Annotated in this window: 59 protein-coding genes, 1 tRNA gene and 2 riboswitches (2 of these 62 running past the window's edge); of the genes, 29 read left to right on the top strand and 31 right to left on the bottom strand. The window is 39.2% G+C overall.

Going from position 1 to position 57,671, the window contains the following annotated elements; all coding sequences use genetic code 11:
• Positions 1-415, bottom strand: partial view of a hypothetical protein gene (locus tag FC73_RS06355; RefSeq protein WP_010022573.1) — the 5' portion only. 26 nt of this gene lie to the left of the window's left edge; the window shows 415 of its 441 coding nt (coding positions 1-415); its start codon is at positions 413-415; its stop codon lies beyond the left edge, outside the window.
• A 102-nt stretch (positions 416-517) separates the two neighbouring features.
• Between FC73_RS06355 and FC73_RS06350 the strand changes: the two genes are divergently transcribed.
• From FC73_RS06350 to FC73_RS06330, 5 genes are all read left to right on the top strand, one after another.
• Positions 518-1,192: a ribonuclease H family protein gene (locus FC73_RS06350; protein WP_010022575.1), complete on the top strand. Its 675-nt coding sequence runs from the start codon at positions 518-520 to the stop codon at positions 1,190-1,192.
• 42 nt (positions 1,193-1,234) lie between these two features.
• Positions 1,235-1,792 carry a sugar O-acetyltransferase gene (locus FC73_RS06345; protein WP_010022576.1) on the top strand — a complete coding sequence of 186 codons (558 nt, stop codon included), beginning with the start codon at positions 1,235-1,237 and terminating at the stop codon, positions 1,790-1,792.
• Positions 1,793-1,978: 186 nt separating this feature from the next.
• Complete coding sequence (locus FC73_RS06340; protein WP_050780908.1) at positions 1,979-3,601, top strand: BCCT family transporter; 1,623 nt, start codon at positions 1,979-1,981, stop codon at positions 3,599-3,601.
• A gap of 95 nt (positions 3,602-3,696) precedes the next feature.
• A complete protein-coding gene (locus FC73_RS06335; RefSeq protein ID WP_010022579.1) occupies positions 3,697-4,143 on the top strand; it encodes a universal stress protein in 447 nt (148 codons plus the stop codon).
• A 32-nt stretch (positions 4,144-4,175) separates the two neighbouring features.
• A complete protein-coding gene (locus tag FC73_RS06330; RefSeq protein ID WP_010022580.1) occupies positions 4,176-4,805 on the top strand; it encodes a DNA-3-methyladenine glycosylase in 630 nt (209 codons plus the stop codon).
• A gap of 42 nt (positions 4,806-4,847) precedes the next feature.
• On the opposite strand, the gene FC73_RS06325 is transcribed toward FC73_RS06330, so the two are convergent.
• Both FC73_RS06325 and map read right to left on the bottom strand, forming a co-directional pair.
• Positions 4,848-5,450, bottom strand: coding sequence for a matrixin family metalloprotease (locus FC73_RS06325; RefSeq protein WP_010022582.1), 603 nt, complete (start codon positions 5,448-5,450; stop codon positions 4,848-4,850).
• A 122-nt stretch (positions 5,451-5,572) separates the two neighbouring features.
• Positions 5,573-6,373, bottom strand: coding sequence for a type I methionyl aminopeptidase (map, locus tag FC73_RS06320; protein WP_010022584.1), 801 nt, complete (start codon positions 6,371-6,373; stop codon positions 5,573-5,575).
• 568 nt (positions 6,374-6,941) lie between these two features.
• Here map and FC73_RS06315 point away from each other — a divergent pair.
• From FC73_RS06315 to FC73_RS06295, 5 genes are all read left to right on the top strand, one after another.
• Positions 6,942-7,763, top strand: coding sequence for a WxL domain-containing protein (locus FC73_RS06315; protein WP_010022586.1), 822 nt, complete (start codon positions 6,942-6,944; stop codon positions 7,761-7,763).
• An 18-nt stretch (positions 7,764-7,781) separates the two neighbouring features.
• Entirely contained in the window at positions 7,782-8,810 is a 1,029-nt protein-coding gene (locus FC73_RS06310; RefSeq protein ID WP_010022590.1) for a WxL protein host-binding domain-containing protein, read from the top strand.
• Positions 8,811-8,836: 26 nt separating this feature from the next.
• Entirely contained in the window at positions 8,837-11,944 is a 3,108-nt protein-coding gene (locus tag FC73_RS06305) for a pectate lyase-like adhesive domain-containing protein (RefSeq protein WP_010022591.1), read from the top strand.
• 84 nt (positions 11,945-12,028) lie between these two features.
• Positions 12,029-13,081 carry a WxL protein host-binding domain-containing protein gene (locus FC73_RS06300; protein ID WP_010022594.1) on the top strand — a complete coding sequence of 351 codons (1,053 nt, stop codon included), beginning with the start codon at positions 12,029-12,031 and terminating at the stop codon, positions 13,079-13,081.
• A gap of 134 nt (positions 13,082-13,215) precedes the next feature.
• The gene (locus FC73_RS06295) at positions 13,216-14,022 is read left to right on the top strand and encodes an alpha/beta hydrolase (RefSeq protein WP_010022595.1); all 807 of its coding nucleotides are present in this window, start codon (positions 13,216-13,218) and stop codon (positions 14,020-14,022) included.
• Between the two features lie 60 nt (positions 14,023-14,082).
• Here FC73_RS06295 and FC73_RS06995 read toward each other — a convergent pair whose 3' ends face one another.
• From FC73_RS06995 to FC73_RS06245, 11 genes are all read right to left on the bottom strand, one after another.
• Positions 14,083-14,250 (bottom strand): hypothetical protein, encoded by a 168-nt coding sequence (locus FC73_RS06995; RefSeq protein ID WP_010022596.1) that lies wholly within the window; start codon positions 14,248-14,250, stop codon positions 14,083-14,085.
• A gap of 38 nt (positions 14,251-14,288) precedes the next feature.
• A complete protein-coding gene (locus FC73_RS06290) occupies positions 14,289-16,217 on the bottom strand; it encodes a M13 family metallopeptidase (RefSeq protein WP_010022597.1) in 1,929 nt (642 codons plus the stop codon).
• An 87-nt stretch (positions 16,218-16,304) separates the two neighbouring features.
• Positions 16,305-17,216, bottom strand: a complete 912-nt coding sequence (locus FC73_RS06285) for a glycine betaine ABC transporter substrate-binding protein (RefSeq protein WP_010022599.1) — start codon at positions 17,214-17,216, stop codon at positions 16,305-16,307.
• The gene (locus FC73_RS06280; protein WP_010022601.1) at positions 17,216-18,097 is read right to left on the bottom strand and encodes an ABC transporter permease; all 882 of its coding nucleotides are present in this window, start codon (positions 18,095-18,097) and stop codon (positions 17,216-17,218) included. The genes FC73_RS06285 and FC73_RS06280 overlap by 1 nt, the downstream gene beginning before the upstream one ends.
• Entirely contained in the window at positions 18,097-19,326 is a 1,230-nt protein-coding gene (locus FC73_RS06275) for a quaternary amine ABC transporter ATP-binding protein (protein WP_050780926.1), read from the bottom strand. Before FC73_RS06275 ends, FC73_RS06280 begins: the two co-directional genes overlap by 1 nt.
• Before the next feature lie 182 nt (positions 19,327-19,508).
• Complete coding sequence (locus FC73_RS06270) at positions 19,509-20,213, bottom strand: VIT1/CCC1 transporter family protein (RefSeq protein WP_010022603.1); 705 nt, start codon at positions 20,211-20,213, stop codon at positions 19,509-19,511.
• 13 nt (positions 20,214-20,226) lie between these two features.
• Positions 20,227-20,916 (bottom strand): VIT1/CCC1 transporter family protein, encoded by a 690-nt coding sequence (locus FC73_RS06265; protein ID WP_010022604.1) that lies wholly within the window; start codon positions 20,914-20,916, stop codon positions 20,227-20,229.
• A 144-nt stretch (positions 20,917-21,060) separates the two neighbouring features.
• A complete protein-coding gene (locus tag FC73_RS06260; RefSeq protein ID WP_010022605.1) occupies positions 21,061-21,594 on the bottom strand; it encodes a Fur family transcriptional regulator in 534 nt (177 codons plus the stop codon).
• A gap of 84 nt (positions 21,595-21,678) precedes the next feature.
• Positions 21,679-22,176 carry a hypothetical protein gene (locus FC73_RS06255; protein WP_010022606.1) on the bottom strand — a complete coding sequence of 166 codons (498 nt, stop codon included), beginning with the start codon at positions 22,174-22,176 and terminating at the stop codon, positions 21,679-21,681.
• Positions 22,169-24,541, bottom strand: coding sequence for a helicase C-terminal domain-containing protein (locus FC73_RS06250; RefSeq protein ID WP_404825590.1), 2,373 nt, complete (start codon positions 24,539-24,541; stop codon positions 22,169-22,171). Before FC73_RS06250 ends, FC73_RS06255 begins: the two co-directional genes overlap by 8 nt.
• A gap of 47 nt (positions 24,542-24,588) precedes the next feature.
• Complete coding sequence (locus FC73_RS06245; RefSeq protein WP_010022608.1) at positions 24,589-24,933, bottom strand: hypothetical protein; 345 nt, start codon at positions 24,931-24,933, stop codon at positions 24,589-24,591.
• Between the two features lie 165 nt (positions 24,934-25,098).
• Between FC73_RS06245 and FC73_RS06240 the strand changes: the two genes are divergently transcribed.
• Positions 25,099-26,256 carry a hypothetical protein gene (locus FC73_RS06240; protein WP_010022610.1) on the top strand — a complete coding sequence of 386 codons (1,158 nt, stop codon included), beginning with the start codon at positions 25,099-25,101 and terminating at the stop codon, positions 26,254-26,256.
• A gap of 33 nt (positions 26,257-26,289) precedes the next feature.
• On the opposite strand, the gene FC73_RS06235 is transcribed toward FC73_RS06240, so the two are convergent.
• From FC73_RS06235 to FC73_RS06225, 3 genes are all read right to left on the bottom strand, one after another.
• The gene (locus tag FC73_RS06235; protein WP_010022611.1) at positions 26,290-26,487 is read right to left on the bottom strand and encodes an LBP_cg2779 family protein; all 198 of its coding nucleotides are present in this window, start codon (positions 26,485-26,487) and stop codon (positions 26,290-26,292) included.
• Positions 26,488-26,557: 70 nt separating this feature from the next.
• Entirely contained in the window at positions 26,558-27,202 is a 645-nt protein-coding gene (locus FC73_RS06230; RefSeq protein WP_010022612.1) for an energy-coupling factor transporter transmembrane component T family protein, read from the bottom strand.
• Positions 27,192-28,559, bottom strand: a complete 1,368-nt coding sequence (locus tag FC73_RS06225) for an ATP-binding cassette domain-containing protein (RefSeq protein ID WP_029327180.1) — start codon at positions 28,557-28,559, stop codon at positions 27,192-27,194. Before FC73_RS06225 ends, FC73_RS06230 begins: the two co-directional genes overlap by 11 nt.
• A 63-nt stretch (positions 28,560-28,622) precedes the next feature.
• Positions 28,623-28,712: riboswitch (TPP riboswitch) on the bottom strand.
• An 85-nt stretch (positions 28,713-28,797) separates the two neighbouring features.
• Between FC73_RS06225 and FC73_RS06220 the strand changes: the two genes are divergently transcribed.
• The 3 genes from FC73_RS06220 (at position 28,798) to FC73_RS06210 (ending at position 29,921) form a co-directional block, all read left to right on the top strand.
• Positions 28,798-29,418 carry an LVIS_2131 family protein gene (locus FC73_RS06220; RefSeq protein ID WP_010022616.1) on the top strand — a complete coding sequence of 207 codons (621 nt, stop codon included), beginning with the start codon at positions 28,798-28,800 and terminating at the stop codon, positions 29,416-29,418.
• A 58-nt stretch (positions 29,419-29,476) separates the two neighbouring features.
• On the top strand, positions 29,477-29,803 hold the full coding sequence (locus tag FC73_RS06215) for a hypothetical protein (protein WP_010022617.1): 327 nt from the start codon (positions 29,477-29,479) through the stop codon (positions 29,801-29,803).
• A 46-nt stretch (positions 29,804-29,849) separates the two neighbouring features.
• A tRNA-Arg gene (locus FC73_RS06210) sits at positions 29,850-29,921 on the top strand.
• Between the two features lie 367 nt (positions 29,922-30,288).
• Here the strand turns inward: FC73_RS06210 and FC73_RS06205 are convergent.
• Positions 30,289-31,008, bottom strand: coding sequence for a hypothetical protein (locus FC73_RS06205; RefSeq protein ID WP_147299373.1), 720 nt, complete (start codon positions 31,006-31,008; stop codon positions 30,289-30,291).
• A gap of 133 nt (positions 31,009-31,141) precedes the next feature.
• Between FC73_RS06205 and FC73_RS06200 the strand changes: the two genes are divergently transcribed.
• The 7 genes from FC73_RS06200 (at position 31,142) to thiM (ending at position 35,965) form a co-directional block, all read left to right on the top strand.
• Positions 31,142-31,516 (top strand): hypothetical protein, encoded by a 375-nt coding sequence (locus FC73_RS06200; protein WP_029327181.1) that lies wholly within the window; start codon positions 31,142-31,144, stop codon positions 31,514-31,516.
• A 92-nt stretch (positions 31,517-31,608) separates the two neighbouring features.
• Entirely contained in the window at positions 31,609-32,280 is a 672-nt protein-coding gene (locus FC73_RS06195; RefSeq protein WP_010022620.1) for an SDR family NAD(P)-dependent oxidoreductase, read from the top strand.
• Between the two features lie 17 nt (positions 32,281-32,297).
• A complete protein-coding gene (locus FC73_RS06190; RefSeq protein WP_010022621.1) occupies positions 32,298-32,855 on the top strand; it encodes a cysteine hydrolase family protein in 558 nt (185 codons plus the stop codon).
• A gap of 45 nt (positions 32,856-32,900) precedes the next feature.
• Positions 32,901-32,991: riboswitch (TPP riboswitch) on the top strand.
• Between the two features lie 65 nt (positions 32,992-33,056).
• Complete coding sequence (locus FC73_RS06185; protein WP_010022623.1) at positions 33,057-33,698, top strand: TenA family protein; 642 nt, start codon at positions 33,057-33,059, stop codon at positions 33,696-33,698.
• Between the two features lie 20 nt (positions 33,699-33,718).
• Positions 33,719-34,525, top strand: a complete 807-nt coding sequence (thiD, locus tag FC73_RS06180) for a bifunctional hydroxymethylpyrimidine kinase/phosphomethylpyrimidine kinase (protein WP_010022624.1) — start codon at positions 33,719-33,721, stop codon at positions 34,523-34,525.
• 5 nt (positions 34,526-34,530) lie between these two features.
• Positions 34,531-35,169: a thiamine phosphate synthase gene (gene thiE / locus FC73_RS06175; protein ID WP_010022625.1), complete on the top strand. Its 639-nt coding sequence runs from the start codon at positions 34,531-34,533 to the stop codon at positions 35,167-35,169.
• 4 nt (positions 35,170-35,173) lie between these two features.
• Entirely contained in the window at positions 35,174-35,965 is a 792-nt protein-coding gene (gene thiM, locus FC73_RS06170; protein WP_010022626.1) for a hydroxyethylthiazole kinase, read from the top strand.
• A 47-nt stretch (positions 35,966-36,012) separates the two neighbouring features.
• Here the strand turns inward: thiM and FC73_RS06165 are convergent, their stop codons facing one another.
• The 8 genes from FC73_RS06165 to FC73_RS06130 all read right to left on the bottom strand — a co-directional run bounded on the left by FC73_RS06165 (position 36,013) and on the right by FC73_RS06130 (position 42,904).
• Positions 36,013-36,780: a flavodoxin family protein gene (locus tag FC73_RS06165; protein ID WP_010022628.1), complete on the bottom strand. Its 768-nt coding sequence runs from the start codon at positions 36,778-36,780 to the stop codon at positions 36,013-36,015.
• 122 nt (positions 36,781-36,902) lie between these two features.
• Positions 36,903-38,102, bottom strand: a complete 1,200-nt coding sequence (locus tag FC73_RS06160) for an O-antigen ligase family protein (protein WP_056936305.1) — start codon at positions 38,100-38,102, stop codon at positions 36,903-36,905.
• Between the two features lie 14 nt (positions 38,103-38,116).
• Positions 38,117-38,920: an alpha/beta fold hydrolase gene (locus FC73_RS06155; RefSeq protein WP_010022632.1), complete on the bottom strand. Its 804-nt coding sequence runs from the start codon at positions 38,918-38,920 to the stop codon at positions 38,117-38,119.
• 164 nt (positions 38,921-39,084) lie between these two features.
• The gene (locus FC73_RS06150; RefSeq protein ID WP_010022633.1) at positions 39,085-39,552 is read right to left on the bottom strand and encodes a universal stress protein; all 468 of its coding nucleotides are present in this window, start codon (positions 39,550-39,552) and stop codon (positions 39,085-39,087) included.
• A gap of 16 nt (positions 39,553-39,568) precedes the next feature.
• Positions 39,569-40,078 carry a YbhB/YbcL family Raf kinase inhibitor-like protein gene (locus FC73_RS06145; protein WP_010022634.1) on the bottom strand — a complete coding sequence of 170 codons (510 nt, stop codon included), beginning with the start codon at positions 40,076-40,078 and terminating at the stop codon, positions 39,569-39,571.
• Positions 40,079-40,152: 74 nt separating this feature from the next.
• Positions 40,153-40,683, bottom strand: coding sequence for a hypothetical protein (locus FC73_RS06140; protein WP_056936304.1), 531 nt, complete (start codon positions 40,681-40,683; stop codon positions 40,153-40,155).
• An 81-nt stretch (positions 40,684-40,764) separates the two neighbouring features.
• Entirely contained in the window at positions 40,765-42,411 is a 1,647-nt protein-coding gene (locus FC73_RS06135) for an APC family permease (RefSeq protein ID WP_010022638.1), read from the bottom strand.
• Between the two features lie 112 nt (positions 42,412-42,523).
• The gene (locus tag FC73_RS06130; RefSeq protein ID WP_010022639.1) at positions 42,524-42,904 is read right to left on the bottom strand and encodes a VOC family protein; all 381 of its coding nucleotides are present in this window, start codon (positions 42,902-42,904) and stop codon (positions 42,524-42,526) included.
• A 118-nt stretch (positions 42,905-43,022) separates the two neighbouring features.
• Here FC73_RS06130 and FC73_RS06125 point away from each other — a divergent pair, with 118 nt between their 5' ends.
• Positions 43,023-44,570: an ABC-F family ATP-binding cassette domain-containing protein gene (locus FC73_RS06125; protein WP_010022640.1), complete on the top strand. Its 1,548-nt coding sequence runs from the start codon at positions 43,023-43,025 to the stop codon at positions 44,568-44,570.
• A 43-nt stretch (positions 44,571-44,613) separates the two neighbouring features.
• Here the strand turns inward: FC73_RS06125 and FC73_RS06120 are convergent, their stop codons facing one another.
• Entirely contained in the window at positions 44,614-45,528 is a 915-nt protein-coding gene (locus FC73_RS06120) for a proline-specific peptidase family protein (protein WP_010022641.1), read from the bottom strand.
• A 153-nt stretch (positions 45,529-45,681) separates the two neighbouring features.
• Between FC73_RS06120 and FC73_RS06115 the strand changes: the two genes are divergently transcribed.
• The 7 genes from FC73_RS06115 to FC73_RS06085 all read left to right on the top strand — a co-directional run bounded on the left by FC73_RS06115 (position 45,682) and on the right by FC73_RS06085 (position 52,762).
• Positions 45,682-47,286, top strand: coding sequence for an ArnT family glycosyltransferase (locus tag FC73_RS06115; RefSeq protein ID WP_010022643.1), 1,605 nt, complete (start codon positions 45,682-45,684; stop codon positions 47,284-47,286).
• Between the two features lie 117 nt (positions 47,287-47,403).
• The gene (locus tag FC73_RS06110) at positions 47,404-49,071 is read left to right on the top strand and encodes a glycosyltransferase family 39 protein (RefSeq protein WP_010022644.1); all 1,668 of its coding nucleotides are present in this window, start codon (positions 47,404-47,406) and stop codon (positions 49,069-49,071) included.
• Between the two features lie 64 nt (positions 49,072-49,135).
• Positions 49,136-50,275 (top strand): cation:proton antiporter, encoded by a 1,140-nt coding sequence (locus FC73_RS06105; protein WP_010022646.1) that lies wholly within the window; start codon positions 49,136-49,138, stop codon positions 50,273-50,275.
• A gap of 48 nt (positions 50,276-50,323) precedes the next feature.
• Positions 50,324-50,746 (top strand): bis(5'-nucleosyl)-tetraphosphatase, encoded by a 423-nt coding sequence (locus FC73_RS06100; protein WP_010022647.1) that lies wholly within the window; start codon positions 50,324-50,326, stop codon positions 50,744-50,746.
• Positions 50,736-51,305, top strand: a complete 570-nt coding sequence (locus tag FC73_RS06095; RefSeq protein ID WP_010022648.1) for a guanylate kinase — start codon at positions 50,736-50,738, stop codon at positions 51,303-51,305. The genes FC73_RS06100 and FC73_RS06095 overlap by 11 nt, the downstream gene beginning before the upstream one ends.
• A gap of 90 nt (positions 51,306-51,395) precedes the next feature.
• Positions 51,396-51,950, top strand: coding sequence for a hypothetical protein (locus FC73_RS06090; RefSeq protein ID WP_010022650.1), 555 nt, complete (start codon positions 51,396-51,398; stop codon positions 51,948-51,950).
• On the top strand, positions 51,950-52,762 hold the full coding sequence (locus FC73_RS06085; protein WP_010022651.1) for a DUF6681 family protein: 813 nt from the start codon (positions 51,950-51,952) through the stop codon (positions 52,760-52,762). The genes FC73_RS06090 and FC73_RS06085 overlap by 1 nt, the downstream gene beginning before the upstream one ends.
• A 32-nt stretch (positions 52,763-52,794) precedes the next feature.
• Here FC73_RS06085 and FC73_RS06080 read toward each other — a convergent pair whose 3' ends face one another.
• From FC73_RS06080 to FC73_RS06065, 4 genes are all read right to left on the bottom strand, one after another.
• On the bottom strand, positions 52,795-54,141 hold the full coding sequence (locus FC73_RS06080; protein ID WP_010022652.1) for an APC family permease: 1,347 nt from the start codon (positions 54,139-54,141) through the stop codon (positions 52,795-52,797).
• Positions 54,142-54,412: 271 nt separating this feature from the next.
• A complete protein-coding gene (gene hflX / locus FC73_RS06075; protein ID WP_010022653.1) occupies positions 54,413-55,678 on the bottom strand; it encodes a GTPase HflX in 1,266 nt (421 codons plus the stop codon).
• Between the two features lie 10 nt (positions 55,679-55,688).
• On the bottom strand, positions 55,689-56,345 hold the full coding sequence (locus FC73_RS06070) for a histidine phosphatase family protein (protein ID WP_010022654.1): 657 nt from the start codon (positions 56,343-56,345) through the stop codon (positions 55,689-55,691).
• Between the two features lie 192 nt (positions 56,346-56,537).
• Positions 56,538-57,671: the 3' portion of a cation:proton antiporter domain-containing protein gene (locus FC73_RS06065; RefSeq protein ID WP_010022655.1), read on the bottom strand. 723 nt of this gene lie beyond the right edge of the window; the window shows 1,134 of its 1,857 coding nt (coding positions 724-1,857); its start codon lies beyond the right edge, outside the window — the gene reads right to left on this strand; its stop codon occupies positions 56,538-56,540.

Raw genomic sequence — 57,671 nt, 5'->3', positions numbered from 1 at the left:
TTTTAGGTTTACGCTTTTTAGGCTTTGACATTTGTCTCAGTTGATCTTTCATGCCTTCAATTTCTTTTGCATGCTCCTGTTTCCATTCTTTGAATGATGATCCTGAATCAGAATCGGCGGGTTTAAGACCGGTATCTAACCAGAATAATGCTTCTGATAGACTAGGGAAATTGTGCAACCAAAGCGTTTGACCATTCTCAGAATCGAAAGCAACGTATGAGCGAGAGCGCCGCTTTAAGAAGGTATGCTTTCTAATCTTGAACGCTTCTCTTTTTCTAGTTAAAAAGTAATCTGGTAAAATATACTTACCGGGAGTCATTAACTTTGGGAAACGTTCATTCTTTTGAGCATGACGGTCTTTGAGCATTGCTAACGCTTGATCAACTGTAATTAATTTTGCAGCTATATCGACCATTGTATGAATCCCCTCCTACATATTATTTTCGCATAAATATTACAAAATGCAAAATGATATGACTAAATGTAAGAATTAATTAAGAATTTGAATGGAGTAAAAATGAGAAAGACAAAGAAATATTACGCAGTCAGGCGAGGGCGTCATCCTGGAATTTATCCGACCTGGGATTTAGCCAAAGCTCAAATCGACGGATATTCAGGAGCACAGTATAAAAGCTTTCAAACCAAACGGGAAGCAAGTGCGTACTTGTATAATGAACAAGCACCGATCACAGAAACAGAGGGGAGTCACACCCAACGTCCTGAGATTATTGTCTTCACCGATGGTGGGTCACGAAATCATGGTAATGTCGCTGGTGGTCACGTTAAGTCCAACGATAAAGCAGCCTGGGCGTACCTCATTGACGCTCCAACGGGTCAACACGTTGACTCTGGTGGGGAATATGGGGTCACTAACAATCGGATGGAAATTATGGCACTCGTGAAGGCCCTTCAGTGGCTATCTGAACACCAACTAAGTCACGCTGGCATTGGTGTAGTCAGTGATTCCAGATACGTTTTAAACGCAATTACAAAGCATTGGATTGATGGCTGGAAAAAGCGAGGCTGGAAACGAAGTGGTGGTGAACTAAAAAATAAGGAGCTTTGGCAACAGCTTGACGAACTTTTACATCAGTTTTCCAACATCCAGTTTGGTTGGACGAAGGGTCACGCCACTAACAAGGGAAACGTCTTTGTTGATGAGAAATTGAATCAGACTATGGACAAAATGTAAATTTGCTTAATAATAAAGATGAAACCCCAAAGGAGTGATTCAATGACAAGTGAGAGAGAAAAGATGACAAGTGGTGAACCGTATAATCAATTTGATAGGGAATTGATTAGTCGGCGAATTTTATGTCGAAAGCAGTTACAGGAGGCTAATAATACCCCTGATAACGAGAAACGAAACGGATTAATCCAAGACTTATTGGCTAAGAGTGGCCCGAAGTTCTTTGTTGAAACTGGAATTGAGTTTGATTATGGTTTTAACATTTATATTGGTGATAATTTTTACGCTAATTATGGGTTAACCCTTTTGGACACCGCTCCAATTACGTTTGGTAAAAACTGTTACATAGGTCCTAATTGTGGACTATATACCAACGTTCATCCCCTAAATGCAAAGGAACGGGTGGCAGACGTTGAAATGGCTGCCCCAATTACCATTGGTGATGATGCTTGGTTTGGTGGTCATGTCACAATTGTTCCGGGAGTGACCCTCGGGAATAATGTGGTCGTAGGAGCTGGATCCGTTGTCACCAAGTCATTTGGCGATGATGTGGTCCTGGTAGGTAATCCTGCAAAAGTATTAAAAAAGATTGATAATAATTAACGAATTTTACTTATTATCTTAGTTGTGTATAATGATAATGAAAGATAAGTAATTATCATTTGTGTGACCGTTACAACGCTATGCAAGTGTCTCTATGAGCACCATGCATAGCGTTTTTTATTGTGAAAAAGTATTTGGAGGGATTTCTTTATTTTTAAAAAATTTAATATTGATAAATTCGTCTTTATTCCCACGCTGCTAATCTTTGGAGTGGGATCGATCATTTTGATCGTTGGTGGTTCAAAATTACAGGGGATTTTAGCTCTGGCTTTAAATTGGATCACTAATCAAATGGGTTGGGCCTACATGGTTGTTTACATAATTAATTTCTTATTTTTTATGTGGCTAATCTTTTCAAAATATGGAGCCATCAGGTTGGGAGAACCACACTCAAAACCAGAATACAGTGATCTTCAGTGGGGAAGCATGGTGTTTGCGACCGCAATTGATGCTAGTATTCTGATGTTAAGTATGGTTGATCCGTTAAGGTATCTCCAACATCCACCATTTGGCGCAAAACCATTTTCTGAAAGTGCGTATAACTACGCGCATATGTTTGGTCAATTTAATTGGGGTCCGATGGCATGGATGATGTTTGCCCCGGCCACCATTGCAATTGCGTACATCTTGTTCGTTAAGCACGGGAAGGTTCAGCGTCTAAGTTCTGCGATTGATTTCATTCAAGGAGAAGCCAAGTGGAAATACTACCTCAGACAATTAGTTGACTTTCTGGTTGTCTTTGGAATCATGGGTGGAGTTGGATCTTCCGTCGGAATGGAAATTCCAATCATTTCTAACGTCTTGAGCCGCTTGTTGGGAATTCCTGATAATCTGATTCTGAAGATTGCGCTCTTCGGTGTTCTCTTTGTCATCTTTGCATGGACCGTCTACAAGGGGCTTAACGGTGGGATTGACCGATTAAGTGATGCTCATATTTGGACCGCCATTATCTTCTTGGCGTTTGTCCTGTTAGTTGGTCCAACGATTTACATTTTAAGTTCAGAAACCAATAGTTTAGGACTATTAGCTGATAAGTTCGTTGCCATGTCAACAAACACCATTCCTAATGGTCCTGCTGACGTCGCTAAACAAGAAACGATCTTTTACTGGGGTTGGTGGTTGTCATACATGCCAGTCATGGGATTGTTTATTGCACGTATTTCAAAGGGACGCACGATTCGTTCGACGCTGATTGGAATGCTTGGATATGGTTCGGTTGGTTGCTTGAGTTTTTATGCCATTCTTGGTGGATACTCATTGTGGCTTCAAAAAACCGGACAGATTAACCTAGTTCATATTTTGAATACACAGGGACAGGCTGCGGTAATTACTGCTGTCTTGTCTAATCTGCCGTTTAAGGCGATCGTGTTCGCGGTTTACTGCATTTCTTGTTTTATTTTCCTTGCGACGACAATTTCATCGTCGGCCTTTATCGTTTCATCGTTTACGAGTCTAGGACTCAAAGAAGGCCAAGAACCGACCCAGTTTAACCGAATGACTTGGGTGGTTGTCTTCGTGTTGTTCTCCTTCGGACTTGTGGTCGTTGGAGGATTTGGAACCATCCAAACCTTCTGTGCGATCGCGGGATTCCCGCTAATGTTTGTATGTATCATGATCCTGATATCGATTTACCACATGGTGAAAAATGATGAGGGAATTGTCCTTAAGAACAAAGCGATGGATGATTTACGAATTAAGAAGAAGAAAGAAAAGATGCGCCGGATTCACGCCAAGAAAATGGTCAAGAGTATTGAAGATGCCCAGGGTAACGATCATGAGGCCTCACTTCCTGATCCTAATAAAGAATAAATAATTAGTAATAATCAGTAGTTTTCTACTGATTATTTTTTTGTCGAAAATTTTAAAATTAATGATATGATATTACTGAAAGGGGGATGAAAAAAATGGAAAAATTTGAGCCATTAACGTTTCAAAGAATTTTATTGACCGTTGACCCTGATGACAGTAAGTCAACTCAACGTGCTTTCCGTTATGCGGTAACAATGGCCATTAAGTTTAAAGCATCACTTGGAATTTGCTCGGTGTTAGAAAATAATGATATTAATATTTATGATTCTTTAACACCAAGTAAAATCGAAGCTAAACGTGACCAACTACGAGAAGTAGTTGGTGGCTATGCTGATTGCGCTTCAAAGGCTGGAGTTGAAGATGTTACACCAATTATTTCGGTTGGTGGAAGTATTGATGATGAGATTTTGGACTCAATCGCACCTAAGTTTAAGGCTGATTTGCTCATCTGTGGAGCTGATGCTACCGGTGAACACGGTAATCGGAGTATAAGTGTTAAGTTAGTTAAGAAGTCTAAGATTTCAACGATTATCATTCGTTAGTTTTTAAATCTTTAAGTAGGTAGGGATGGATTTTGTCAGATAAATTAAGAAGATTTTTTAATGAGGGTACCACCGATGAGATCACCAAGAGGATGCTCGGAACGTTACTTGTTTATCATTCACCCAAGGGTTTAATGAGTGGCTACATTACCGAAGCAGAGGCTTATTTAGGGCAAAAAGATTCAGCGGCTCATGCTTATCAAGGGAAACGAACTCCATCCAATGAAGCTTTGTATGGAGTTCCAGGTACAATCTACATCTATTCGATTCATGGTCGCCTTTGTTTAGATGTGGCTGCTCAAGCCAAGGATGTTCCTGAGGGAATTCTGATTCGGGGAATTGAACCATATCAGGGAATTGATTTGATGAAAGCCAATCGCCCGAAGTCCGGTTTTGAATTAACCAACGGACCGGGAAAACTAATGGATGCCCTTGGAATCTATGATAAGGACATGAACCTAATTGAGTTAGGTGATACTGCCCTTGATCTTGACGTTGATAACGTGAAGGTTCCAAAGAAGATTGTTGAGTCAGGGCGGATTGGTGTGAGTGATCGTGGAACCTGGACTGACAAACCGTATCGATTCTACGTAAAGGGAAATCCTTACGTATCCAAGCTACCCAAACGTGAGATGGATTTAAAAACTTACGGATGGAAATAAAAAGGGGATGCTACTTTATGAGTAGCATCCCTTTAAACTTGCTTATTTTTCGTTATATAAAGCCTGAACACCGCTAATATCACTTGGTCCAATTTGATTGGGATTGAGTGAATTGTAGTAGGTATCATTAGGGTACATGATACTATCTTTTTCGTGATCATGTTTTAGTCCCATGGCGTGGCCTAATTCGTGTTCAACGGTAAGTAATTGTTGGTTATAAGTGTACCGCATGTTAGCCATGACCCTGGGATTCAAAGTGATTTTGGCCCCAGTTTGAAAAGTGTGATCATCGACATTTTTGGTTTTAGTTAGATTAAGGGTGACACCAGCGTAATGGTTACCCTTCCAAAATCCCTGGTTACTGTTAGTGACGCCAATCGTAGTTGGAACCTTGGTCTTGGAACGAACCCAGGTAAAGGCGTGCGTTTTGTTCCAATTGGCGATGGCTTGATTAATAATAATACGATAACTTTGGGGTGTCCCTTTGCGAATATAATATTTGGCGGTGGGCTGTTCATAACGAAAACCAATGTTGGGGTCGACGTGTTGGTCAGCTTTGGCATTTGAACCAGGTAGTGAACTAAAGGCAACGAGTGAAATGACGAGTGCCATAATGATTCCGGTAATTTTTGAAAGTTGTTTCATGATATCCCACCTTTTGTGACTTATTTTAGTCAAATTTATACTAGCATAAATGGACATCGGGAAGAATCAAAAGGAAAAGGGTACGAAATTCTTAACAATTTCGCACCCTTTTTTGTGAATTATTATTTTTTAAACATGTACTTGGCGTCTGCAACGTGATCTTGAGAGGTTAAGATCTTAGGACCATCTTCTGTGATTGCTAAAGTGTGTTCGTATTGAGCGGAATAAGAACCATCTTGGCTGACGTAGTAGGTCCAGTCATCCTTCTTATCGTAGTCATCCTTAATTTTCCAGGTTCCTAGGTTAACCATTGGTTCAATCGTAATGGTCATTCCGGGACGAAGACGCATTCCATGACCTGCAACTCCGTAGGCTGGAACAGCTGGATCTTCGTGAATTGAAGGTTGAATACCATGACCGATTAATTCTCGAACATCACCCATGTGATTTTCGTCTTCAACATAGTGTTGGATGGCAGCACCAATATCACCAATTCGATTGCCGACTTGAGCTTGATCAATACCAAGGTAGAGACCCTTGCGGGTTACTTCCATTAGCTTTTTGATCTTTGGGGAAACGTCTCCAACAGCGTATGACCAGCAAGAGTCACTCTCAAAGCCATCTTTGTTCACACACATGTCAACTTTAACGATGTCACCGTTCTTCAGTTTCAGACCACGACGTGGAATCCCATGGGCAACCTCGTTATTGATGGAAATGCAGGTTCCATAATTATAGCCATCAAATCCCTTTTCGGAAGGAGTGGCACCATGGTCGGTAATGTACTTGTCAGCGAATTCTTCGATTTCCCAGGTATCAATTCCCGGTTTGATAATCTTTTTAAGTCCGTTGTGGACCCCAGCAAGTACGGCACCAGATTCTGCCATTTTTTCAATTTCACGGTCTGATTTTAAAGTAATCAAGTAAATATCTCCTTTTTATTACTGTGGTAATTTGTTTTTTTACTATATTATTAATTATTAAAGATTAAAAATGATTTTAAATTACCAACTTTTTTAATAGATTTCTCACGCCTCTAATATATCACTATTTGACCCTTTATTTCTAATCTTAAATTAATTGACCCATCTTTGTGAAAACCCATCGTAGAAATATTTTCCAAAATTTATAAATTGCATGGTATCATGTTACAATATCAATGAATTAAGTAACAAATTAGTTACTGAAAACGATTATATGAAGACTTTTCACTATTAATAATTATCAGTATTATGTTATTATTATTATAATATTATGCGGATCTTGTGTAGTTCAATTTAACACAAGATTTCGATGAGACTAGGCTTTGTGTTTTTTAGTTCACTAAGATTGTTAAACATATACATATCGTAATTTTTAAATTATTCTTAGAAAATGTGAAATCTGAATTCAAAAGTTAACTAATTTTTTGTATCAAAGAATGATGGATTGGAAAATTAATTAACAAGTTGAATGCTCTTTTTATTTGTTAAGGTAGGAGAGGTGAGGATATTGCTAAAAAGAATGAAGTACGTGAGCATATTACTATGTAGTCTCTTTGTAGTGGTATGCTCACTTTCTTTAACTCCAAGGGCTGATGGTTTAATTAATTATTCACAAAACAACGATACCCATATTGGTCTAAACGTTCAGGGAAGACTAAACGTTCCCATTATTAATCCGTTTACCCCCAATGACAATTCTAATATTGGTGATAATGGTGCGGCAGGAGAAAATAACGATCAGACTGCGCTAGATTACGTCCCTAAAGAATTAACGTTTCAATCGTTACGTGATCCTAACTTTGCTGATAGTCCACTTACGGCGGACGGAACCAGCGTATCGAAAGATGGGAATCAGAATAATTTTGTGTTTGCCCAAGTCCATGATTTTGGTGAGACGGGTCCCATGGCTTTAAAGGCAACTTTACGACCTGACCAAAACGGAAATGGATTTACTAACGATCAAGGTGGAGCACTACCAGGAGCATTCATTAAACTTTCTAACACCCAGTTGTTTCAATACAATATCGGGGATGTAATCTATAATAATATTTCTAGTCCAGCCTCACCAGACAACATTGGAACTACTACAATTACCACTGATGCTGATGCGCCAGTGATGCTTTCTAATACCGACAATGGTCCAGCTGATCAATCTTCTACCCCAGTTGGTTCTTTTGGGGTCTATGAGTTAGCCTGGACATTAGATAATATGCGGCTTGAGGTTCCATTTGATAGTAATAGTTTTACTGGACAAGCTAAGATGCCGTCTCAGAATACCGAATATAATGGAACGATTGATTGGAACTATTCACCTCAGGTTAACAATTAATAGTTAAGGACACGGATTATGAAGAAACTACTGAAGTCATTATTAGTTACATTATTTACACTATCTGTGATGGGGACTTTAAGCTGTTTCACGGTCTCAGCTGCTAACTTGAGTAGTACGGTTCCGTTAAGTGTAAGGATTGACGATAGTAGCCACATATCAAAGCAAAAAGCATATTACCAGATTCAAGCCAATCAGGCCCGTGATTTTCCAATTGCAATTTCAGTAACAAACATGAGTAAGACCAATTCTTGTCAGGTGAGTACTCGGGTTGATGCGGCTTCTACTTCATCAAAATTAGCGTTGTTTTATGATAATGATCAAAGTAAGTTTGAAAAGCTCCCGTTTAACATGCGAAAGCTGGTTACATTTGCTAATGGGTCTGATCGGAACTTTCAATTAAATCCCGGTCAAACGCGCAACGTTAAAATGTCGCTCAACCTAGATAATGATCAGTTTAAAAACTTTAACGGTGAAATCTTGGGGGCGGTGACTTTTACCCAGGATGCTCCGACAGTTAAAGGTGAGATTAATAATCAATTTTCTTACACCATCCCGATCCAGGTAAAAAAGGGAAAGGTTCCAACTGGTGAAGTTGAAAAGACGAGTGCTAGTTTGAAGAGGCCAGCGATCCAGCATTCAATGTTAATGTTTGGATTAGCTAATCCAAAACCAGCGATGTTAAATAATGTGAAAGCTAATGTTAGTTTAAAAAATACGACATTGAACCAAACGATCACTAAAACTAGTATCAAACGTGGCCAGATTGCCCCGAATAGTCAATTTACGGTTAAGCAACCGTTAAATAAGCAGTTGCTGCCGGGAAAATACATCGCAACCATTAATCTAAATGGAAAGGATCCAGTTGATGAAGCGCCCAGTAACGTGGAATTACGAAAGGAATTTACCATCAACCCAGTTGATTACGTGAGAACATTTTCATATCAGACGGTCCTGATCTTTGTGGGAATCGTAATGATCATGTTGATCATCATTGTGGGTTTAACGTTTTTGATTATCCGAAATCATCGCAAAAATAAGCTTTAAATCTATGCTGAGGAGGAGACTGAACAATGAAAAAGAAAAATCGGAATCAATTGATAACTTTAAGCGGAATTGCGGCATTATTCGTGGCTGCATGTGCCGTCTTGTTTATGTACACTTCTAGTTCAAATAATCCTGTCTCAGCAAAAGCTGAAAATAATGTCAAGACGGAGGCTAAAGCTTCAAGTTCGTCATCAGCTAGTACCAGTCAGAGCCAAGCCTCTTCTAGTAGCAATCAAAGTAGCTCTTCAAGTCAATCTTCTAGTAGTTCGTCGGCAAAAACAAGTTCAGATAATAAGGATAATAAGACTAGTGAGGAATCAAGCAAGCAGGCCGCTCAAGACGTTCAGAAGACCAAAACTTCTGCCAATGAAGCTAAGGCAAAAAAGGATTCTAAAGACACTAAAAATATTAAACTAATTCAAGAAAGTAAGAATGCCGAAAGTGAGTTTAAGAGTGGAAAGTATGTTCCAGCCACGAAATTATCAGCTGCTCAAATTAAAACGGCTGCATTATCAACCATTTCAGTTGGCGATTGGGATAGTTATGTAGCGGCGATTCAAAATTCAAATGTTGATCACATTTTGATCGCCAATGATTTTGCCGCTCCGGATACCGGTCATAACCAGATCCAAGCTGCTCCACGACCGAGTGGTAACTTAGTCGTGGATGGTCAGGTAACCAATTCTAATAATAGCCCAGATGGACAACATGTCGGTGGCCCAACGGTTGATCTAGGTGGTAATAGTTTTGACTGGAATGGGAATAATGGCTCCTATCAAGATGGAACGTCAAGATTTCCTAATATCCAAGTAAACAACCTAAACGTGTACAGTGGAAACTACTACGGAATGTTTTGTGATAGTAATGGTGGTACTCACGGTGATATTCAAACGTACACCAACTATTCCTTTACTGGAGCGCAACCATTTGTTAACTATGGTGGACTCAATATTTTAAAGGGCAAACAACGGCTTAATCAAGTTAATTACTATACGGCTTTGGGTAGAACCAATACTGACGTTGCTAACGGTGGCCAACAGCTAATGGAAGGATGTGCGCTTTGGATTGCTGATAGTAATGATAAAAATAATCCCACTGACCTGAAAACCACTGTTAATAACACTGATTCTACTCCAAACTTTGAAATTGGTGATTGGGGGGATGAACGTTGGGATCGTCGAATCCAAAATGCTCCTACCAATCCTAATACCAATCAACAATTTGGTCTTGGCCAGATTGCCATTGGCAATAATGTTAACGTTAGTATGAATTCTGCTGCCAAACAAAATACTGGGGGAGGAAATTCCGGTATTTCTGGACAAACTACTGGCTTTGATCTTGGGAGAGGAAGTAATCCAGATGATTTTAGTATTGGGAATAATTCGAATGTCAATATTAGTATGAGCCCGGGGCATTATGCCATTGTCTCTTATAATCGTGCCACTAGTAGTGCTTCCTCAGGAATTAGCATTGGGAGCTCTAAGCTCACGGTTAATACTGTGAACAATGGATATGGAAGCCCATCATCAGGGACTCCTTCAATTTGGGCTAACAGTGACATTACCGTCAAACCGAATACGAATGAATCAACCAATTCACCTGATGATAGTCCAAATATTAGTATGTATAAAAACGTTCAAAGTGATTCTCCAACCATGATGCAGTCCAGACGGGGGAACATTGATCTGAGTGGTATGGGCCACGGTGATTTTCGTTTACAAAATTATGGTCAATATAAAAACGATAGTTTAGATGATCCGTTACTTCAAGTTCGAAATTCTGGAAGTGGGAGTCAGCAAAGTAGCGGTCCACAAATTATGTTTCCCGGTGCGGAACCCTTGAATGCTTGGGATTTAAATGGCTCCAATAATGATGGCCCGTCTCAATTTCAATGGCAGACTCCTAGTAATGGATTTTCTTATCCAAAACAAACGGCAATTAATGGTAGTAACTTCAATATCTACCAGTACTCACGATTAAAGGTGGAAACATCGACCACTCAAGGAAACATCGAATTTACGCATCCCCTAAATGATGCCCATGATTCAAAGTATTCCAGAACCATTTCAGGAAGAGTTACTGATAATAATGGGAAAGGAATGGGAGGAACCTTCGTCAGTTTGACAGGAGACCCCAACATCAGTCCGGATGATGCTGTTGATAGTATTAATGATGGGTACGTATATGGTTATCCATACTTTACTCCAAAAGCTCCTGATAACATTGGCTCACGTCAATATACGACGTACACTAATTCTGATGGAACTTTTGAGTATACTTTACCAAAGGGTAAGTACCTGAGTGCCGATGAGACCATTAATGGATTTGCAGCTTATTATGATAGGTCCAATAGTGATTCGTGGTTTCAGACAAATGAAGCGCAAGAATCAGTTGATGGAGTGAGTGAACCAGGAGTCATTAATCCTTACGAACCCCAGACACCTGGAACTCCCGACCCTGATCATCCTGATCAGACTTATCCAAGTAACGTTGATGCTGGTGATCAGGTATCCGGTAAGAATAATCCAGCCAATAATAATCCTCCGGCAATGTTAAGACTGGATGCTGTTCCTCAAAGCATGCAATTCAACATGGAAGGGAAGAACTCAACCCCATCAAATGGGCGTGTAGCTGTTCCCATTTCACAAGACGGAACCTCATTAGCTTATAATCCTAATAGTTCCGATCCGGGAATCTTTACGCAGTTTACTAACTCCGCTGGAAGCGAAATGAATGATGTGGGCTGGGGCCTTACAGTCACGGCTCAGTCAGGTTCAGCTCAGAATAACTTGTTAAATAATGCTTCACTTGATTTAGGTGGATCCTCTTTAGGTGATGGGTTCTTACAGGAACTATCCCTCAATCAGGATAAGAGTATGCTAACGTGGAATAAGACCGGAAACAATCTGGAGAACACGATTAACTTTGATGGACAAGCCACTCCGATTGTTTCAAGTTCAAACGTTGACTTGGATAACTCTACTTATCAAGCGTTCTGGAATTTGGCTAACGTTAAATTGAATCTTGATGAAAATGTTTTGAAAAATAATAATGCGGGTTTAGGTGGTAATTCACAAAATGCAAGTGGAACCTTGACTTGGAACTTATCACATGGACCTTCAGAAGAAAATTAACCAACATAAAGACGATAATAATTGAAAGATTGTTATCGTCTTTTGTACATAAGCAATTAATTAAAATATTGGGGTTGATTGATAATGAAAGTAAGCAAAAAATTAGCGATGATAGGGTTGATCGTGATTGCAAGTGTTCTCATGATTGTGATGCTGGATCCAACTACTCATGCTGACACCCAGAATCAGGTTCCCCTTGAGGTTTTGCCACAGTTAAACGGAGTTAAGGGACAGCAAAGGGGTGCCAATTATTTTGATATTAAGGCATCTCCAGGCATGAAGCAGCAACTGAAGGTCCAATTGATCAACCGTAGTACTAAGATGCCCTTAAAGGTAAAATTAGGGGTTAATCCAGCGACAACTTCGGGAGCACCTACAATTAGTTATGCCAATAAGGCCCCGGCAATCAACAATCATTTACAGTTTCCGATTGAACAACTGGTGACGTTTAACAAGGCTTCTGATCAGACAGTTTCTTTACAGCCGCACCAGAAACAAACCGTTACTTTGAACCTAAACGTTCCAAACGACGAGAACTTTCAGAAGTTTAACGGGACGATTCTCGGTGGACTTTACGTGGTTGAAGATAATGGCAACAAGTCGTCTTCTCCGGTTAATTCCCTGTATTCTTATTCGGTTGGAATCCAACTGAAACAAGGAAAGCAACTCGCTAACATGAAAATGAATAGCGTTAAGACGTTACCAGCTGGGAATCCGAACCTCATAAAGGTGAATTTAGCTAATGATAGGGCTGCTGTGTTAGGGAAGACCAAGATTAGAACTGATATTACTCCAATCAATAGTTCCAATGTGATGGCTTCACATACTACTGCCAATGCCATTATTGCGCCCAATAGTTCGTTTGATTACTTGGTTCCTAGACCAACGAAGAATTTGCTGAACGGTCAATACACCCTTCACCTAAAAATGACCTCAAATGATCCTCAATTTAAGACAACAAAGGTTTGGAATTTTACGCATAACTTTACCGTTAATAATCCCGTCTCGGCGACTAACTCAGGTAGGAAAACAGTTGCTAAGAGCATCTTTTGGCTTGTTATGTTAATATTGTTATTAGGTATCATTGGAGCATGCATTTACTTCTTCTTTGTTGGAAGAAAGCAGGATGAAATCTAACTTTGAAAATATAAGCAAGCCTCCAAGTGTCTATATCTGAGTTTATTTAATGACATTTGGTTCGTTAAATTTTAGTGTAATATCTCTGAATTACTAGTATCCTTAAATTATTAGAATAAAGGAAGAGTGATTTTTTGGAAAAAGCAACAAAGAAAAACATTTTTTTATTTGCGATCGGAATCATTGTAGTGGTTGCTGGCTTTTTGTTTATTGAATTTGGAATTAACGTTGATGGCGTTAAGCAACATGATCATACGCCCATTTTATTTGTATCTGATTTAAATAAAACTTCTAAGGCTGCCAATCATTTGACGGTGACTTCTAGTCGCGAGGGTGGCGAATATGCTATGAAGATTAACGTTTATCCGGATGGTAAGATCTACTATCATCCCAATGGTGATGTTCATGCTAAGTACCCGATCATTAAGGTTAATTTCAATGATAATACCGCTTCTACAGTGGTTCAGGCGAAGTGGTTAAACGAAATTTTAGTTCATTTGAATCATAAGTATCGTTATCAGCAGTACAATGCCCTGGGCTTTGGCTCTGGAAGTTTAACGGTTTATCAAAATGCCGTTTCTTACGGACAGGAAGCCAATCACATGCGCTTAACGAAGTTTATTTCGATTGGTGGCCCATTTAAGGGAATCATGCCAAAACAAGATGTTATGAATCATCGTTATCCTAAGGTAAGTGAACTGCGAGACGGTTCGAAGACTTTTCCTAAGGGTGTCAGCGTTTTGAACGTCTATGGTCAGTTGAGTCGGACTAACAAGTCAGATGGACGGGTTACAACGTCATCGGCTAAGGAACTCAAAAAATTGGTTCCAGGATCTGATTATCAAGAAATCAAGGTTAGTGGAAAGGCTGGACGACACAGTAAGCTGTTGAGTAATCAGATGGCTTCACGGATTATCGAACGATTCTTGTTCGCTGAATAATAAAAGATAAAAAAGCGGAAGCACTTCATTGTGAAGTGCTTCCGCTTTTTACGTTTCTAATTAAAGTTGATTAACGACGCCTTTTTCAACAGCACGGCTCAATGCCTGCAGTTCGTTAATTTTGGACTCAATAAGGTATTGGCCTTTGACCTCACTCTTGTCCTTGGCGTCTTGTAATTGTTGATCTAAGAATTGAATTTGTTTATCGATATAATCAGTAAGTTTCATATTATTCGCTCCAATCTATTCTGTTTTCCACTTACATCCTACCAGATCTGAACCCGTTTATCAGGTTTTAAGTACATCTTATCTTCAGATGTTACGTTAAAGGTCATGTAAAAGTCATCCAGATTTTTGACCTGAACGGATGCTCGAAGTGGGGCGGGAGCGTGAACGTCAATTGATAGTAACAGGTTTTGGTATTCTGGAGTGGCTTTCATGCGCCAGATTCGACCCCAGTTAGTAAAGAATTGATATAAATCAGGATCAGTGTCATTTTTAGCGGCTTCCTCAGCACAGCTAAGTCCACCAGCATCAGCAATATTTTCAGAAACCGTCAATTTTCCGTTAACTTTTCCGCCAGCAAATGGAATACCGTTGAATTCATCAATCATCTTTTGAGCTAGTTTAGCAAAATGTTCGTGGTCCGATTTGGTCCACCAGTTGTTCAGATTGCCATACTGATCGAACAAGGAACCGTTGTTATCAAAGGCATGTGAGATTTCATGCGCCATCACGGCACCGATACCACCATAGTTCGCACTCTCTGGTTGATCAAGGCTGTAGAATGGTGCTTGTAGGATGGCAGCTGGAAAGACAATGATATTCTTAAAGGGATGGTAATAAGCGTTCACGGTGTTGGCACTCATTTCCCAGCGTTCTTTTTCCACTGGTTTATTCCACTTTGAGAACTCGTACTGGTTAGCAATCTTCTCAAAGTCGAGGAGATTACTTAAAACCGTACCACCATCTTTTTCCTCCGTTACGTGGAACTTCTTGTACAAAGGATCAAGTTCATCAGGATATCCGACCTGAACACCAAGGGTTGAAAGCTTTTTGATGGCCATTTTCTTAGTGTCCTCACTTAACCAATCATTGTTAGTAAGGCGATTCTTGTAGACGTTAATCATGTTGTTAACCATTTGATGAACGTCATCCTTTGCTTTTTCACCGAAGTACTTCTTTCCGTAGTAGTCACCGATGACTTGGTCGAAAGTGCCAGAAGCAAGGTAGTAAGCTGCCTTTTTCTTGTTAGTGGCTTCCTTCTTACCAGAAAGAGCTCGACTGTACGTTCCACCAGTTACTCGGAAATTATCTGAAAGGGCTCCACTGTAGCCATTAATGGTCTTAACAAGCATCCAATCCTTCATGAGCTTAAAGTGTGAGGAGGTAAGAAGTTCAGACAAATTTTCAAAGAATTGAGGTTCGGTCACAATGATCTTTTCGGGGAGGGCACCAACGAGTTGGTTAATGGCTTCCTTTAGGTTTAATACGTTGGTTGATTTGGCCAGTTGATCAGGACTTTCAGGATTATACATCTTACTGTAATCCGCAGCTTCCTCGGCTGACTTAACGTTAGGGGCAATTAAACGATCAAATTCAACCGCATTTTCAACGATGTTTTTGCTATCTTCTTCACTGTATCCGGCCATTTCGAATAACTCGGTAGTCATTTTAATGAAGATTGGCATTAGGGTCTTAGCGGCCGCGTTATCCTTTTCATAGTAAGTCTTGTCGGGCATGAATAAGGAAGGACCGCTCGCAAAGAGGGCGTTAACTTTAGCATTCTTCATGTCAGGATCAAGACCAAGTGAAAATGGGGTCGGAAGGCCAGAGAGAATCCAGTCGGGAAGCTGGGCGTTTAAATCATCGTAGTTATTAAGATTGGTAATGCGATCAAGGACCGGTTTTAAGGGTTTCACGCCATCTTCGTCACGTTTTTTAAAATTGGTGGTCATATTATAGAATTTTTTGTACTCTTCAAGTTCAGGAGAGGCGGCGGCTAACTTGTCGCTCTGAAGTTCTGCTGAATCTTTCATCAGAGTTTTATCAATATCATCAACTAAATCCATGAATCCACCAGTTGAAGAGTGATCAGATGGAATCGTAGCCTGTTTAATCCACGAACCGTTGATGGCATCATAAAAATCATCTTTTAGTTCGGGTTTATTAATTGGAAAAGCTTTTTTTGTCATAGTCATTGTCCTTTCGAAACTTTTATCATAACTAAATGGTATCAAAAAAGTCTCGCAAACGACATTCACGAGACTTAATTTTACTGATTATTTATTTTTAAGATCTTCAATGGAGTTAATGTTCTTCATGTACTTTGGAACGGCTAAACCAACTTTAGCCTTATCGATACTAGTACCGACAATTTCGACATTGTTCTTATATTTCTTGTACATTGGTCCCATCGTTGTTGGTAACCAACCAGCAGTTGAAGCATCAGCAGACCCAGTGGAAAGAGCAGTCCACATTGGTTGAGCTTCCATTGCAGAAAGAGTTGGTTTGTAACCCTTCATTCGAAGTAATTGAGCTACCACGTTAGAAGATGATAATTCTGAATCCCATGAAACAAGGACAAGTCTAACGGGTTGACCATGTCCCTCGGGAACACCGTTAAGCCATTGTTTAACTTGTTCAGGATGATTTGCTAAGAATTCTTTGGAAGCTTTTTCAGCATTTTCACCCTTATCAATCTTGAACATGACCTCATCCATCATTTCATCGTTCCAGTGGAACTGTTTAAGTAATTTAACAGCTCCAGGGTTCTTTTTCTCAAATCCCTTATGAATTAAGGTTTGAATGTGTTCAGCCTTACCATAGGTATTCTTTGGATCTTTTAAGAATTTGATTGGATACTTTTGAAACATCCAATGAGGTGTCCAACCAGTAATGACGATTGGTTGTTTATACTTAAGTGCTTTATTTAGGGATGAAAGCATCGCAGCAGTTGAACTAGCTTGAAGTTGCCACTTAGCTTTCTTTAATCCATAAGTTTGAAGAACTTTAGTTGTAGATGCCATTTCACCGGCACCGGAATCAATTCCAGTTATTGTGTAGTTAACTTGTGGCCCAACTTTTGCGTTAGGGTTGTACTTTGGTGGATTTACACTACATGCGGTTAAAGTTACCGCTAGAAGTAACGCGGAAGTGATTCCGAGAATCCATTTGGTAAATTTTTTATTCATTATTCGTTAGATCCTGCATCAGTTTTATTGGCACCACCAAGGCCTTTACTGATTTTATCAAGGACAATTGCGAGAATAACGATTGCGATACCAGCAGCAAAACCAGTACCAACGTCATTTCTACCAACGGCGAAGTATACGGCTTCTCCAAGTCCTAAGGTTCCAATCATTGAAGCAATAACAACCATTGAAAGGGCCAGCATGATTCCCTGGTTAATTCCAGACATAACGGTTGGTTTTGCGAGTGGAAATTGAACTTTGAAAAGTTTTTGCCATGCTGTACAACCGAATGATTCTGAAACTTCGAGGTATTCACTAGGTACTTGTCTAATTCCAAGGTTTGTCATGTTGACAATTGGTGGAATTGAGAAGATTACTGAAGCAAACACACCAGGAACTTGACCGATTCCAAACAAGGCAACGGCAGGGATCAAGTAAACGAAGGCTGGCATCGTTTGTAGAAATGACATGATGGGACTAACAATGGTTTCTACAATCTTACTTTTGGCCATCCAAGTTCCAAGTGGAACCCCAATGATAACAATTAAAAGACAAGTTGTAAGAACCAAATCTAAGGTCTGTGTCATATCACGCCAGTAACCCTGGTTCCAAATTAATAGAAAACCTAGTAATTCAAAGAGCATGAACCCCCAATGTTTGGTTTTTCTGAATAAGAACCAAGTTCCAAGTAGGATAATCGCAATAAATAGCCAAATGGGAATAATGTCAAAGACCCATTGGATTCCATTCATCACAGCATTCAAGAAAATTGTAATTGCATTAAAGAAACCAGCAAATCCAGTTAACCAAGTAAAGAAAGCGTTCACCCATTTGGCAATTGGAATTGCACCAATGCTAGCAATTGATAATAAACTATTCATTAGTCATCTGCTCCTTTCGTTGCCATGGCATCAAGAACGGCACTTCGAAGAATAATTCCTTGCAAGTGTTTTTCGTCATCAACGACTGCGTATGGAATTGGTGATTTAGAAATTGCGTTGAACAAGTCACCAATTGGAGTATTGGGAGCAGTTGTTGGCACATCAGTCTTAAGGGCGGTGTGAAGATCCTTTTCGTTCTTATCAATCATTTCGTTGGCGTCATCAGCATCGACAATTCCCACGAAATGATTATCGGAATCAACCACGAAGATACTTGAAATCTGATCTTCCTTCATGCGACGAAGGGCCAACTTAGGACCATCCTTGTCAATGTTAACGGTGTTTGGTTTAACCATTACATTGTAGGCAGTTAAAATCTTAGAACGATCAACATTTTCGATAAATTTCTTAACGTATTCATTTTTAGGATGATCAAGTAAGTCTTCAGGGGTATCAACCTGAATGACGTCACCATCGTGCATCATCATGATTCGATCACCAACTCGTAGTGCTTCATTTAAATCATGACTAATAAAGATAATGGTTTTGTGTAGTTTACGTTGTAGTTCCAATAGCTCATTCTGCATTTCACGACGGTTCAATGGGTCAAGGGCTGAGAAAGCCTCATCCATCAGGAGGATATCCGGATCGTTGATAATGGCACGAGCCAAACCAACACGTTGTTGCATTCCACCGGATAGTTCGCCTGGATAACTGTCGTCATATCCGTGAAGACCGACCATTTCAAGTGATTCATGGGCCTTTTTGTCGCGTTCTTCTTTCTTAACGTCTTGAACTTCAAGTCCGAAAGCAGCATTTTCAAGAATGGTTCGGTTAGGAAGTAATCCCAATCCCTGAAAGACCATACTCATTTTCTTTCGACGAAGATCGAGCAATTGTTTCTTGTCAAACTTCATGATGTCTTTTCCATCCAAATAGATGGCGCCAGACGTTGGATCAATTAAACGATTGAACATCCGTAACATGGTTGATTTACCTGAACCAGATAATCCCATGATAACGAAAATCTCGTTATTTTTGATTGAGAAGGTCGCGTTATCAACACCGACAGTGCTACCAGTCTCATCAAGAATTTGAGCCTTATCTTCTCCTTTAGATAAAAGTTCTTGTGCTTTTTTAACATGAGGACCAAAGATCTTTGTAATATGATTAACTTTGATTTTTTCACTATTATTTTGAGTCACAGAACTCCTCCTTTCGATTAACATCTTCATTAAAAACAAAAATATCTACGTTAACCAACTTAACAATTTGAAAGGTATATGTCAAATTATCTACCATTTGGAAATAGCGGCACGTCGGTTTTTATAGCCTCTATACTCCTACTCTGATATAGGTTTACCGTAATGTAATTTTATCTAAAAATTAATGTTAAAAGTTGGGAACTATGTTAGAAGAACTGTCCGATCCCATAATGGATAATCATGGTGATAATTCCAACGATGACGTTTCGAATCACGGCGATCTTGACCAAGCCGTTTCCGAGTTCTGCACTCAGAAATCCAGTGATAGCAACGGCAATGATAACGGCAATAATGGTTCCGGGCCACTGAAGGCCAACTGGAAGGAGGGTCATTGCTAATAAAGGAAGGATCCCGCCAAGAGAGGCCGAGCATAGAGAAGATAGGGCCGCACTCCAGGGACTCAAATACTTTCCTAATTGAAGGTCATATTTCACACTTACGACGGTCTCTAAGGGTTTCTTTGAAAGAAGGTCCTTAGCGATTGCTGTGGCCGTTTTTTGACTAACTCCTCGGCCCACATAAAATTTGATTACACTTTGAAGTTCTTCATTAAAGTTGGTTTTAAGTAACTTACTTTCGGTTTTGACGGCCGCTTGCTCGGTATCACGCTGAGAACTAACGGAAGCATACTCCCCACCAGCCATCGAAAAAGCGCAGGCGAGTAAGTCAGACAGTCCAGCAATGAAAATGGTAAGGGGATTAGTAGTGGCAACCGCCACTGAGAAGAGGACACCCACGACGGTCAAAATCCCATCGTTTGACCCAAGGACTCCGGCTCGTAGGTTATTCAGTTTTTCATCCATGGTATTGTCATTGTTATCTTTGTGATCTTTCTTAAAATGAAAACTCATCTAGCGTCCCTCCTTAAAATACTAACCCGACTAAACGACCAACAAGGTATGCGACGGTCATGGTGACTAATCCAGAGATGACATTTCGTATTAGTGACTTAGTCCGATTAGCATTTCCTAGAACGGCAGCTACGTATCCGGTAATTGAAAGTGCCAAGATGATGGCAAGATAAGTTCCAAGAACCCGGTATTGGGCTGGGGCGACAAAGATGGTGACTAAGGGAAGAATTGATCCCGTGGGAAACGAAATCATGGAAGCAATTGCGGCAGCGTACGGACTGGTAAAATCTTTTCGATCAAACGAGTATTTTTCCCGTACGACTGTCGTTAACGCATCTTCTTGCATCATTTCGGAAGTGGCTTTTTCTGCCAATTCAGGAGCCATTCCCGTTTTGAGGTACTTATTTTTCACAAAATTAAATTCACCATCATAATCGTTGGCAAGACCGCGTTTTACAAAATCGATGGCCTGTCGTTGTGAGTCCTTTTGGGTGTTGACTGAAACGTATTCTCCCATTGTCATTGAAACCGTTCCGGCTAGCATTCCCGCCAAACCAGAAATCAGGATTGCCCAGTTACTCGTTGACGCTCCAGCGACACCTAGGACAATCCCTGCGACTGATAGGATACCATCATTAGCACCCATGACACTTGCCCGCAAAACGTTGATTTTCTGCGCAAGTGATGTTTTCTTTTTTGCCATAATTAACTCCTCCAGTTTATAATGATTATAATATAGCTCAACTACTATTTTACCGCAATCTCTTGATCTAGTAAACATGAATGATAAATTATGCACAAAAAAAGCATCATGACAAACGTCATAATGCTTAATTCTGAAATAAAATTAGTTTTTTAGTGATGCTTTTGGCATTTCGACTACTCTTTTGTTATTACTCTTACCCTGATCTTGCTTAGGTTCTTGAGCGTTCTTTTTAGCCTGGCATTCTTTACAAGTGCCGTGAACTTCGACGTTTGAGACTGATGGATCAAATCCAACTTTCTTAGTGGCGTCTTGGAGTTCTTCGTCGATCTTCTTGAATTTAGGATCATCGATATCAATAATCTTACCACAAGTGTCACAAATGGCGTGAAAATGGGGATGACTGTAAAAGTCATAACGATATCCGCCATCTGGGTTTGGTAATTCAATCACAATCCTAAGCTTTTTAAATAAGCGCAGGTTATTGTAAACGGTTGCCATACTAAGGTTGGGGAACGTTTCTTCCAAGAAATGGAAGATCGTCTCAACTGAAGGATGGTTGTTGTGATCAATTAGGTACTTCAAAATAATTTGACGTTGTGGGGTAATACGAACATTATTGCTTTTCAAAATGTCCATAGCTTTCCCATAAGCTTCTTTCTTCTCTCTATCATTCATAAATATGCACTCCCATACATTATAATGTTACTCTTTTATTTCAATAATCATTCTAGTAGCTTATGGAACACAATTCAACTGAAATTACTGAAATAATTGAAATCTAGAGGATTTAGCTGATTTAGCGATTTGGGAGAATCCTAAAGTTTTTATTATACTCATAAGATTATGTTGGTTGTTATTTAATAGGAGAGAAATACTATATTGTTTTAATTCTTTAAAAGTAAATTGTATCATATGGTCAAACAATTCGCTGATAAAATCCGGAGCAATCCCAACTTCAAAAATAAAGTTAAATTGGGGTTCATTATTGGCTAGGTTGGTGATGGCAAAAATTCCCAACAAGACTTGGGTTTGCTTGTCTTTGACTGCCCAAATTAAAGCTTGGGATTGCATGATTTGGCGCATGTCATCGTTTACAAGGTCAGCGGTCCTTGATGCATTGTACTCACCGTCAAGACGAACGTTGGCAATGGTACGACCGTTTAATAATTGAGTAATTTGCCCCAAACTAGTAGTGGTTAACCAATCTAGCTCAAGATGAGCAGTAAAAATAGGGTGGTAACTTTCAAATTTAGTCATGACTTTCTCCCTTCAAATGGTTCCAGAATTGGTGGAGATCATTTTCTAATTCACGTGGACTATGAGCAATGTGATAATTTTTCCATTGCGGTGGGTAAAGATTCGTGTATCTTTTTTGGGTAAATCTTTGATCCATCAATACGATAACACCTTGATCATGTTTTCCACGGATTAGGCGCCCAGCTGCTTGAAAAACGTGGTTTAATCCAGGAAGTTGATAGGCATATTCAAACCCGTGACCGTTCTTGGCGTCAAAGTAATCACGAATAAGGTTGGTTTCCGAGTTAAGTCCCGGAAGGCCTACCCCGACGATTCCAACGCCGATTAATTTATCCCCGACAAGGTCAATTCCCTCCGAAAAGATGCCACCTAAAAGGGCAAACCCCACCGTCGGTTGATCATCGGGATGATCGAACTGGTGAATGAAGCGAGAGCGGGCTTGATCGTCCATCCCTGACTCTTGTTTGATGGTGTGAATGGTTGGATGTTGTTTGATAAATTCAGCGTAGATTTTTTCAAGGTATAATCCAGATGGGGCAAAAATGAGATAGTTACCCTTCTTGGCAGTCACCATTTGATTAATGGTAGCGACAATTTTGGCAATGCTTTGGTCCCGGTTTCGGAACGTAGTGTTAATGTATGAAGTCACAATAATGGACTGGTTTTCAGGGGAAAAAGGAGATGGTAGTTCGTACTTTAGACTGTCGGGTTCGTCACCTAAAACCTTAGCGTAGTAGTCCATTGGTGAGAGGGTGGCTGAAAATAAGACGGCTCCACCACCTAATTTGAGAGTCTCGGCTAAATCATGGCTGGGATCCATACAAAAGAGGCGCACGGTAACATTTTTTCCATCCAGTAAGATGCGAACTTTATAATTAGGACCAAAATATTCGCTAATTTTAAGGTATCCGGTGCACTGAAAGAAAAAATCGAGTACAACGTCTAAGTCGTCACTGTCATCCTGTTTGGCAATCCATTTTCGCATTACTTTAACTAGGTTAGTAACCGCCTTTGTAAATTTATCGAGGGGATCATCAGTGGCCGTTTCAAAGATGTGATCATCACGCAATGGCTTAGCGACCGCATTAAACTGACGTTTGAGTGAACGGAGCTTGGTTAACACCTTTTTATTTGATTCCCTCTCCCTTGAAATGATTTTGATAACGTCGGCTAGCGAACTAGACGATAGTTCAGTTGAATACATCTCGCGGGAACGATCCACGAGGTTATGAGCCTCATCGATTAAATAAAAGTTACGATAGTCTTGAACCTCAAAGAAACGTTGCAGGTGAACCTGAGGATCAAAGAGGTAGTTATAGTCACCGATGATTACATCACAAAAAAGACTTGTATCAAGAGAAAATTCAAATGGATCCAACGTGTATTTTTTCGCATACTTTTCTATGATGTCACGCGTAATCTGATGATTGTGACGCAAAAGATCCTTTAAGGCGGGCTTTAAGCGATCGTAGTAGCCAATCATATAGGGATTATCTTCAGGAGCCTGGTCTCGTTCTTCTTCAAACATGATTTGGTCCTTGGCAGTGAGAGTGATACTTCTTAACCGCAGTCCCTTGTCACTCATGAGTCGAATGGCATCTTCAGCGACTCTTCGGGTGCTCTGCTTAGCCGTTAGATAAAACACCTTGGAAATAAGGTCGTTTCCCATGGCTTTTATGGTAGGGAAAAGAGTTGAAATGGTTTTTCCCGTCCCAGTGGGCGCCTCGGCAAACAGGTGCCGATGGGTCACAACCGTCTTGTAAACGGCGGCAGCTAATTCATGCTGACCGTCACGGTATTCCTTGAATGGAAATTGGAGCTTTTGGGCGGTAGTGTGTTTTTCTTCATCTAATTGATCTTTAAGTTTAAGCCACTCACTGAATTCTTTGATTAAATTGTTAAAGAAACTTTCCGCATCTGTAAATGTAATTGATTGTTCTTTTTGGGTGGTTTCTTCTTCAGGAGTTTGAACGTAGGTGAGCCGCATTGTTACGGTTTTGATTGCTGGATTTTCGTTCATAAGTAAGTAGGCGTAAGCCTTGACTTGTCCCCAGTAGAGAATCATTTTATTTTCAGGGATGTCTTGAAATTCGATGTCAGAGGTTTTGATTTCTTCAATGACAGCTGAATCATCGTTGAGGATTACACCATCAGCTCGACCATGCACCAGGAAATCATTGTGATTTACTTGAACCGCTTTTTCAAGGTAGTATTCTTTTTGGTAGTCTTTTGGTCGATTCTTTTGGAGTTTGTGGTGGATCCTAGTGCCAGCCTGAGCCGTGTTTAAACTACTTAAACTACTATTGAGATCGCCACTTCTTAGTAAGAACTCAACGAGATCTCTGACTCCAACTTTGTTCACTATTTCCACCTCCATTTTTCCATAAAAAAACAACTTCAAGCGAAGTTGTTTTATTCCTCACGCCAACGATTGAACTCGTCCGCGTGTGATCCTAAGTAATTCATTGCTTCTTTAGTTAACCGGTCAACCTCGGGCTTGGCTTGATCCGGCATCACGTGATAAAAGTTGCAGACGTATCCTTCGGCGATGTTTTCGTATTGTTCTTTGCGACCGTATCCGGCGTCATTGAACAGTTTATCTAAACCCTTGACGTCATCTTTGCCTGCTTCGTAGATTTGCTGAGCTAAGTTAGTTTTATTTTCTCCTAACATTGTGGCAGCGTATTTAATGATGAAATCGTTCATATCAATAATGATGTTTTGACGTTGCTTACGTTCAATTTTTTTCTTCGACATATTTTCACCTCAGTCTCATTTTAAAGCATTCATGGTATAAATGAAAATAGAAAGTAAAAGCTTAAAAAGAACGCAAAATTTATGTTATGATAGGCGCACTAATCTTGGTCGAATCCTTACATGTGATAAGATTAAACTGATGTTACTAGAGAAGTAGGTGATAATTTGAATAATTCGGTTGATCAAGTTGTCAAAGACTTGAGGTATTCGATGAATAATAATTTATTGGTAAATTTGACCCAACAAAACACCACGGTTTTTTATACCGGGGTCGTGGTTGCCCTTGATGCTGCTGGAGCCATTCTAATTACGTACGATGACTACGGATTAGCTAACGGACTGGTATATGTAGTTTATGGTGACATTGACGACATTGATTTTCAAAGTGAAGACTTGACCAAGATGGAAGGTCGGATTCGGATGTCACGCCAACTAAAGTTGAACGGGACGAAACAGGAAGTAATGAAGCTTAATTCGAAGAATGATCTGCTAACTCAGATTTTGGGAAATTCCTTTGTTGACCAGCAAGCTATCATGGTGGTGACTCAGGACGGCAATTCCGTTGAGGGTTTTATTAATTCGTTGTCAGACTTTGAATTTTCGCTTTCCGTAATTGATAAGTTTGATAATGAGAACGTGACACACAAGACCATTATTAAGCCATTGGTTCGATCCGTTGAGTTTTTGGGAACGGAATTAAAATTATTGACGGATTCCAAGTCGGTGTTATTTGCTAAACACATTGATCCCCAAGTAGTAGATGGCCAATTAGCGATTGAAGCTAACCTCTATTCCGCGATGGAAACCGGGAGACGGATTGTGATGATTCCTAAGATTCATTCCGATCTCTTCTTTATTGGTCAGATTCGGGCGGTTAATTCAGATTCAGTAATCTTTTCGTTGGTCGATATGATGGGACGATTTGGCGGTTATGAATTAATTAAAATTGATGAAATTGATAAGTTAGTGATTAAAAGTGATTATTTGCGTTTGATTAATCACTTTGTCTCCATTAATTCAGCCAACGGCGTTTTCGTTCAGCCAGTTTTAAATAATGATCGGAGTTTTGATGCAACGGTCAACTTGTTTGCCGCTACGATTGAGATGGCCATCAAGTTTCAACGAGTGGTTCGCATTAAAATGAATGACGGACAATCGTACCTCGGTTTTCCCGTAAAGTACGAGCGGGGACAGGTTACGGTTCAGATTGTTGATAAAGCTAAATTATTTGTCGTAAATAACCAACTGATTAATTTAAATGATATTGATGAGATTGCCTTTGGCTATCTTGATTCGTATCTAATTGAACAACAAATTGGATAAAAAAACGATGACTTTCATGAAAGTCATCGTTTTTTACTTGTTATGAACAATAAACTGTTTAATTATTTTAACTTCATCCTGAGTTGGTTGAACTTGCATACTCTTGATGGCGTGAAATCTTTCCACGGTCATATGTAAGTCAACTGCCATCTGGTTATCAGGAATATCATGTTTTTCTTGGAATTTAATCAGATCAGTTGCTACTTGACTAAATTCTTCACCAATTTTCATTTTGTTTCCTCCTCTACTTCTCTTACTTGAGTCCATTATACATTAATTTATTTAATTGAGACAAAGAATACTAAAGGAGAAGTAGGATCGCTTGAAGTAAAATTACGTTGAAAACGAAGACCAGCCAGTCTACCATCGTAATTTTAACCGGTTCATAAAAAGTTCGTGACTGACCCTCAACGAATCCATGCGATTCCATTCCTTGCGCTAGGTTTTCCGACCACCGAATGGCTGACAAAATGGCCCTAAAGTATAGGGTAGGTGACCACCAGTGTAACTTAACGCCGCGCATTAAACTTGCGGTTTTGATTTTATTAACTTCGGCCTGAATCTCAGGAAGAAGGTTGAACGCTGCCATGACACCATAAACGAACTTGCTTGGAAGATGGAGATTCTGTTCAAGTGAATTGACTAACTCATAGAGCTTGGTTGTTAAAGTGAATGCTGCTCCATAGATCACGTAGACGTAGATTCGAGTGAAAAGGAGGATCCCGGCGTGGCTACTCTTAGCGTACAAGACTTGCGAAATAAGGAGCCCAATGGCAGGGATCACCGCAATCAGGAGGATCCACAAAAGACGCTTTAATTTAACTCGTTTAACTAAAAGGTAGAGAAGCCCCACTACGATTAAAATCACGTTGCCAACAATACTGTTAGTAAATGATACTTCGAGTGCAATGATCAGGACTAAGATGAATTTTAGACTAGGATTCATGAACGTCCTCCTTATAAGTCAAGCGGTGATTAGCGAGTTCGATGTAAAAATCAGCGTTGTCCACCAATTCAGTCTGTTGATGAGAAGCAAAAATGATGGTTTTGCCAGCGTGGGCCTCGTCTTCAAGCAACCTTGAGATAATCGTGGTTGATTCTTGATCAAGTCCGGCAAAGGGCTCGTCCAACATGAGAATGGGAGCGTCTCTGATTAACATGATTACGATTTGCAGTTTCTTTTTTTGACCGCCACTAAGTGAGTAGACAACTCGATCGGTGAGTTGATCTAAATGGAGTTCTTCCATTAGATCATTGATCCGATCATCCGTCCAATTCTTCGTAATGGCGTTCTTTTTGGCCAATTGAATCTCATCATTAATGGTAATGGTCAAAAATTGGTCTTCTGAATTTTGGAAAACAAGATTTTCGTATCGCATGAGAAATGGGAGGGATGACTTCTTGATGTTGCGATTAAGGATCTTGACGACCCCGTTATAAGAGTGGAGGCGTGATAAGGCTTTGAAAAAAGTTGATTTACCACTCCCGTTCTTCCCATTTAGGTAAGTGATGCCAGGATACAAATCAATGTTTTCTGGTTCAATTAAGTTTTGGTTGCCATCGGTCATGGAGAAATTGAGTAGATTAATAATGGGATCATTGTCCGACATGATCTTGTATTCAATCTCTTTGTCAGGATGGTGTGGAAGACGGTTCTTAATTTGCTTAACCGGAATTGGTTTGACGGAATCGTTTTGAACGTTAAAGAAGTGATCGGCGATCCCAATGTAATCGCTCAAGTTATGATCGGAAATGATGATGGTCCGATTGTGTTCTTCCTTAAGTTGAACGAGTCGCCTGATGATGTCTTTCTTACTTTCGAAGTCGACGTTACTAAAAGGTTCGTCGAGGAGAAGAACGGGACGTTTCATGGCAACTGTCACTGCTAAAGCAACTTTTTGCTTCTCACCCCCAGATAAGGTTGAAATGGTCCGATTTTTAAGACTGCTGATTCCACAAAAGGCTAGAGCATCATCGATGCGATTAGGCATTTGAGCGGGATCGACTTGTAAGTTTCCGAGGGCGAAGATTAGTTCTTCTTTGACGGTTTTCATCGCAAACTGGTGGTTAGGATCCTGAAACAGCATGGCTGTCTTTTCATCCATATCAATTTTTCCACTCATTTCACCCTTACTATACTTGGGATACAGTCCCGCAATCAGTTTCAAGAGCGTGGTCTTCCCACTTCCAGTTGGACCAAATAGTAAGTTCATACTATTTGGCTCAAACTTTAAATTAATTTGATTTAAGATTTTATCCTGTTCAGGATATGAAAATGATAGATCTTTGATGTTTATCATCATTTATTCTCCATAAAAAAAGACGTCCAAACCGCGAGTGGGAGAACGTCCAGCTGATGTATTTAACAAGCTTAGTTATATATTTCCTGCGCTGGTATTGTCCAAGTCAGGTTCAACGGGTATGATCTCAGCCACTCGGCACCCCAATGTTTAATTTAAGTTTAGTATATCAAATATGGCATAAAAATCAATTTTCAATTAGAATAGGGGAGATAGGAAAAATAGAGCGGAGGATACTTTCATGAATTCATGGTGGAATCTTGTAGGTGTAATTGCGTGGTTAATTGTTTTGGTAGTTTTAATCCTTGTGATTAAAAACATTCGTTCACGCCGAATTAAAATGATCGTCCAAGATAAAAAGACTTTTGAATGGCGAAATTTGCTGATCTCAATCGGTGAAATCGTTGTTTTCTTGGTTTTGCTGGCTTTGATGGTTTACACGACCTTCTTTAGAAACATTACCAAGACGAACAACCGGAACGTTGTTACCACGACGCAGGTGGAACCATTGATCATTCAAAGTGATGAGCACGGTTCTTATTACGTGAAGGTGGAAGGAAACAAGGGTCCAATTCAACAGTATTCGTTCTGGTTAAAGAACGTTAAGTATCAGCTTCCAAGTACTAATGCACAAGTGGTTACGACGCGTGGTAATGCTGAAGTTACCGGGCGCAGTTACAAATTGAATCGCAAAAACATTAAATTAAATGACCAGCACTTCCAGAATGCATGGGCCAAGGTGGTTACCTTGACATATAAAGGGAACTTCTGGAATGGTTTGGGAATGCATGCCGGGAAAGATGCCAACCAATTCATTTTGATTCGGGTTCCTAATAAGACGTTCGTGCAGAGAAATAAATAATTATTTAACCACCGATGTTTACGGACCGGTGGTTTTGTTTAAAGATGGAGGAATTGAAATGAGTGCAAAGATTCCAGAGACGATGGATGAAGTTAAAAACTTGTGGGATGAGCTCAAAAAAGAAGGTAAGGACATTACACTTGATGAGTTGATCAAAAGTAACGTCCAAGATTTAACCCAAGCCTACCTGGATTCAGCTGAAGAAGGTCACTATGATTCGGCTAAGTTGGTTAATGATCAAACCATTGCGTTTGTTAGCATTACCGGGAGAACGATTGGAAAGTATGTTACCAAGGGTACCAGCCTGGTTGATGACTTTAAAAATAACTCTTTAAAGCTAGAGTTAGACTTAGAAGCGGCCGCAAATAAAGTCGCAAATAAATAATTTACTTGCAATTTACTGTGTTTATCGATAGCATAGTATTTGTTAAGCGCCCTTAGTGTAATGGATAGCACATGAGATTTCGGTCCTCATGATCCGAGTTCGACTCTCGGGGGGCGCATTTATTTTAGCTTCAAGACATTGATGTAACCAGTATTTGAAAAGCAATTGGTCTCTATTTGGTTTCAGTTAATAGGAAGGGCTGACAAAATTCTTAAAACTGGTATACTTATTTAACGGAGATTAAGTCGCAAAGAAGCCTCACTACTTTTGGGTAGTGGGGCTTCTTTTGTGTTTATAGTACTTTTTCATAAATAGTAAATCATTAATAGAATAAATATATCATAATTTAAATTGTTTTAGTGAAATACTTGTAATGATTATTTTAAGTTAATTTCTGGTAAATTTTATATTGTGTATAAATTAAGTAATATGTTATTTCTTGGAATTACTTTTAAGGAAATGAATAAGTATATTCATAAAAATTATTATTTATTTAGTAAGCATTCCTGTACCAAGCTTGTTTTGACCAATTGTGATGTCGTCTTTTCTGACTTTTCCAGGATGAGCAATCTTTGACCCCCATTTCCATATTCATTTAGACCATGGCATTTTGTCATTTTAGATTTAGAACTACTACAGTTATAATTTATGGCATGCCAATCACAATCACTATGATAGAAATCCGACCAAGCACGTGGATCTTTTTCACCCCAATATTTATGATCAGAATGAGAACCATTAAATCTATTACAATGTACATGAGTATTTGTTTTTACATGTTGACCATAAGTTGTTTGTCCTTTATAACGTTTCATAGATATTTTTGATCCATTCTTCATTTTAATATTATTATCTTGATCCATTTTATTTATAAAAGTGGAAAAGTTAATGGTTTTTAAGTTTTGTGATTCAAATTTATAATTTTTTTGTGAATTAAATCTTGTATATGCTGAGATAGGTAAAGTTGATTGATCATCAGAACTAGGTAATAGTTGCTCTATTGTAATTTGACCATTATTAACAGTTTCTTTAACATTTGGATCTTGAGAAGCTATTTCATTCATTTTATTTAGTGTATTTGAATCAACGTTTGATAAATTATATGTAGATTTAACTACAGTATTACTCGTTTGCTCATTTGAATCAGATGCAAATGAGATGGTTTGTCCTCCTAAGGTAATTGTTAGCAAAGTAATTAATGACAAAAAAATATATAAATTTATGTTTTTTATACATAATAGTTCCTCCTTATCTATATTCTGATTCGTATTGTAGTAGAAATTTTTTATGTATGATACCCTAATCATGAAAATTTTAACTGAAATGAGGGATTCTGGTATGAGTAAAACTAAATGGATGATAACTGTAATAATAGGTATTCCGTTTATACTAATTGGGTATCTATTTTTGGTTATGTATCCTTGGGAATCAGTCTTAGAAACGAGCTGCGTCAAAGCACAAACTGAGAATGTGATTTCAGGATCGGATGCAACATTGAAGAAATATAGTAAAAATAAGGAGACATATAAGTATTTAAAAAGAAATAAGGGGAAACATCTAACTAAAATGACTGATAATCAATATGGTGGACATTTATTTTATAATTCTGGACTTTGGGGTAGAAAAACTATTGGTGTGACTGGAACAATTCAACAAAATAAATTAGGAAGCTTATTTTTTCCATACAAGCTAAAACAGATTTATTTAAATTAAATACAAGATCAAAAATTACCTCAAGCCTCTAAAATGTTTATATTTTGGTTTGGTGGTAAACTTTTCATGAATTAACTTTAGGAGGTAAATTTATGAGTGAAAGTGTAGTAATCTTTGGTGTTGGAAAGGGCTTTGGCTTTTCCATTGCCAAGAAATTTGGTGAAGCAGGCAAGACTCCAATTTTAGTGGCCCGGAACGCTGATCAATTGAAACAGTTTGTAAAAGATTTGAGTAACGATGGCATCATTAAGGCTGATTTCATTGTCGCAGATGTAACCGATCCCACTCAGGTAACCAATGTCTTTAGTAAGGTCAAAATGGCTTATGGAATTCCAGAAACCATGGTTTATAACGTTGGTGATAAAACTTTGGATACACCATTTTCATTGCCATTGGATCAAATTAAAGGAATTTATGACACCAATGTTTTTGGTGCTATTACAACAACACGACAATTCGTTGGTCTTTCGGATGATTCTAAGTTAAATCGGAATATTTTAATCACTGGTGGTGGAGCAGCTTTTCATCCCACAAAGGATAACGCCACTTTAGCGGCTACCAAGGCAGCTTTAAGTGATTACGCATTTTCACTTCATGATGCAGTTGAAGATGATAATATTTATGTTGGTTTGATTACCATTCAAGGGCTTTCTGGTAGTAGTGAAGAGATGCAACCAGACAACGTTGCTAAAGTCTATGTAAAGGCTGCTCAGGATCGTTCTGAAAGGGAAATTAAGTATCCAGCAAAACCGTCTGATTTTTAGGGAATCGAGGCATTAAAATGGCAGATAAAGACGCACTTCTAATTATTGACTATACTAATGATTTTGTGGATGATCAGGGATCTTTGACCGCTGGTAAGCCAGCTCAGAAACTTGATCAGTCCATTGTTGATTTGGCTGAAAAATTTAAAGATGACAATCAATTCGTTATTTTTCCAACTGATGTGCATAAAAAGGACGATCCATACAGTCCCGAAACCAAGCTTTATCCAACTCACAACGTGCGAGGAACCTGGGGTCGTCAGTTGTATGGAAACGTTGGAAAGTGGTTTGATAAGAACCAAGATTTGGATAATGTTTGGCAAATGGATAAAACCAGGTACAGTGCGTTTGCTGGGACGGATCTCGATCTTAGACTCAGGGAACGAAACGTGAAAACGTTGCATTTGGCGGGTGTCTGCACCGACATTTGTGTTTTACACACCGCGATTGCTGGATATAACTTAGATTACAACTTGGTCATTCATCAGAGCGGAGTGGCAACCTTCTCTGATTTGGGACAGAAATTTGCGATGGATCACTTCAAGAATGTTCTGGGCGCAAAGATTGTTGATTAAAATTGTCATACTGATTTTTAAAGTATATACTAAAAACAATTGAACAATTGTATGAGGGGGTGCCATTTGGCTGAGATTATACCCATTGAACTTGAACTGGTTAATACCTGCGAAAGGAATCGTGCGTATCTTTAATTAAAAATGTAATTAAGGGCTCCTCATCATTGATGAGGAGCCTTTTTGTATTGGGGATGTTAGTAATTGAGAAAAGTAAAGTTTACTGATGAATTAATAGAAAACGCAACAGAAATAATGGATCAGATCATGGATTGTGAGTATGTTGAAGGGATTAAGGTTGGAGAAGTTCCGAAATCTGCACTTATCAGATACGTTCAACAAGACGAAATGTATCTGAATGGTTATGCTGATCAATTTCAACAAATAAAAAAAGAGACAATTGATTTGAAATTGCAAAAGTTTTTAGTAATTTGTGTTAACGGAATTAGAGATGAGCATACACCACATGATGTCATGATGAGATTTATAGACATTGCCGGTAAGCAGGTTCAAGGAGTTCCCATGCTTTCAGTTACAAAAAATTATGTTAAAAGTATGCATAATGCTGTTAATACCAAGTCAATTTTGATTGGACTGAGTGCACTTGCTCCGTGTATTTGGACTTATTATGTGATTGCTTATCAGTTAAATAAAAGTGATTGCAGAAATAATCCGTTTAATGAGTGGATCAAATTTTATTTAGATCCCAGTGAAATGAAAAGTATTTTTTACTTTATTAATCAACTGGCGGAAATTCATCCTGACGAAAGAGGGCAGGCTAATATGGTGTTTCAAAGTAGCTGTCAATATGAGTTGGATTTTTGGAATACGATGTATGAAGCTTAAAGTCATGAGAGGGAGATATTATGAGTAATGAAATTAAACAATATCCAGAAGCATTAACGATTGCAGGAACAGATTCTGGCGGTGGGGCAGGAATGGAAGCAGATATAAAAACCATGCAAGCATGTCAAGTATTCAGTACCAACGTGGTTGCTGGTATAACTGCTCAGAATACCATTGGGGTTCAGGATACTTATCCACTTCCTGAGAAAATTATTAATGAACAATTTGCTTCTATCTGTGATGATTTTGACATTAAAGCAACTAAAACTGGGGCATTATTTGATGAAAGACATGTTCAATTAGTGTCGGATAACATTAAGAAGTATAAATTAGGTCAAATTGTAGTTGATCCTGTTATGGTAGCTAAGGGAGGTTCAATTCTACTTGAAGAAAGTGCCATTGAAACTTTGATTAATGAATTGATCCCACTAGCCGATTTAGTAACACCCAACTTGCCTGAAGCAGAGAAAATTACGAATCAATCGATCGAATCAGATGAAGAAGTTAAAAAAGCCGCTCGAAATATCCAGATTGCTGGTGCTAAGAATGTCATGATTAAAGGCGGCCATGGTACTAACAAGATCGTAAAAGACTATGTTCTTTTAGAAGATGGTTCTGACTTTTGGCTAACTGTAAATCGAGTCGATACAGTTCGAACCCATGGGACTGGAGATACGCTTTCTTCGGCAATTGTTTCAGCATTAGCACGTGGTGAAACAATGGAATCCGCTATCCGTTTTGGGAAAAATTATTTGGATAAAATTATTAGGAAGCCATTGATCATTGGTCATGGTAACGGCCCGTTAAATCATGGAATGTGGGAGTAATTAACATGCAGTTTAATAAGAAAGCTCTTCAAATTTATTTAGTAGCTGGAACTCAAAATTTTGCTGGCTCTGACGCTGAATTCGTAAATCATATTGAGCAAGCTTTAAGTAATGGAGTAACAGCTTTCCAATATCGTGAAAAGGGTCCAGGATCATTAACTGGTCAGAGAAAAATTGAAATGGGTAAAAAACTCCGTAAAATTACTACCAAGCATCACGTCCCATTAATTGTTGATGATGATGTGAATTTGGCAAATGAGATTAATGCGGATGGAATCCACGTTGGCCAGAGTGATGAAAGTGTTCAAAAGATAATTCACGATAATCCAAATTTAATAGTGGGGTTATCGATTAGTACCGAAAGTGAGTTAGAGTACAGTAAGCCACTTATTGGAATTAATTATTTGGGAATTGGTCCAATTTTTCCTACTATTAGTAAAGCAGATGCTAAACCTCCAATTGGTATTAATGGCTTAGTACAATTGCAAAATCAGGTTTCACTACCTGTAGTCGCAATTGGCGGTATTAATACTAGTAACTGCCAGTCGATTTATCAGGCTTCGAAGGCTGGAATTGCTGTAATTTCCGTAATCATGGATAGTAAAAATGTAAAAGAGACAATCGATGAATTAGAAGGGAAATGAAAATATGACATCAATTTTAGAAGAAATTCGTAGGGAGAATCCAGTTGTTTTGGACATTCCTAACATGGTGACCCCACAAAAAGTAGCTGATGCAATTAGTTATGTTGGCGGTTCGCCAATTATGTGTGATTCTTCAAACGAAGGTCGTGACTTAGTGGCCATTGCGAACAGTTTGGTCTTGAATCTCGGAACGATGAATGATGATAACGTAAAATTGGATATTATCGCTGGTCAAGCAGCTAATAATCGTAATTTACCCGTTATTGTTGATCCAGTGGCGGTTAGTGCTTCGGAACTAAGAACGGAAGTTTTCAAGAAAATAAGTAACGAGGTTAATATTGATATTTTGCGGGGGAATGTCGGTGAGATTGCTTTTACGGCTGGAATAGATTGGGGGACTCGTGGAATCGATGCAGCTGATGGAAACGGTGATCGTGTTCAAGTTGCCAAAATGGCTGCCAAACAGTTCCATTCAATTGTGGTGATTTCAGGGGTTGATGATGTGATTTCTGATGGTTCAGAAACATACGTGGTTCACAATGGCAGTAAAGAATTAGCCATTAACGTTGGTTCTGGAGACGTGTTGGATGGTGTCCTTGGAGTTATCGCTGCTCATCATCGTGGTGTTCATGCCGTTGCACTTGGAACTGCCATTGTCAGTGTGGCAGGTGAATTAGCGGAAGGGAATTATCCGGCTGACCCGGCATCATTTGAAATGGAGTTCTTTAATAACTTATACAAATTGGATGATCATCAACTTTCTGATGAAATTAGAATTGAAAAGATTAATAACTAAAATAAAAAAAGATCGATTTTAAATCGATCTTTTTGTTTGGGTTAATTTTAACGACGTCGGTGCCTTAAAAAAGTGAAAAAATGAAGCAGGATGGCGAGTAGAACGTAGAAAATCACAACGAATGCAACGTAGAAGAGCCAGAATTCTCCGTTGAATTTCAGTCCAAAAACCAGTCCCTCGATCACCATTGTAACCAGTGACATCACAGCAATCATGCCGAATAATTCAATATAACGTTTCAAAGTACTATCATCCTTTCGCGGTTTGTTAGCAATTTTTTGTCCCCATCGTTTACATAGCTCAAGTTTCTTGGGATTAGGAATCCCCTTACTTCCCCAAGTGTGGGTACCAATAACTTCGCCGAGTTTGATTAAACCAGCCGACGTCATAATTTTATCAATGGTTCGAAAGGTTTGATCGGTAATTCCGGTAAAGAAATTTTGAAATGAAGACAAAAAGCAGGTGGTTAAGCTTAAGTAATGTTTATTTTTGAACTTGCCCGGGAGGGTGTCTCCAATACTGTTTATTTTAACCATGCGGTGACGCATGCAGTCAAATAGGTTTTTGGTAACCCCGGATAGATCAGCGAAGTAAGTGGGTGAGGCGATGATCCATACATCGGCTGCCTCCATCTTCTTTTCAATCATATCAAGCGTTGGGTTAGGATGTTTTAAATTATCGGGTTTGATGTCATAGTCTTGAAGAAATAGGGTTTCAACTTCGGCGTCCTTTGGGAGACCCGAGATAACCGCGTTCAAGTATTTGGCCGTCAAACCATCATTACTCTGTGAGCCTAAAAATGCTAAATAACGCAAATTTATGACCTCCTTTGAAATTAATTGATACTTACCTATTCATGGTATATTTTTGTGAAAATAATATCAATTAAAAATTCCATTTTCAACTTTTGCTGAAAATGGGATGGAATAAAGCATGATTAAAATGTGCGAGCATGGCGTGCATGTCTGCCCACGGGTCTTTGTCTTTTAGGAACATCTTTAACGACCTGGGTAAAGGCATAGATAAACGGAGCAAACATATATGCATTGGTAAGCTGGGTTTCAATAATTCCCTGAACTGCCAAAGCAATCAGGATTACACAAAGAAAGTAGTTATTGTCTTGTTTGGCCTTGTAAGCACTTCCGATAAATAACGCTAAGAGAAGCATTAAGCCAATGAAACCGGCGCTTAGAAGGATAAACAAGAAGGTATTATCGACCCACAAGTTCGATCGTGCACCCAGTAGTGGAAGATTTTGCCCGATAATCTTTGGTGAATAGAAGTACTGAATGACGGTTAATTGTTGACCAGGACGTCCTGATAACGCGTTATTAAGGGTATTAAAGAGCGGTAGTGATGAACCCCAAGCTACCATTCCAATTCCAATTCCAATAACAAAGGTTAATGAGACGATCACCCAAGTGACTTTGGGTAGCCAACGTACGATTCTTTTAGAATAACTCAGTCCAAATCCGAGGATCAGGACAGCTCCGGCAACCATAAATCCACGTGATCCTGTCAGATAGGCAATTACTAGATAAACAACCAAAAGGAGGGCGTAAATCAAATACGTAAAGTGTTTTCGGATGTTTTGCAATAGTAAGAGGGCGGAACAAAGGATACTTAAAATAAATCCGCTTAGAACATTTGGATGGGTAAATCCAATGGCATACCGTGTGGAAGTCCCCCGGGTAAATGAAATCGCATTCTGTGATGGGAAAACATGGAAGATCAAGAAGGCGAAGATAACCACTAAAATAATGAGTTTAGTGGCTAGGTCGATTGTTGCAAAGGCATTTTCACTCAGAAGGTCGGCATTTGCCATAAACAGGAACAGTAAGAAAAGGGTACTAGTAATCACATTGAGCTTTAGAAAATAGGATAGGACAAAGATAATTAGCATCAGACCGATTACTGACCATTGTTTTAAACCGTGTCTTCTGGTTAGTAACAACACAATTTGAACGAAGATAACAATCAGGGTCACAATTCCTGCAATTTTCCATTGTAAGAAACTTTTAGCTGAGTATACGTTATTGAATTGACTGTTCAAAAGAATTACTGACGATGCCAGAAACACTATGTAACTCAGCACGTAAACGTACTGATATAAACGATTTTTAAGGGTTAAAAACATTAATTATTCTCCCATTAGTTGTCAAATTTATCGGTAAAGAAATATTCAGCAATAATTTTGACGATCGACGGATTCTCATGAAGCATAGTGTGTTGAGCCTGTGAGCTGTTTCCATGGTATACGTAAAGTTTATAATTCTTGACGTGTCCGGTAACTAATCCCTTCATTGGGATCTCACTCTTCATAGTGACTTCACCATCGGTTCCAGAATGGTTCATATCTCCGACCAAGTTCATGATTTGAAGATTTTTAGGTAAGTTTTTAACATCAGGATCGTTTGGAGCATAGTTAGTAGCGAGTGAGATGAATTTATTCACTGTCGGTACTTCCTTTAGGTTGGGATAGTGTGCTAAGTAGTAATAAATGATGTTTCCACCTGAAGAATGCCCAATCATGTTGACGGAACGAATGTTGTACTTGGTATACAAGTAATGCATGACCTTAGGCATTTGAGTTGATTGGAAATAGGGACGATGGTTTTCTTGGAAAACAATTTGAACGGTTGGGTTATCAGCACCGATCTTATGAAATTGCTTGGTGGTTTTAACCGTCCCATCTTTTTTGACGTATAGTTGCAGAGTCTTAGTGGCTAAGTGATAACGGTTTAGGGTATCAACCATGTAGCCAGTGGTGATATTGTTTCCACCTAACCCAGGAATGAATACAGTAGCGGTTTTGCTTTGATTAACGTCTAACTTACCGAGAAAACTACCATGATTATTCCAATAATAATATCCACCACCAGCAAATATAGCCACCACAATAACGACAAAGAGGGCGATGAATGATTTGGTGTGTTTTCTTTTTTTGATGTGCATTGTAAACATTCCTTTTAATTAATTTAAATTTATATACTAGCAGTTAACATCATATAACAATTAGAGTAATTCAGCTAGGCGAACCCAATGATTTCTTCGGATAATGGGCAAGAAAAAATAGCTAAGCGTAAGGGCTTAGCTATTCTTCCTTAAATAATTGTTAATTATTTGATTGGGGTGTTCTTCATGTCAGTTCTGACGATGATAACATCACAACCAGCATGCGAATTGACGTATCCAGTGACTGAACCCTCCAGCATTCGATACAACCGACCCTTACCGGTTGCACCCATCATGATGAGGTCAGTTTGGTGATCACGTGGGAACTCATAAGTGATAACTTCTCTAGGACTTCCAAAACGAGCGTGAATATGAATATCTTCAATCCCAGTTTTATCCTTGATCTTGTTAACTAAATCTTTTAAATAGGTAAGTTCATCGTTAACGATTTGAGTGATGACACTTCCGTCAACGACGCCAAGACTGTACCCATAGTTTGTGGTGTTGATGACGTTTAAGACGTCAACTCGACCTTTATTTCTTTGTGCTACAGCGGCAGCCTTGTATAAAGCAGCTTCTGCTTCTTTTGATCCATCAACTGGTACTAAAACGTGTTTGTATCCATTTAGCATTATGAAGCCCTCCGTTTTAATTTTTTACTGGTAGAATTTGTTCCGCACTAGCAACAATATGACCTGACATTTTTTGCTTAAGTTCGTTAAGCCAAAATCCATCAGATAAGTTTAGTTTTTGGTCCAAAGCGTATACGTGCAACTGATAGTCATGCGGCTTATCAGGAGGGGTTGGACCAACATAATGTTGATTTAATTTAGGATTAGTAACATTGACTAGTCCGCCAGCCAAGCTGTTCTTTCCAAGAGTCATGTTAATTGAACGATCTTGGCTCGCATTTTCTGGGATCTCAGATACATCAGGGTCGATATTAGCAGCGACCCAGTGAATGTAGGTGAAACCACAAACAGGAATTGAATCGTCATCTAGTAGCATCACTACTAGTGACTTAGCATCACTTGGCACATCTGAAATCTTGATTGGAAATGAAATGACGGGATGCCCATCTAACATTTCATCTGGTTGAGCATGCTTCGTGTATTTATCAGGTAGAAATCCATTTTGAAGTGGAGTATTAATTTTCATAATAGTACCTCCTATACAATTCATTATACCAAAATCATCAGAATATAAAAAAATAAGGAACTATAAATAGTTCCTTATCTGACAAATTGTAAGGTATAGAATCCCTGACCATTCCGCTCAATCGTGAAGTTAGAGTAACCAGCTGCTAACCAACTTTTTTGAGTTGCACGTGCATAATTTTTAGCGTCTTGCACCGAATCAAATGTTTTAGGGGTCGCAAACATTGAATTTGAATCATCTGCCGAATTGTTTTCATTAGAATTATTCGCATTTGATGCTTGCGATCTATTTTGACTAGTGGATGCTTGATTTTGACTTACCGAAGATGCACTTTGGTTAGTTGATTGTTCTGCCTTATTAAAGTTTTTTGCTTTTTTCTCTGATCGAATAGCTTTGCTACTCTGTTGACTTGTGGAAGGAACGCTGAGTTGTTTCAATCCATTGCCACTCGTCAGAAGGTGAATTCCAAAGACTAGTAGAATAACGATTACTACTAAACCTAGTACCCACGGCCACGCCTTAAAAGTTTTCTTTTGGTGTCTTTGGTCATTAGTGGCATTAAAGTCATAACGTTCATATCTCGAATCTGGATCTTGATTATTCATAAGAATCCCTCCATCCATTTCAAGAAAAACAAGATGCATTACGTATTATAACAAAATTCTTATGCTTTTGCAGTAGATTAACTAATCGTCAACCTGATCGTCTTCGACTTGTTCGTTAACGTTTTTGGCGTTAAGCATGTTGCCAGTACGTTGATAACTGAAGACACCCCAGTAGAAGAATACCAAGGAAACCACAATAATCACAATGAAATCATATGGGTAATGAATCCAGTTTTGACCACCAAACGGTGTTGATCCAATGTATGAGAATGCTGCCATAAAGATTAAGTATACTACCATCCATGCTCCACCACGGAATTTAGTAAGAGTATCTTTCCAACCATTCTTATTTTCATAGAAGAAATAGAATGGTAAGCCAAGCATAATAACAAGGATAACCTCAACGGTAGTTGGCCACATTGCCCAGTAGATTGCTAGACTAGCAAGAACGAAGGCTAATGGTGCCATGATTCCAGCAAAACTAATTTTAACTGGACGTTTGAAATGGGGTGCGTGAAGTCGTAATGATCCCAATGTAACAGGACCGGTCAGATAGGCGATCATCGTTGAAGTAGCAATGACACTAGCTAAAACAGCCCAGTTTCTGAAGACCGAGACCAAGATACAACTGACAACCCAGTTAACAATCATAGCAATTCTTGGAGTTCCCCATTTTTTGTTAATTTTCCCTAAGAACTTAGGCATATGACCATTTTCAGTCATTGCGGCCAAAGTCCGACTAGTTGAGGCAACAAATGAAACCCCGGTTCCAAATGGTGAAACGAAAGCATCGATATATAGTAGGATAACCAACCAGTTTAAGTTCAGCATAATGGCAAGGTCAGCAAATGGTGAACTAAAGTTAATACCATTCCATCCATGTTTGGCTAAAGTACCAGGATCAATTACACCGATAAAGGTAAATTGAAGCATAACGTAAATTACAATACTGATTAGAAGAGAAATGACGATTCCACGCCAAATGTTCTTCTTCGGATTTTCGATTTCGTCTCCAACGTTAATAACTGTTTGAAAGGCGTTATATGAAAAAATAATTCCGGATACGGTAGTAGCCGTGAAGATTGGAGCAGTACCATACGGGAAGAATCCACCAGTGGCTACATTATGAAAGTTTTGTGAATGGAAACCTGAAGCAAGTAACATAATAATAGTAAGAACTGGAACTACAATTTTGAAAATGGAAGTTAGCGTAGTAAAGCGCGTTAGTAAATTAACTGACCAATAGTTCAACAGTGTGAACACTAGAATAAATAGAAATACGACGAATAATCCTTCGGTAGTCACGGTTCCATTTGCGTAGAATCCATGAGACCAACTTGCCCATTTCCATGGCCATGAGCTCATGTATTGAACGGCAGCCACTGCTTCGATTGGCAGTAAGGTTACCAGCGAAACCCAGTTTGACCATGATGCGATGAATCCTAAAAGAGGTCCGTGAGTATATTGAGCATATTTACTCATTCCTCCACTTTCTGGGAACATCGTGCCTAACTCTATGTAATTAAACGCGATCGCTCCAATTACAACCGCACCAATCACCCATGAAATAATGGCAGCTGGTCCTGCGGTTTTGGCACCTCCCCAAGATCCAAATAGCCAACCTGATCCAATGATGGAACTAAGTGCCAACATAATGACACTAAAAAGACTCATCTTCGGTTTTGCAACTTTTTGCTGTGAATTGTTTTCTGAATTTTTTGTTTTCATAAATATCCTTTCTTTTTGCATATTCGACGAATATAACAAAAATGATTATGGTTGTAAAATTAAAAAAGACTAACTCACGGGGGTTTTAATGATGTTGTATTCCCTTTCATTCCTATCGTTGGTACTCTCTAATCTCAATCAAATTTTTATCAGGATCATTAATGAAAAGGGAATTCATTTTGCCGTTGTGTCCCTGACTTTCAAGTGGACCCGCTATGATGGGAACAAAATAATTAGCAAGATGAGATTGAATGGAGGCAAGCGGATCCCTCACAACCACACTAAAACTGGTAGAACCAGGAGTAGGGTGGGCTGGTTTGACGTTGTCATCATTAGCGGTGACACAAACGAGTCGTTGGTGACCAAGCTGAAATTCAATTCGAGATTCAGTTTCGACCACAACGGGTAAATCTAGAACTTCGTGATAAAAGCGCATCGATTTTTCGATGTCATTTACTGATAAAGTGATGTGATCAATATCTTTGATTTTCATAGGCACTCTTCTTTCATAAAAATGTACCTATAATTATACCACTCAAATTGACATAATTGACGTTGATTACGGTTCGGTGTTACGGTATTAGTTATGAAATAATGGAGGGAAATATATAATGGCGTTATTAAGTGTATCGAATCTGAGCATGAGTTTTGCGGATAAAGACCTCTACTCAGATGCTACATTTCAGCTAAATAAAGGTGAGCACATGGGAATTGTGGGCCAAAACGGAGTTGGAAAATCAACTTTGATTAAAATTTTGACCAATAAGCAACTTCCACTAACTGGTGACATCAAATGGCAAAAGGGAACCAAAGTTGGTTACCTGGATCAATACGTTAATATTCCGAAGGGAATGACGTTAATTGATTTCTTACACACCGCCTTTTCTGACCTCTATAATATGAATCAGCATATGAGTGATTTATACATGAAATATGCCGACAATATGGATGAAAAATTACTTGAACAGGCTGGTCGAATCCAAGAGCAGCTTGAATCGCGGAACTTTTATGATATTGATACGGAAGTTGAGCAAGTAATTAATGGCTTAGGTCTTGACGATATCGGTAGAGATCAGACCATTTCAGAAATGAGTGGTGGGCAACGTTCGAAGATTATTTTAGCTAAATTAATTCTGGAACATCCAGATGTAATTTTGCTTGATGAACCGACGAATTACTTGGATACTGCTCACATTAATTGGCTGGAAGATTATTTAAATAGTTTTGACGGGGCAGCAATGATTATTTCCCATGATTACGATTTCTTGGAAAAAGTCACCAACTGCATTGTCAACGTTGCGTTTGGAAAAGTTACTAAGTATCGTGGTGACTTTAAGTCAGCAATGCGACAAAAAGACGAAAAAGAAATGACCCAGCAACGGGAATATGAAAAGCAACAAGAGGAAATCTCAAAGGCCAAGACCTTCATTCAGAAGAACAAGGCCGGCAGTCATTCTAATATGGCGAAGTCAAGAGAAAAAATGTTGAAGCGCATGAATGTCATTGAGCCACCTTCAAGTAACATTCAAGCTTCGTTTAAATTCCCTTATGCTGACACTGGTTCACAGAATGCTTTGGTAGTAGATCAACTTTCAGTTGGATACGATCGTCCATTGCTTCGGCCCGTTACTTTCTCGGTTAATACTGACCAAAAAGTGGGACTACAAGGATTTAACGGAGTTGGAAAATCAACTTTGATTAAGTCCATTCTGGGTCAGATTCCGGCAAAGGGTGGTGAGGCTGACTTTTCGCCATCCGCTAAGGTTAATTACTTTAGTCAGGATCTGGTTTGGCCTAACCGCAAGATGACGCCACTTCAGATTATTCAGGACAAGTATCCTAAGTTAACCCAGAAGGAGATTCGATCTCAATTAGGACGTTGTGGACTTGATGCCGCTAATGCCATGAAGCCGATTGGTGAGCTTTCTGGCGGGGAACAAACGAAAGTGAAGTTGGCTCTGATGGAATTTGTTCCAAGCAACTTCTTAATCATGGATGAACCTACGAATCATTTGGATGATGAAACCAAGAATGCTTTAAAACAGGCCATTATCAAGTTTCCAGGAAATGCCATCATCGTTAGTCATGAAGCGAGTTTCTACGATGGACTGGTTGATAAAACCATTGATGTGGAAAAGTTAAGTTTAACGAAGAAATAATAACAAAAAAGACACTTCAAAAATGAAGTGTCTTTTTATTGGTCTAATTTTGATTAAATGTACCATTTTCAACTTGTTTAATAAAGTTTGCCAAATGGTCATAGTAAACGGGAGCATTATCAATCATGTGATGATGACCACCATTTGGAGTTGAAACAAACTTGGCGTTTGGAATCATTTTGGCCATCCGTTTTCCGGTTTCCATTGGCATGGTTTCATGATCACCAAAGGTCACAAGGGTTGGAACCTTAATGTCCTTTAGATGATCAGTAAAGTTCCAGTCCTTTAACTTTCCAGTAATAACAAATTCGTTGTCACCCTGAAAGGCATTGTAGATTGGTTTGCTCATGGTATCCACTAAGTGAGCGATTGCTAGCGGCTGTTTTCTGTCAACGTATTCACGATTAAGTAGTTCAACGAGTTCCTGGTACTTATCGTTATCGTAGTCGTTGTTGGCTTCACATTTTTTCATGTATGCTAACTGGTCGGGGGTTAAAGCTGTTTCTCTGATTTGGGCCAAGTGCTTAGTATAGTCGCCAATACGATCAACCATTGATGAAATGATAGCTCCCTTCAGGTGATCGCCATATTTAGCAGCGTACATCTGAACTAAAGCACCACCCCAGGATTGACCGATGAGGTAAAACTTGTCGATTCCTAGTTTTTGACGAACTTCTTCAACTTCATCGAGGAAGTAATCGTAAGTCAAAACTTTATTTGCTACCTTGGGATCGTCAAAATCAGGGGTATCTGAATACCATGATCCTAACTGATCGTACATATGAACCTGGACGTTCAATCCTTGTTTTTTGAGTTCATCAGCGGTGTTTTCCCAATATTCGTGTGTTCCACCAGGACCCCCATGAAGAGCCAGAAGATGAATATCTCCGGTTCCTTGAGTGTTAGTCCATAGGTGGTAACCATTATCTAATGTAATGATTTTGGTTCCTTGTTTCATAACATTCACCTACCTATTTGATTTAGTTATTATGATACCACTTTGAAACGGTAAAAAAAGTGGGGGGGACGTAATTGAGGAATGTGGTCAACGTGTACAGGACAATTATTCTAGGATATAATAAGAAGAGTTTAAAAAGGAGTAGGATCGGTAATGAGGTTCCGTTTAGAACGTTTTATTAAAAATGTTAACGTTCGTTATTTTTTAGCTTTCGTACTAGTAGCACTTGTTTTTATTGGGATGTTTAGTTACGCATCCCCACTTTATTATTTTGACTATTCACCCGATATCAACTGTTTTTTTACGGTTGGTAAAGGAATGATGCATGGACTAGTTCCTTATAAAGATGTTTTTGAGCAGAAGGGACCATACGTCTATCTTTTATATGGATTAGCTTATCTGATCAGCCACTATTCAATTATTGGTATTACAATAGTGGAAATAATTTCGCTGGCTACGTCCATGTTTTTGGTTTTTAAAGCAGCTCACCTCTATATTAATAAACCGACCGCCGCAATCCTGGCCTTAATAACACCGTTCTTTTTGATGTTTCAGGAATATTTTACGTATGGTGGCTTAGTCGAGGAATTCGTGTTTCCAATGATTTTATCGGCTGTCTATTTAACGTTTAAAGCTTGCAACGATCATTTTATGATTAGTAAGGGGAACTGGCTTATTCAGGGATTCCTAGTAGGAGTGGTTTTCCTCTCTAAATATACTTTACTTGGAACCTGGATTGCGTTTTACATTATCTTTGCGGTGGTCTACTTGTATCACCGCCAATTTAATAGTCTCTTCAAGATGGCGATCGCGAGTGGAATTGGTTTTCTACTTTCGGTAGTACCATGGGGAATTTATTTTCTCGTCACCAATTCCTTCAAGGCGTTTTATGATGTCTATTTTGTTTCCAATATGACGGTTTATAACACTTCAGTTGGTGGTGGAATTCTTACTAAAATTGCTGGACCATTTGCGATCTTCAGTGAGTTTTTGATCGATAAACCACAACTTTTTGTGCTGGGTTCCATTCCACTTGCTCTTTTTGTCGTATTTAATAAAGGGATTTCGAAAGTCCTTTTTTTGTGTATGATGTTTGTGAGTGCCTTTTTTGCTGTTTATAGTTATACTCCTGATACGCTTTATGTTTACTATCAGTTAGCTTTTATGCCTTATGTGGTAATTACATTGGTGATTTTAGTTGCCAAACTTTTGCGTCATCAACATTTTAAGTTGCCAAGGGAACGATTAGTTCCAATGTTTATTGGAATGGCTCTTTTAATGCTATTTTTTACCATGGGAGTTAATGATAATTTTCAAAAATCAAAGTTGTTTCCTGATAACAATGAAGAGACCTTGGATATGAATGACAAGCAGACCGCACAACAAAAGTTTGGTAAGATCATGCGTGAGGAGAGTAAGGGGACTCCAACGCTACTAAACTATGGCTATCTTGATTTGGGGATGTACACGGTTTCTGGGGCACTGCCCACTCAGTATTATTTTCAAATCAATAATATTCCGTATGATAAGAACCCTAAGATAGTGAGGTCCCAGAATAAAGCGGTTCAAGATAAAGCGGTTCAGTGGATTGTAGTAAAAACCAATCAGGCAGACTCAATCAAAACGTATTTTGGCAAGCATGGTTCGACCCGACCAGCCTCTAAGACACTGTTAGAAAATTATCGGGTTGTGTCGACTCATGAACAAAAAGCCCCGAATAATCGCAAATCGACTTATTGGTTACTTAAACGGCGTTAACAATCTTAAGATAACTTTATAAAATGTTGAAGTGCCGTTCTTCAGTGGGACAGTGTGGTATAATTGCCACTATTATTGAGTACAATATAAATTTCTGAATGATTGGAAGAACATCTTATGCTAAAGAAACTAAAAACTAAACCATATCTATTTGGTTTAACTTTTGTGGTAATGAGTATCATCATAATATTGCTTTTATCGTTTGCTTCACCGTTTTATTATTTTGATACATCGCCTGATAGTAATAACTTCTTTACTGTTGGTAAAGCTATGTTTCATGGGATTATTCCTTATAAAGATGTTTTTGAACAAAAGGGACCCTTTGTTTATCTGATCTATGGACTATCATCATTACTTACCAAGCGTTCTTTGGTGGGAATGATGCCGTTTGAAATCATTGCCATGATTATTATCATGACCATGGCATACAAGATTGCTCGGTTGTATTTGTCACAGAATTGGTCATTTGTAATTTCACTGTTTATGCCGGTCTTTGCCGTGCTTCAGCCATTCTATGACTATGGCGGATCAGTCGAATTCTTTGTTTTTCCAGCTGTTTTATATTTGATTTACGTGGCTTTGAAAGCCAGTCAAAACCATTTTGATATTAAATGGTGGGAATGGATGATTCAGGGATTCATGGTAGGAGTTGTGTTCTTTTCGAAGTACACCTTACTAGGCCCGTGGGTCGGATTTTATGTATTTATGTTTATTTTCTACGTTTATCATCGTCGCTTTAAAGAGATGTGGCGGTTGATTTTATTCAGTGGATTAAGTTTCTTGATTGCCCTTGTCCCTTGGTTAATTTACTTTGCGGTGACCGGTAGTCTAAAAGCGTTTATCCACGTTTACTTTACGATCAACATGACCGTTTATGGATCTTCTGGAATTGTTCCCACTAAGATTTTGATGGCCACTGGTTTCTTCATGAAGTTTTTGACTCAGTATCCAATTACCGTGGTCTTTGGATTATTAGGACTCATCTATGTTTTGTTTGATCATGAAATCTTTAAGAATGGGATTTCGAAGTCCCTCTTCTTATTCATGATGATTGTCAATGCCATTGCCTCCGTTTATGGTCATACCTTTGGGAAGATCTATCAGTACTATCAATTAGCGTATTTCCCATTTATCATGGTAACGACCATCTTCTTATTGGTCTTCTTTATTAGACATTTTGAATCTAATAGGAAACTTGCGCTGCCATGGACGTTTGTTGCCGTGGCGCTATGCATGGCACTAACGTTTGTTCTTGGATCAAACAATAACTTTATTTATTCAAAATTACATCCACAGAATTTATACGTTACCCTTAATCCTAAGAAGGGGCAGTATCAACAACCTGCTCAAGTGTCATTTGGAAAGATTATCAGAGATGAAAGTAAAGGAACCCCAACCCTTTTGACCTATAGTCGTTTGGAAAATGGATTTTATACGAGTTCTGGTGCCTACCCAACGCACTATTTCTTTGAGCGAAACAACATTCCTAGTCGGGCTTATCCAAGAATGATGAGATCGGCCAACAAGGTTGTGCAGAAGAAACAGGTTCAGTGGTTAGTAATCCGAGTTGATAATACGAGTGGTAAGAATAACGATAAATTATATAGTTATATGAGCAGTGGTTCCAGAAAAGGTGGACGAGATGCTCTAATTAAAAATTACAGATTGCGTAGCAGTCATGCGCAAATGTTTGAGGCACGGCGGGCTACTTACTACTTGTTTGAAGCAAGAACTAAGTCCAACCCCAAGGCCAAGAAAATGATAAAAGAACATAAGTTTTATTAAATTAGTGGAGTTTGTCAAATTGGCGAACTCCGCTTTTTTTGAGGAATAATGGGAGGTTAATAAGATGGAGTATTTAGCGTCGATTGGTTTAATTTTAATTTCCACGTTGATCTTAGGGGTGCTGAGCCAAAGAATTGGAATGCCGGCCGTTGTTGGTGAAATCCTAGCAGGACTACTGCTGGGACCAGCGGTTTTACACCTAGTTAACTTAAATCATATGGTTTCAGTTGGTTCTGAAATTGGGGTGATTTTTTTAATGTTTATTGCCGGGTTGGAATGTGATTTTGATCTGGTTAAAAAGTACTTGAAACCAGCGTTTAGTGTGGCAATTTGTGGGGTCATTCTACCAGTTTTAGCATTTACCCTTTATGGACAAATCTTAGGACAGGGCATTGAGAAAGCCCTGTTTTGGGGTGTGATTTTTTCAGCTACCTCAGTTTCCATTAGTGTGGAAGTTTTACAGGAATTTGGTAAATTAAAATCGGTTGCTGGAGCCACCATCTTAGGAGCGGCCGTGGTTGACGATGTAATTTCCATTGTTCTGTTAAGTATTTTTTCAAGTGTTTTTGGCACGGGATCTGGTTCGAAAAATTTACTGGTGTTATTTACATGGCAAATCCTATTCTTTGTGTTGATTATACTGGTCATCAAGTGGATTGCACCCTGGTTAATGCGCCTAGCCGACATGCTGCCGGCTAATTCAGCTGTTTCGGTGGTAGGAATTAGTATTTGCTTGCTGATGGCTTATTTGGCGGAAGCAGCCAATTTAAGTACGGTTTTAGGGGCCTTCTTTGCTGGAATTGCCATCGCCAGAACCCCACTTCGGGATCAGGTGATAAAGAGTGCTAATCAAGTTGGTTATTCTTTCTTCATTCCCATTTTCTTCGCCGCCATTGGGATGGAAATGAGTTTTAAAGGGCTTTCTAGTACGTGGATAATTGTAATTGTGATGACCGTTTTGGCACTCCTTACCAAGTGGATTGGTTGTGGAATCGGTGCTAAATTAACTGGACTGACTTGGAATGAAGCCAACGTAGTCGGGTCAGGAATGGTTTCTAGAGGTGAAATGGCACTGATTGTGGCTCAAATTGGACTGGCTAGCCACTTGCTTGCTCCAGAATTATATTCTGAGATTATTATGGTGATTGTTCTTTCTACCATTTTGTCGCCAATCATGCTGAAGTTTAGTATTAAATCAGTGTAGTTTTTGATTTTTTGGTACAATGAAAGAAACAAATAAATGGGGCATTTTATGATTAATGAAATTGACGGTGGAACGATTGCCTTCCAACTTAAAGACAACCAACCACTTTATCTACTTTTAAAAAGTGCAACTAGTAATTTTTGGGGCTATCCTAAGGGACACGTAGAAGGAAACGAAACGTTGCAACAAGCAGCTCAGCGAGAATTAAGGGAAGAAACTGGGATTCGTGCCGACATTGACGATGGGTTTCACTTCAAGGTGGAATACGACATGAAGAATGGTCACCACAAAGAGGTCACCTTCTTTGTGACCGAAGTTCCCGTTGGAACACCAGTTACTAAACAGGATGAAGAAATTAGTGAATATCGTTGGTGCACTTATGATGAAGCGCTTAAATTAGTAACCTATGACAATTTACTTCCTCCACTTAAAAAAGCGAATAAGTACATTGAGGAGCATTATGTCAAATAAACGATTTGTAATTGTGATTACTGGAGCAGCTGGCACTGGGAAGACCACTATCTCAGATTATTTAATGAAAAAGTATGACATTCCCAAAGTTATCACTCACACAACGAGACCTCCACGGGATCACGAGCAAAATGGAGTGGATTACTATTTTGAAACCCAACAGAGTTTTAAACAACTCCATCTTTTGGAATCCGTGAAGTACTCCGGTAATTACTATGGATCGTCATATGAGGGGTTAGAACGGGCTTTTGCCAAGTCACCAATTGTTTCGATCGTGTTAGATACCAAGGGAGCGATTACGTACAAAGATAAGCTGGGATCTGAAGCAGTGGTCATCTTTTTAAGGGTCAAAAATCCAGCTGAACTGAAACAGCGCATGATTGACCGTGGGGACACCATGGCCCAGATCCAAGTTCGAATGGAGAGTAAGGAAGATGAACGAGATCTAACCCTCCCTAGTGCATTAAAAGGTCGATCCATTGTGATTGATAATGAGGAGTGGAGTCAAACCCGAGAACGGATTGACCAAATTGTTTTAAACTTAAGAAAGCAACTTTAAAAAATCTTTTCTGGATCGGAATGATTTCTTTACTTTTATGCGTAATAATTAAAGATTCAAAAAGAGAATATATGTTGAGAGGATGATTAAATGCCAAATCGAGTGCCACCGTTTCTTACTCCGTTTGCCATTATTTCAATTTGTTTGGCCCTTGGAGCTACCAACGTGGTGGTCAATAAAGCCACCAATACCCATGAAGGTGCCAAAGTGACATCCCATCCAACTAATCAAAAGAAGTCCATCTTTGGTTTTAAGTTGAAGGGAAACAATGATAATAGTAAAGATTCTAAGAACCAGAGCTCAGATTCTAGTGACGATAGCGGTAAAAATGAATCTAGTAATTCTGGGAATAGTCAGAACAATACGGATAACACCAATAAGTCACAAAACGATGATCAAAATAAGACCACTTCGGGTAAACAGGATCAGAATAATTCGACTAATTCGGATGGGAATGATTCCAATACCGACAATGGTAGTAATGCCCAGAAGACGACTACTAGTAACAATAACAATGGAAATACCGAAAAATCGAGTCAAAATGAAAATAATGGCGGCAATACTAATAACAATACTGGAAATGATTCCAATAACACCCAAAATAATACACAAGAAAAGGCCACCACTACGGGAGGTGATCGTTAATGTTTAGTTTTCTAGATATTATTAATCACTACCTGGGTTACGTTACGATCGAAACGAACACTAAAAGTCGAATTTACGTGATTTTAGGTGTGTTAGGGGATTTATATCTCCTTTACGTTGCCTACCGTTTTGCTGCCAACGGATTCATCATTAGGGGGATTTTGGTCTTCTTAGTAGTGTTGATCCTGGCGTACTTCTTGTATTTGAACATCATGTATTATTTTACCAAGAAGAAAGCCAAGTTTGACGTAACACCAGTAATCAATAAAGTATTACACATTCAACCCAAGAGTGAAGAAAAGCCAATAAGTGGTGAACAGCGTCGTTATCGTAATATTCCAGCTAATGGATTGTTCGATGAGCGAAAGACGATGCCAGCTAAGTTGGAATCCACTCTGAGTGAACGGCATAACATTCATGAACTAGCCGAGACCATGATTAACAAGAAAGTAGCCAACTATGACTACAATGGTTTGGGTGAGCGAGCGCTTCTTTCTGAAATAAAGACCAGTCCCAAGCATCGTGTTTATGCGATGGGAGATGGTGCCTTAATTCCGTACTTTGATTTAAGAGAAGAGAATGGAAAATATGAGGTATACGCAGGGATGAATCAGGTTAACTGTGAACCGGTTGGTCACATTGTCCAAGCGGGTTTTGAAGATATTCAAAACCTCGATAAGAATAAGGTTAAGCTATACTTAGCCGAGGCCTTTTTAGTAGGTGGAAAGTACGAAACGGCTGGTCGGGCTGGATTAATTGATGGTGCCGATGATTACGCGGTTCAAATTAAAATTGCATACCGGAAAAAGTAAAAAAGAGATCTCAAACGAGATCTCTTTTTTATTTATTTTGGAGTTTTATTTTTCTTACTGGTTACTTCGAAATAATAAACTGGAATTCCAAGGGCCACAATTCCAAGGGAACAAACTACCCCAATAAAGTCGGAACCAATTTCGGAACAAATTACGAAAAGGGAAGCTAAAATTGCGATAATTGGCGTAAATGGATAGAGGGGAACCGAGAAGACTCGTTTTCGATCTGGATGACGTTTTCTTAAAATGAAGACCCCGAAAAACGCCATGACGTAGAAACAGTAAACCGTGAAGATGCATAGTTCGGAAAGGCGATCGGCATCAAAGAAACAAATCATGATAATTACGATGGCTAATACCGCAGCAATGGAAACGATCGGAGTTCTAGTCTTCGGGTTTAAGTAAGCTAACTGTTTTGAAAAAGGAAGCTGATTTTCCTTTGCCATAGCATACATGATACGAGGGAAAGTCATGATTTTTCCGTTCATACAACCAATGATCGAAATGATAATCCCGATACTCAGGATCTTTCCACCGATGACACCAAAATCCTTGTTGGCCATGTACGGGATTGCGTTAGTCCCAAGCTCATGAATTTTCTGAGGGCCAATACTTTTAAGAACCCCGTAGGAAACTAACATGTAAATTGCGATGACGGCTAGGATTCCAAAGGTAATAGCACGTGGCAACATTTTCTTCGGATTTTTAATTTCTCCACCCAGGTTAGCAACTAAAATCCAACCGTCGAAAGCAAAAAGAGTGGCTAACATGGCAACTCCAAAGCCACCAACTGTGGAATGGACGTCACTGACACTTTGTGTGAAAGCGTCCGCGTGGCCAAAGAAAAGACCAAAAATAATCAAAGCAGCTACGGGAACTAATTTACAAATAGTAGTAACGATTGAGAAGGCAGCTCCGAACCGGTTGGGGAAGGTGTTAAGTAACCCAACAGCAACCACGGCCACAATCGCAATTGGGATGTTCCACTGGGGTTGGATATGGAAGAAGTCCCCTAAAAGAATTGCTAGGTAGGCACCTAATGAGGCGATCATGGCAGGTCCATATACGATAATTTGCATCCATCCTGAGAGAAAGCCCCAGAACTTGTTGTAAATCACTTCCATATAGGCGTATAAGCCACCCGTGGCGGGAATTTGTGAAGCAATTTCGGCAATTGAGAGGCCAGCAGCTAAGGTTAATAGGCCACCAGCTAGCCAAGCTAGCATGGCACCCGTTGCTGATCCAGCGTCATTTAAGACGGCTGCTTGTCTAACAAAAATTCCAACCCCGATGATGGTTCCAACTACAAGCGAGAGTGCGGACCAAAGTCCAAGCGAACGATTAAGTTTAACGTTTGAATCTGCTTCCTTTTTTTTCATAATAAATTCCCCCTTTTTGAGAATAAAAAAAGTCCCCGACAAATAAATGTCAGGGACGCAAGTTTACGCGGTTCCACCCAAAATTCTCTGAATAAACCAGAGCACCTTCTGTTGGTTATTAATCTATTTTTAAGAGGTGGTGAAATAAAGAGTAGTCAGCCAACTTCCAGAATAACGTCAGCCTCTCTTAGGCAATTTCTTTAAATATTGTTCTCTTAAATTAATTATAGGACTATTTAACCGCGATCTATCCTAAATGTCAACTAAAATTTTATTCATTAACTTCATATTTTTTATATTTTCCCGCGGATGTTTCCGGAAGTTCGACCCGTAAAACGGTTCCTTGATCAGTATAGTCAGTCTGATAAACTGTCTCGTTTTCGTTTAAATCGGAGACGACCTGACCATTACTAAACGGAACTAGGTAAGTTTTTTTGATGTAATCCTTAAATAAGTTTTCGGAGATAATGTCAACCAAGCGGTTAATGGAACTAGGGTCTAGAGCGGAAATGATGATATTGTTGCCCTCACGAACAGGGTAGTTCTCGCCACTTTTGTCAGCCTTGTTGAAGACCTTAATCATTGGGATATCTGGAACCCCAATTTCTTTTAGGGTTGCTTCGGTGGTCTGCATCATTAATTCCTGATTAGGATCAGAATAATCAACAACTTGAATCAATAGATCCGCATTAGCTGCTTCAGCCAGAGTTGATTTGAAGGCTTGAATGAGTTGGTGGGGAAGTTGACTTACAAAACCAACCGTATCGGTTGCCAGAAATCGTTTGTGGTTTGGTAATTCAATCTTTCTAACGCTGGTGTCTAGGGTAGCAAACAGCATGTTTTTAACCGTAACTTCTTTATCTTCATTCTCCCCAAAGCGTTTAACCAGTTGGTTCATAATGGTGGATTTTCCAGCGTTCGTATATCCAACCAGTGCAATGGTTTTAAGGTCATTTTGTTTGCGCTTTTTACTCTGCGTGTCGTATGATTTGTCAATTTCTTTTAGTTCGTGACGAACATGATTAATTTGGTGTTGGATGGTTCGCCGATTTAACTCAATTTGGGTTTCACCAGCACCACGGTTAGCAAGACCACCTCCAGCTGACTGCTGATCCAGGCGTTGACTTGCACTGGTTCGGAGTCTGGGAAGTTGATAGTTAAGTTTAGCAAGTTGAACCTGCAATTTGGCCTCACGTGAGCGTGCCCGGTTAGCGAAGATTTCTAAGATGAGTCCCGTTCGGTCAATGATTTTGGCATTGGTCAGTTTTTCCAGATTCCGAATCTGACTGGGACTCAGTTCATCATTGGCGACGATCACGTCCGTTTCCGTGGTCTTAACGAGTTGCTCAAGAAATTCCACTTTGCCCTTACCAAAGTAAGTGGCTGGATCAGGATGATCTAATTTTTGTGTAACGGTTTCAACACTTTGCATGTTATTAGCCGTGACGAGATTATTGAGTTCTTCCATTGAGTACTGAAAATTGGCATCATTTAAATCTAAACCAATTGTAATTACATCAGTAAGATTATCGTTCATTAAAGCTCCTTTAGACTGGATCAGAAATATTGTTATAGTACTTTACGACGTAGTCACCGTCTTTGTATTCGATTTTAGTAACACTTCCGTTATGAATTGGGTCACTAATGTCAATGTCACTAAACCGACTGACGATGCTTCGAATAAAGGTTCCATGAGCGGTGATTAAGATATCATCACCGTCTTCAGCATTGTTAACGATTTCGTCCAGTCCAGTTTGAACTCGTTGCCAAAACTGAGAATCATTTTCGGCGTCGCCGTAAGGGTCAGCATCCGCAATCATGTCACGAGTTTTCTCCATCGTGTAGGTTTCGATCATCTGACTATAAGAATCAGCCCCAGAAGGTCCACCGATGATGTGCCAAACTTGACCCATGTCGTTTCCCTCAAAATAGCCAAAGTTTTCTTCTCTGAGATTTTCCATCTCAATGGGTTCAATTAACCCTGATGGGTTTTCTTTTAAAATTAATTCAGCCGTGTCACGCGCTCTTTTGGTGTCACTACTGTATGCTTTGTCAAAGTTAATTTTGCTAAGGTGTTTACCGGCATCAATTGCATCTGTAATTCCCTTATCGGTCAATGCAGAATCTGCCCAACCCTGTAGACGGTGATAACGGTTTAGATAAGTTTGACCGTGTCTTACAAAATATAAATTAAGTGAAGTCATTTTATTTTCCTCCTGATTGACTAGTTGCCTAATTTTAGCATATTTTGGCTCTTAATATAAACGTGGGCGGAGTGGAATTGGTATAATTTAATAATTATTTGAAGTAATTAGTTTCTTAATTGAGATAAAATGATGGCATAAAAAATAAACCCCACTAACTTGGTGAGTTAGGAGAGTTTATTAGAAGTTTATTTATTCATCAGGATTAAATTCATTTCTGATTTGAATGCCAGTTCCCTTTTTAGCCGAGAAGATAATTTGATCACCCAACATTAAAGTAGTGTTTCCAGTTGGATGAAGTGGTTGATGGTCTCTGAAAATTTCATTAATGGTAATGTCATTACTGAACGGAAGACTCTTGATTGTCGTATTGGCAAGACTAGGGTTGGTCAACTTAACCTCATGGAGGACCGATTCGTTGGATTCAATCATCTTAAAGGTAGATGGTACTTCGATCAATTCTCTGAGCATGGCGATGTTAACGGACAGATTATTGTAAATTTCAACACCGAGATCAAGAAGTTCTTTCTTGTGTTGATCAAGGACGTCCCGATTTTCAAAACGGGCAATGACACGACGTACCCCGTACTTCTTAGCTGCCTTAGCTAACTCATAACTCGTTTCTGAGTCAAAGTAGGCCATAACGGTGATGTCACAGTCAAAGTATCCGTTCTTAATCAGGAATTGTGGATCTAATTTGTCGACCAGATGAACGTTAGCCTGACTGTTATAGGAACGATAGTGTTCCTCGTTATCAGTATAGACGTTAACGTCATACCATCCAGTTGACAGTTGTTGGGCAACCGGAATGGTTGTTAGGTTGACCCCGAAAAAGTTTACTTTAATCTTAGGATAGGTTTCTGGTTCAACCTTAAAGGCCTTGTTAAAGACCAGTGGTCCAAGGATACAAGTAATAATGGCAGCCAGTAAGAATGCCCCAGATTGTTGTGAGGTAATAACCTTCATACCCTTGGCAACCTGGAGAATGGCTAACACCATTGTGATAGTAGCACTTGGAAGCGCCATCCCCGCTAGTGAGTTTCGCTTATTGAAGCGGAGTCTAAAGATGGGGTAGAGTCCTAATTTGGAGATAATGTAACTCGCAAAGAAGACTGGGATGAGTATCAGTGTAGCTGGATTAGACAATAACTCTTTGACATTCAAACCGACACCACTCATGATGAAGAAGACGGGGATAAACAGACCGTATCCAATTGAATCCAGCCGATCTTTAGTAGTTTCAGATGGTTGCAAGAGTTTGTATACCATTCCACCGATGAAAGCTCCTAAGATATCTTCTGAGCCCACGAAAACCGCAATGGTTGA

It is taken from the genome of Fructilactobacillus fructivorans (assembly GCF_001434095.1).
GTDB classification, from domain to species: Bacteria; Bacillota; Bacilli; order Lactobacillales; family Lactobacillaceae; genus Fructilactobacillus; species Fructilactobacillus fructivorans.
This window is presented reverse-complemented; position numbering and strand designations above follow the sequence as displayed.

Excerpts from the sequence above, each read along its gene's own strand:
- FC73_RS06350 (WP_010022575.1), top strand. The coding sequence starts at position 518 with ATGAGAAAGACAAAGAAATATTACGCAGTCAGGCGAGGGCGTCATCCT.
- FC73_RS06345 (WP_010022576.1), top strand. The coding sequence starts at position 1,235 with ATGACAAGTGAGAGAGAAAAGATGACAAGTGGTGAACCGTATAATCAA.
- FC73_RS06335 (WP_010022579.1), top strand. The coding sequence starts at position 3,697 with ATGGAAAAATTTGAGCCATTAACGTTTCAAAGAATTTTATTGACCGTT.
- FC73_RS06325 (WP_010022582.1), bottom strand. The coding sequence starts at position 5,450 with ATGAAACAACTTTCAAAAATTACCGGAATCATTATGGCACTCGTCATT.
- FC73_RS06310 (WP_010022590.1), top strand. The coding sequence starts at position 7,782 with ATGAAGAAACTACTGAAGTCATTATTAGTTACATTATTTACACTATCT.
- FC73_RS06305 (WP_010022591.1), top strand. The coding sequence starts at position 8,837 with ATGAAAAAGAAAAATCGGAATCAATTGATAACTTTAAGCGGAATTGCG.
- FC73_RS06300 (WP_010022594.1), top strand. The coding sequence starts at position 12,029 with ATGAAAGTAAGCAAAAAATTAGCGATGATAGGGTTGATCGTGATTGCA.
- FC73_RS06995 (WP_010022596.1), bottom strand. The coding sequence starts at position 14,250 with ATGAAACTTACTGATTATATCGATAAACAAATTCAATTCTTAGATCAA.
- FC73_RS06290 (WP_010022597.1), bottom strand. The coding sequence starts at position 16,217 with ATGACAAAAAAAGCTTTTCCAATTAATAAACCCGAACTAAAAGATGAT.
- FC73_RS06285 (WP_010022599.1), bottom strand. The coding sequence starts at position 17,216 with ATGAATAAAAAATTTACCAAATGGATTCTCGGAATCACTTCCGCGTTA.
- FC73_RS06280 (WP_010022601.1), bottom strand. The coding sequence starts at position 18,097 with ATGAATAGTTTATTATCAATTGCTAGCATTGGTGCAATTCCAATTGCC.
- FC73_RS06275 (WP_050780926.1), bottom strand. The coding sequence starts at position 19,326 with ATGTTAATCGAAAGGAGGAGTTCTGTGACTCAAAATAATAGTGAAAAA.
- FC73_RS06270 (WP_010022603.1), bottom strand. The coding sequence starts at position 20,213 with ATGAGTTTTCATTTTAAGAAAGATCACAAAGATAACAATGACAATACC.
- FC73_RS06265 (WP_010022604.1), bottom strand. The coding sequence starts at position 20,916 with ATGGCAAAAAAGAAAACATCACTTGCGCAGAAAATCAACGTTTTGCGG.
- FC73_RS06260 (WP_010022605.1), bottom strand. The coding sequence starts at position 21,594 with ATGAATGATAGAGAGAAGAAAGAAGCTTATGGGAAAGCTATGGACATT.
- FC73_RS06255 (WP_010022606.1), bottom strand. The coding sequence starts at position 22,176 with ATGACTAAATTTGAAAGTTACCACCCTATTTTTACTGCTCATCTTGAG.
- FC73_RS06245 (WP_010022608.1), bottom strand. The coding sequence starts at position 24,933 with ATGTCGAAGAAAAAAATTGAACGTAAGCAACGTCAAAACATCATTATT.
- FC73_RS06235 (WP_010022611.1), bottom strand. The coding sequence starts at position 26,487 with ATGAAAATTGGTGAAGAATTTAGTCAAGTAGCAACTGATCTGATTAAA.
- FC73_RS06230 (WP_010022612.1), bottom strand. The coding sequence starts at position 27,202 with ATGAATCCTAGTCTAAAATTCATCTTAGTCCTGATCATTGCACTCGAA.
- FC73_RS06225 (WP_029327180.1), bottom strand. The coding sequence starts at position 28,559 with ATGATGATAAACATCAAAGATCTATCATTTTCATATCCTGAACAGGAT.
- FC73_RS06220 (WP_010022616.1), top strand. The coding sequence starts at position 28,798 with ATGAATTCATGGTGGAATCTTGTAGGTGTAATTGCGTGGTTAATTGTT.
- FC73_RS06215 (WP_010022617.1), top strand. The coding sequence starts at position 29,477 with ATGAGTGCAAAGATTCCAGAGACGATGGATGAAGTTAAAAACTTGTGG.
- FC73_RS06200 (WP_029327181.1), top strand. The coding sequence starts at position 31,142 with ATGAGTAAAACTAAATGGATGATAACTGTAATAATAGGTATTCCGTTT.
- FC73_RS06195 (WP_010022620.1), top strand. The coding sequence starts at position 31,609 with ATGAGTGAAAGTGTAGTAATCTTTGGTGTTGGAAAGGGCTTTGGCTTT.
- FC73_RS06190 (WP_010022621.1), top strand. The coding sequence starts at position 32,298 with ATGGCAGATAAAGACGCACTTCTAATTATTGACTATACTAATGATTTT.
- thiD (WP_010022624.1), top strand. The coding sequence starts at position 33,719 with ATGAGTAATGAAATTAAACAATATCCAGAAGCATTAACGATTGCAGGA.
- thiE (WP_010022625.1), top strand. The coding sequence starts at position 34,531 with ATGCAGTTTAATAAGAAAGCTCTTCAAATTTATTTAGTAGCTGGAACT.
- thiM (WP_010022626.1), top strand. The coding sequence starts at position 35,174 with ATGACATCAATTTTAGAAGAAATTCGTAGGGAGAATCCAGTTGTTTTG.
- FC73_RS06160 (WP_056936305.1), bottom strand. The coding sequence starts at position 38,102 with ATGTTTTTAACCCTTAAAAATCGTTTATATCAGTACGTTTACGTGCTG.
- FC73_RS06155 (WP_010022632.1), bottom strand. The coding sequence starts at position 38,920 with ATGCACATCAAAAAAAGAAAACACACCAAATCATTCATCGCCCTCTTT.
- FC73_RS06150 (WP_010022633.1), bottom strand. The coding sequence starts at position 39,552 with ATGCTAAATGGATACAAACACGTTTTAGTACCAGTTGATGGATCAAAA.
- FC73_RS06145 (WP_010022634.1), bottom strand. The coding sequence starts at position 40,078 with ATGAAAATTAATACTCCACTTCAAAATGGATTTCTACCTGATAAATAC.
- FC73_RS06140 (WP_056936304.1), bottom strand. The coding sequence starts at position 40,683 with ATGAATAATCAAGATCCAGATTCGAGATATGAACGTTATGACTTTAAT.
- FC73_RS06135 (WP_010022638.1), bottom strand. The coding sequence starts at position 42,411 with ATGAAAACAAAAAATTCAGAAAACAATTCACAGCAAAAAGTTGCAAAA.
- FC73_RS06130 (WP_010022639.1), bottom strand. The coding sequence starts at position 42,904 with ATGAAAATCAAAGATATTGATCACATCACTTTATCAGTAAATGACATC.
- FC73_RS06125 (WP_010022640.1), top strand. The coding sequence starts at position 43,023 with ATGGCGTTATTAAGTGTATCGAATCTGAGCATGAGTTTTGCGGATAAA.
- FC73_RS06120 (WP_010022641.1), bottom strand. The coding sequence starts at position 45,528 with ATGAAACAAGGAACCAAAATCATTACATTAGATAATGGTTACCACCTA.
- FC73_RS06115 (WP_010022643.1), top strand. The coding sequence starts at position 45,682 with ATGAGGTTCCGTTTAGAACGTTTTATTAAAAATGTTAACGTTCGTTAT.
- FC73_RS06110 (WP_010022644.1), top strand. The coding sequence starts at position 47,404 with ATGCTAAAGAAACTAAAAACTAAACCATATCTATTTGGTTTAACTTTT.
- FC73_RS06105 (WP_010022646.1), top strand. The coding sequence starts at position 49,136 with ATGGAGTATTTAGCGTCGATTGGTTTAATTTTAATTTCCACGTTGATC.
- FC73_RS06100 (WP_010022647.1), top strand. The coding sequence starts at position 50,324 with ATGATTAATGAAATTGACGGTGGAACGATTGCCTTCCAACTTAAAGAC.
- FC73_RS06095 (WP_010022648.1), top strand. The coding sequence starts at position 50,736 with ATGTCAAATAAACGATTTGTAATTGTGATTACTGGAGCAGCTGGCACT.
- FC73_RS06090 (WP_010022650.1), top strand. The coding sequence starts at position 51,396 with ATGCCAAATCGAGTGCCACCGTTTCTTACTCCGTTTGCCATTATTTCA.
- FC73_RS06085 (WP_010022651.1), top strand. The coding sequence starts at position 51,950 with ATGTTTAGTTTTCTAGATATTATTAATCACTACCTGGGTTACGTTACG.
- FC73_RS06080 (WP_010022652.1), bottom strand. The coding sequence starts at position 54,141 with ATGAAAAAAAAGGAAGCAGATTCAAACGTTAAACTTAATCGTTCGCTT.
- hflX (WP_010022653.1), bottom strand. The coding sequence starts at position 55,678 with ATGAACGATAATCTTACTGATGTAATTACAATTGGTTTAGATTTAAAT.
- FC73_RS06070 (WP_010022654.1), bottom strand. The coding sequence starts at position 56,345 with ATGACTTCACTTAATTTATATTTTGTAAGACACGGTCAAACTTATCTA.